34 protein-coding genes and 6 pseudogenes are annotated in these 44,102 nt (G+C 59.3%); 25 read left to right on the top strand and 15 right to left on the bottom strand.

Translation table 11 applies throughout. From position 1 onward, the window contains the following. Positions 1 to 244 precede the first annotated feature (244 nt). The 8 genes and pseudogenes from NKI37_RS30545 (at position 245) to NKI37_RS30510 (ending at position 11,947) form a co-directional block, all read left to right on the top strand. Positions 245 to 538, top strand: coding sequence for a helix-turn-helix domain-containing protein (locus NKI37_RS30545; protein WP_348524363.1), 294 nt, complete (start codon positions 245 to 247; stop codon positions 536 to 538). 64 nt (positions 539 to 602) lie between these two features. Further along, positions 603 to 1,676, top strand: a pseudogene (locus NKI37_RS30540) (IS110 family RNA-guided transposase). A gap of 1,055 nt (positions 1,677 to 2,731) precedes the next feature. Continuing rightward, a complete protein-coding gene (locus NKI37_RS30535) occupies positions 2,732 to 3,118 on the top strand; it encodes a hypothetical protein (protein ID WP_032906107.1) in 387 nt (128 codons plus the stop codon). A 261-nt stretch (positions 3,119 to 3,379) separates the two neighbouring features. Continuing rightward, positions 3,380 to 7,816: an NACHT domain-containing antiphage protein HyoA gene (gene hyoA, locus NKI37_RS30530; protein ID WP_352791630.1), complete on the top strand. Its 4,437-nt coding sequence runs from the start codon at positions 3,380 to 3,382 to the stop codon at positions 7,814 to 7,816. Between the two features lie 602 nt (positions 7,817 to 8,418). Next, entirely contained in the window at positions 8,419 to 9,063 is a 645-nt protein-coding gene (locus tag NKI37_RS30525; RefSeq protein WP_023705515.1) for a hypothetical protein, read from the top strand. A gap of 97 nt (positions 9,064 to 9,160) precedes the next feature. Further along, positions 9,161 to 9,742, top strand: coding sequence for a helix-turn-helix domain-containing protein (locus NKI37_RS30520; protein WP_352791628.1), 582 nt, complete (start codon positions 9,161 to 9,163; stop codon positions 9,740 to 9,742). Between the two features lie 158 nt (positions 9,743 to 9,900). Then, entirely contained in the window at positions 9,901 to 10,110 is a 210-nt protein-coding gene (locus NKI37_RS30515) for a hypothetical protein (RefSeq protein WP_023705513.1), read from the top strand. A gap of 160 nt (positions 10,111 to 10,270) precedes the next feature. Further along, on the top strand, positions 10,271 to 11,947 hold the full coding sequence (locus NKI37_RS30510) for a recombinase family protein (RefSeq protein ID WP_352460955.1): 1,677 nt from the start codon (positions 10,271 to 10,273) through the stop codon (positions 11,945 to 11,947). 217 nt (positions 11,948 to 12,164) lie between these two features. Here the strand turns inward: NKI37_RS30510 and NKI37_RS30505 are convergent, their stop codons facing one another. From NKI37_RS30505 to NKI37_RS30490, 4 genes are all read right to left on the bottom strand, one after another. Continuing rightward, positions 12,165 to 12,290 carry a hypothetical protein gene (locus tag NKI37_RS30505; protein ID WP_280940137.1) on the bottom strand — a complete coding sequence of 42 codons (126 nt, stop codon included), beginning with the start codon at positions 12,288 to 12,290 and terminating at the stop codon, positions 12,165 to 12,167. 302 nt (positions 12,291 to 12,592) lie between these two features. After that, positions 12,593 to 13,279, bottom strand: a complete 687-nt coding sequence (locus NKI37_RS30500) for a hypothetical protein (RefSeq protein WP_023706683.1) — start codon at positions 13,277 to 13,279, stop codon at positions 12,593 to 12,595. 259 nt (positions 13,280 to 13,538) lie between these two features. Then, a complete protein-coding gene (locus NKI37_RS30495; protein ID WP_023672568.1) occupies positions 13,539 to 14,066 on the bottom strand; it encodes a DedA family protein in 528 nt (175 codons plus the stop codon). 22 nt (positions 14,067 to 14,088) lie between these two features. Then, positions 14,089 to 14,547, bottom strand: a complete 459-nt coding sequence (locus NKI37_RS30490) for a CorA family divalent cation transporter (protein WP_023807924.1) — start codon at positions 14,545 to 14,547, stop codon at positions 14,089 to 14,091. Positions 14,548 to 14,997: 450 nt separating this feature from the next. Here NKI37_RS30490 and NKI37_RS30485 point away from each other — a divergent pair, with 450 nt between their 5' ends. Continuing rightward, positions 14,998 to 15,522: an OmpA family protein gene (locus tag NKI37_RS30485; protein WP_023682876.1), complete on the top strand. Its 525-nt coding sequence runs from the start codon at positions 14,998 to 15,000 to the stop codon at positions 15,520 to 15,522. A 213-nt stretch (positions 15,523 to 15,735) separates the two neighbouring features. On the opposite strand, the gene NKI37_RS30480 is transcribed toward NKI37_RS30485, so the two are convergent. Then, entirely contained in the window at positions 15,736 to 16,692 is a 957-nt protein-coding gene (locus NKI37_RS30480) for a DUF1402 family protein (protein ID WP_023672572.1), read from the bottom strand. Between the two features lie 489 nt (positions 16,693 to 17,181). Here NKI37_RS30480 and NKI37_RS30475 point away from each other — a divergent pair, with 489 nt between their 5' ends. The 4 genes and pseudogenes from NKI37_RS30475 to tnpC all read left to right on the top strand — a co-directional run. After that, positions 17,182 to 18,492 carry a hemolysin family protein gene (locus NKI37_RS30475; protein WP_023807118.1) on the top strand — a complete coding sequence of 437 codons (1,311 nt, stop codon included), beginning with the start codon at positions 17,182 to 17,184 and terminating at the stop codon, positions 18,490 to 18,492. Positions 18,493 to 18,776: 284 nt separating this feature from the next. After that, positions 18,777 to 19,784, top strand: coding sequence for an AI-2E family transporter (locus tag NKI37_RS30470; protein ID WP_023706688.1), 1,008 nt, complete (start codon positions 18,777 to 18,779; stop codon positions 19,782 to 19,784). Between the two features lie 696 nt (positions 19,785 to 20,480). Continuing rightward, positions 20,481 to 20,821, top strand: a pseudogene (gene tnpB, locus NKI37_RS30465) (IS66 family insertion sequence element accessory protein TnpB). Positions 20,822 to 20,956: 135 nt separating this feature from the next. Next, positions 20,957 to 21,828: pseudogene (gene tnpC / locus NKI37_RS30460) on the top strand (IS66 family transposase); the annotation flags it as partial. Between the two features lie 23 nt (positions 21,829 to 21,851). Here the strand turns inward: tnpC and NKI37_RS30455 are convergent. The 4 genes and pseudogenes from NKI37_RS30455 to NKI37_RS30440 form a co-directional block, all read right to left on the bottom strand. After that, entirely contained in the window at positions 21,852 to 22,700 is an 849-nt protein-coding gene (locus NKI37_RS30455; protein ID WP_023706691.1) for an undecaprenyl-diphosphate phosphatase, read from the bottom strand. Between the two features lie 108 nt (positions 22,701 to 22,808). Further along, a pseudogene (locus tag NKI37_RS30450) lies at positions 22,809 to 23,066 on the bottom strand (CDP-diacylglycerol diphosphatase); the annotation flags it as partial. Between the two features lie 228 nt (positions 23,067 to 23,294). Continuing rightward, on the bottom strand, positions 23,295 to 24,419 hold the full coding sequence (locus NKI37_RS30445; RefSeq protein ID WP_352791559.1) for a DUF2333 family protein: 1,125 nt from the start codon (positions 24,417 to 24,419) through the stop codon (positions 23,295 to 23,297). 703 nt (positions 24,420 to 25,122) lie between these two features. Beyond that, positions 25,123 to 25,953, bottom strand: coding sequence for a universal stress protein (locus NKI37_RS30440; RefSeq protein WP_023682867.1), 831 nt, complete (start codon positions 25,951 to 25,953; stop codon positions 25,123 to 25,125). A gap of 632 nt (positions 25,954 to 26,585) precedes the next feature. Here NKI37_RS30440 and NKI37_RS30435 point away from each other — a divergent pair. After that, positions 26,586 to 27,320 carry an IclR family transcriptional regulator gene (locus NKI37_RS30435; RefSeq protein WP_023672588.1) on the top strand — a complete coding sequence of 245 codons (735 nt, stop codon included), beginning with the start codon at positions 26,586 to 26,588 and terminating at the stop codon, positions 27,318 to 27,320. A 179-nt stretch (positions 27,321 to 27,499) separates the two neighbouring features. Beyond that, positions 27,500 to 28,192: a tetratricopeptide repeat protein gene (locus NKI37_RS30430; RefSeq protein WP_023706696.1), complete on the top strand. Its 693-nt coding sequence runs from the start codon at positions 27,500 to 27,502 to the stop codon at positions 28,190 to 28,192. A gap of 110 nt (positions 28,193 to 28,302) precedes the next feature. Here the strand turns inward: NKI37_RS30430 and NKI37_RS30425 are convergent, their stop codons facing one another. Together NKI37_RS30425 and NKI37_RS30420 are read right to left on the bottom strand one after the other, a co-directional pair. Beyond that, positions 28,303 to 28,563, bottom strand: coding sequence for a hypothetical protein (locus NKI37_RS30425; protein ID WP_352794648.1), 261 nt, complete (start codon positions 28,561 to 28,563; stop codon positions 28,303 to 28,305). An 8-nt stretch (positions 28,564 to 28,571) separates the two neighbouring features. Beyond that, positions 28,572 to 29,018 (bottom strand): hypothetical protein, encoded by a 447-nt coding sequence (locus tag NKI37_RS30420; protein WP_023706697.1) that lies wholly within the window; start codon positions 29,016 to 29,018, stop codon positions 28,572 to 28,574. 569 nt (positions 29,019 to 29,587) lie between these two features. On the opposite strand from NKI37_RS30420, the gene NKI37_RS30415 reads away from it, so the two are divergent. From NKI37_RS30415 to NKI37_RS30390, 6 genes are all read left to right on the top strand, one after another. Next, the gene (locus NKI37_RS30415) at positions 29,588 to 30,262 is read left to right on the top strand and encodes a response regulator transcription factor (protein ID WP_023673600.1); all 675 of its coding nucleotides are present in this window, start codon (positions 29,588 to 29,590) and stop codon (positions 30,260 to 30,262) included. Further along, a complete protein-coding gene (locus NKI37_RS30410; protein WP_023706698.1) occupies positions 30,249 to 31,655 on the top strand; it encodes a sensor histidine kinase in 1,407 nt (468 codons plus the stop codon). Before NKI37_RS30415 ends, NKI37_RS30410 begins: the two co-directional genes overlap by 14 nt. Further along, positions 31,652 to 32,755, top strand: a complete 1,104-nt coding sequence (locus tag NKI37_RS30405) for an ABC transporter substrate-binding protein (RefSeq protein WP_023706699.1) — start codon at positions 31,652 to 31,654, stop codon at positions 32,753 to 32,755. Before NKI37_RS30410 ends, NKI37_RS30405 begins: the two co-directional genes overlap by 4 nt. A gap of 213 nt (positions 32,756 to 32,968) precedes the next feature. Further along, on the top strand, positions 32,969 to 34,072 hold the full coding sequence (locus NKI37_RS30400; RefSeq protein WP_023682862.1) for an ABC transporter substrate-binding protein: 1,104 nt from the start codon (positions 32,969 to 32,971) through the stop codon (positions 34,070 to 34,072). A 120-nt stretch (positions 34,073 to 34,192) separates the two neighbouring features. Then, positions 34,193 to 35,863 carry an ABC transporter permease gene (locus tag NKI37_RS30395; protein ID WP_031202992.1) on the top strand — a complete coding sequence of 557 codons (1,671 nt, stop codon included), beginning with the start codon at positions 34,193 to 34,195 and terminating at the stop codon, positions 35,861 to 35,863. Next, positions 35,856 to 36,917 (top strand): ABC transporter ATP-binding protein, encoded by a 1,062-nt coding sequence (locus NKI37_RS30390; protein ID WP_023706701.1) that lies wholly within the window; start codon positions 35,856 to 35,858, stop codon positions 36,915 to 36,917. Before NKI37_RS30395 ends, NKI37_RS30390 begins: the two co-directional genes overlap by 8 nt. Here the strand turns inward: NKI37_RS30390 and NKI37_RS30385 are convergent. Then, positions 36,872 to 37,234, bottom strand: coding sequence for a glycosyl hydrolase 108 family protein (locus NKI37_RS30385; protein WP_245263832.1), 363 nt, complete (start codon positions 37,232 to 37,234; stop codon positions 36,872 to 36,874). The genes NKI37_RS30390 and NKI37_RS30385 overlap by 46 nt on opposite strands. Positions 37,235 to 37,580: 346 nt before the next feature. Here NKI37_RS30385 and NKI37_RS32020 point away from each other — a divergent pair. Together NKI37_RS32020 and NKI37_RS30375 are read left to right on the top strand one after the other, a co-directional pair. Further along, positions 37,581 to 37,802, top strand: a pseudogene (locus tag NKI37_RS32020) (CatB-related O-acetyltransferase); the annotation flags it as partial. 187 nt (positions 37,803 to 37,989) lie between these two features. After that, positions 37,990 to 38,211 (top strand): hypothetical protein, encoded by a 222-nt coding sequence (locus NKI37_RS30375; RefSeq protein WP_023673607.1) that lies wholly within the window; start codon positions 37,990 to 37,992, stop codon positions 38,209 to 38,211. A 180-nt stretch (positions 38,212 to 38,391) separates the two neighbouring features. On the opposite strand, the gene NKI37_RS30370 is transcribed toward NKI37_RS30375, so the two are convergent. Beyond that, positions 38,392 to 38,544 carry a twin-arginine translocase TatA/TatE family subunit gene (locus tag NKI37_RS30370; protein WP_023673608.1) on the bottom strand — a complete coding sequence of 51 codons (153 nt, stop codon included), beginning with the start codon at positions 38,542 to 38,544 and terminating at the stop codon, positions 38,392 to 38,394. A 178-nt stretch (positions 38,545 to 38,722) separates the two neighbouring features. Between NKI37_RS30370 and NKI37_RS30365 the strand changes: the two are divergent. Continuing rightward, positions 38,723 to 38,937, top strand: a pseudogene (locus NKI37_RS30365) (ParB N-terminal domain-containing protein); the annotation flags it as partial. Between the two features lie 243 nt (positions 38,938 to 39,180). Continuing rightward, positions 39,181 to 39,612, top strand: coding sequence for a L,D-transpeptidase (locus NKI37_RS30360; protein WP_023673610.1), 432 nt, complete (start codon positions 39,181 to 39,183; stop codon positions 39,610 to 39,612). Positions 39,613 to 40,121: 509 nt separating this feature from the next. Here the strand turns inward: NKI37_RS30360 and NKI37_RS30355 are convergent. Both NKI37_RS30355 and NKI37_RS30350 read right to left on the bottom strand, forming a co-directional pair. Next, positions 40,122 to 40,490: a hypothetical protein gene (locus NKI37_RS30355; protein WP_023673611.1), complete on the bottom strand. Its 369-nt coding sequence runs from the start codon at positions 40,488 to 40,490 to the stop codon at positions 40,122 to 40,124. Between the two features lie 26 nt (positions 40,491 to 40,516). After that, positions 40,517 to 44,102, bottom strand: a 3,586-nt coding sequence (locus NKI37_RS30350) for a beta strand repeat-containing protein (RefSeq protein ID WP_352520142.1), incomplete at its 5' end; no start/stop codon positions are given.

The following is a 44,102-nucleotide window of genomic DNA, read 5'->3' as shown; positions in this document are numbered from 1 at the left end:
ACAGAACGATGAATGGGCAGTGCAGCGGGCCAGATATATGACTCTGGAAACGATCAGCCAGATGAGCGATGATCCCCTGATCAGCCTGCCAGCCGCGCGCTGATCAGCCCGGCCCATGCCGGAGAGCACGGCGACTAATGCCGCCAGCTACACCACGCCGCGGGACACGATCTGACGGGCAAAATGGCCGGATTATGCCTTCTCAAAAAACAGAAAGGGAAACCATGGCGCGAATAGCAGTTATATGATCTCTGCCAGGGACTTTCGTTCACCGGGGCAACGAGAAATGACGATCCGAGGTGTCCAATGCAGAATGGCTCGGGCGGCGCTGGGACTGAAAATAAGCGAGCTGGCCAGCCTTGCGGGGGTCGCCCCGACAACGATCACGCGATTGGAAGCTGGCACTCCAATAGGTCCACGAACACTCAGCTCGATTGAAAAAACTCTTGAGGAGGGAGGTATCAGGTTTGTCTTCGCTGAGAATGGAGACTGCGGCATAATGCTGAGTCCGTTTCAAATTACCTTTGTTGTGGAGTAGTATATATAAGTACAGCAGGGCAACTGCTAAGAAATCACCTGTCAAGCCACGCAGGAGGCGGCTGATGGAATATTTTTGCGGACTGGATGTTGCGTGGACGAAACTGCGGTGTCCGTCGTCGACGAACATGGTGAGGTGCATTTGACGGTCAAGGTGGAGACCGATCCGGATGCGTTGTTCGTGGTGTTGAAGCCGTTCGTGGCGCGGCTGCGGCGCGTCGGCCACGAGGCCGGATCGCTGTCGCCCTGGCTCAATCCCGAGCTTCTGAAACGCGGCCTTCCGGCGATCTGCCTGGAGACACAGCACGTGGGCGCCGCGATGTCGGCGCAGCGCAACAACACGGATGCCGCCGATGCGCTCGGCATCGCCCACATCATGCGCACCGGCTGGTTTCGTCAGGCCCATATCAAGACGCAGGATTGCTATCGGATGCGGCTTTTACTGACCCACCGGCGCAACCTGAAGCGCAAGTTCGTCGATTTTGAGAACGCCTCCGGCACTCGCTGAAGGCGTTCGGCATCAAGCTTGGCGGCACGTCGCGTGGCGCTTTCGACCAGGCGGTGCTCGCGGCCGATCCGCTGTCAGCCGAGTTGATGGACGCCATGTTGTCGGGGGCGCGCCGTTCAGTGGCGGGAATATTGCCGGCTGCACGATCTGGTGGTGAGATCGTCGCGCGTAGCGAGCTGTGCCGACGCTTCATGGCCATCCCCGGCGTCGGCCCGGTGACGGCGCTCTCCTTCATGACGGCGATCGACGATCGCGCTTCCGCCGCTCGCGTGACGTCGCCGCCTACTTCGGGCTGACCTCGCGGCGATGGCAGTCGAGCACATCGATCGACGTCCAGGGACGCATCTCGAAGGCTGGCGACGCGGCCGTGCGGCGCGCGCTCTACGAGGCGGCGTCGGCGCTGATGACGCGCCTCCGCGGCATGGACAAGGGCAAAAGCTTGGGCCGGGAAATCGCCAAACGCTCCTGCCATCGCAAGGCGTGCGTGGCGGTGGCGCGCAAGCTGGCGGTGATCATGCACGCCATGTGGAGCGACGGAACGTTCTACGTCGGCGATCCGGCGGCAAGCCCAACCGACGCTGCCCAGCGCGCTCATCTCAAGGACCGCAAGCTGCTCGGAGCCCATCGATGAGCAGGGGATCGTCAGTTGAAACGCAGGGCGTCAGCAACGTGAACGACGCCAACTGAACACGAAGATCCGCCTTGGCGGATGAGGACCGATGCAGACCAGGAACGACGGAACGCACGTTATCTTGCCTGCGGCCGCGCCGATCCACAGACGGCCGGACCGCGCTCGATTGCCTGTGACGATGCTCCGCCAGTCCGATGGAAAAGTGCGCCACGACGGTTCGAGCGCTGCCACAGTGCAGCCGAAACACCCGTCGCAGAGCGCGTAAGACTGCTCGGCGCATCGGAACTCGACGCCAAAACGTGGAAACGTAGCGTGGAGAATAAATTCGTATATTATCGTAGATGGAAGGAGAAACGACGATGCGTACAAATTCTCGCCTAGCACGACCGATTAAGACGGCTAGATAAAAGGCCGCGAGGTGCGGGCTGTGGCGGTCGTGTTATTCCAATAGGTTATTCCCAATTTTCGCGAGGTGTGGGTTTTCCCTGCACCTCCCAAGATCGTTGATTTTCGTTCTTCGTCCGTAGCTTAGTGCGATGTGCGGCAGCCCGACTGGCCTTTGTGGGGGCTGGGCCGGGAAAGGAGGGCGTGGTCTGAGACTGTTCTTGAGGTCGCCGCTCGTCAGTAGATAACGAGCGGTTGGACAGACCACGTTAGAACCTCGCCGATCTAGCCCGCGATCGGCGAACGGCTCGCTGCAGCAGAGGGGTTTCACCTCGGCCCGTAGAGCCGACGTCGCCAGCTCCGGCCATAGGATGGCAGCCGAGCGCAGGCTTGTCGGCTGGCGCCATCCTCCGCACGGCGGATACATAGGCTTCACCGCCCCAATGGAAGCGCCCGGTCGCGACAAGCCCGCGCCCAAATCGAAGCTTCCTCAGGGCGGTCGGACGCGGCATCCTTTCCGAGATGCAGGCGCCGTGCATCGCCCTGCCGCACGGGCTCTCGACGGCCAGAGATCTGGCCATCCTGACACGAATACGCAAATCGTCGTGTTACGGTCTGATGGTTTTTACGCCACTGGCCTTATCGCCATCAAGCAATTGGGAGAGGTTGCCATGTCTAGGATCAACCGCCGCGCCTTGCTCCTCCACTCCGGCAGCGCAGTCGTCGCCTCGTCGATGACGGCAACGGCGCTCGGCGCAGAGCCGCCGAGCCGAGACCAAGAGCCGTCCAGTTATCTGCGAGCGCTGATTGAGGCGCACAAGACAGCCTATACTGAGTTCGGCAAAGCTCTGCACGAGATAGGCGGTGGCAGCGACGACCCCGCCAGAGCCAGCCGGGAAGAGGAGAGGGTGCTTCTCGCCATCTGCGGCTATCCTGCCGTCGGGGAAGGGGATCGCCTGGCCAAGGCCCGATATCTTTTGGAGATCGAGGCGCGCGGCGAACTCGACCTCGCAGAGCATACCCAGGCCGTTCTTCAATCGACGATGTTGAAGGGTTGATCTGACCGGCGCGGATGGTCAGGTGTGAATGTCTGGTATGCGCCTCATTCCGGCCGTTCATCCAGCTTCGGCAAGTTCCAGAACGCCGCCGACTCGCAACTTGAAGGCCGTCAATCATCCCCCTCCCTTCACCAACAGCGTCACGGATGAATCACATTACATCGAGCTAAATGCAAGGCGCTCACAAGCCTCGACGTAGTTACCGTCGAGACACGAGGATGATATTGAGACCGATCGCAGCAATGACGACACATTCAGGCCATGTCCAGAGATCTCGACAATTTCATTGAGCTCGATCGCACCTTTCGCGACCTCGCCATCTCCGATGATGAGGGCGATGAGGCGAAAATGGTGCGCCTTTGGGAGCGCCAGACACCGACCCGCTGGCCCGATCTTCTGAAGGAACCTCGAGTCATCATGCTGGCGGAGGCAGGATCGGGCAAGACTGAGGAAATACGGCACGTCTGCCGACGCCAGCGGCAAGACGGCAAGCAGGCGTTCTTTCTGCGTATTGAGCATGTGGTCGAGGATCTCGAGACCAGCTTCGAGGAAGGGAGCCTCGAGGAATTCGAAGCGTGGATCGCATCGGGCGAACCCGGTTGGTTGTTTCTCGACTCCATCGACGAGGCGCGCCTGCGTGACCCCAAGGACTTCGAGCGTGCAATCCGCAAGATCGGTAGAAAGATCGAGCGCATTCTCCAGCATGCGCACATCGTCATTACGGGCCGCACAGAGGCGTGGCGGCCGACGACTGACCTTCTGTTGTGCAGGAATAATCTGCCCTGGATGATTCCGGCCACGGCTACACAAGACGAGCCCGAATTCCAGGGGGAATATGCCATTGCGCCCGATCGGACCATCAAACGGCCCAGCAAAAAAGGGCCGTTCCGCATCGTGACCTTGGAGGATCTGCATGGAAGCCAAGTCGACACATTCGCCCATGCCAAGGGCGTCGTGGATCTGAAGTCCTTCAGAAAGGCGGTCGATCGTGCCGAGGCGTGGTCGTTCACCACGCGGCCGCTTGATCTCGCCGAGACGATCGAGTTCTGGAACGATCACCAGAGTATCGGGTCACGTCTCGATCTGATGACGAGCAGCATCGCCAAGCGATTGGAGGAGCGCGACCAGGACCGCGCCGATGCGCGACCTATCTCCATTGAACGAGTTCGCGAAGGTGCCCGACTGGTCGCGGCGGCCACGACTCTGTGTCAGGAATCCACGATCCGGGTTCCCGACGGGCATCAGAATGCGAAGGGCCTGCCGATCAAGGACGTACTGACTGATTGGAACGATCAGGATTGCACAACCTTGCTCAGCCGTCCGATCTTCGACCCCGGGATCTACGGGACTGTGCGTTTCCATCATCGTTCGGTCCGAGAATATTTGACCGCCGAGTGGCTCCATTCGCTGCTTGTTGACGAAGGATCGCGCGCGAAGATCGAGAGCCTGTTCTTCCGCAAGCAATATGGCATCGAGGTGATCGTGCCGACGATGCGGCCTGTGCTGCCGTGGCTTGCGGTGCTTGACCGCCGAATCCTAAACAAGGTCGTGGATATGGCACCGGAGATCCTGTTCGAGGGCGGCGATCCCAGTAAGCTGCCGCTCGAGACGAGGCGCCGTATCCTGTGCCAAACCTGTGAGCAGCTTGCGCAGCCTGCGCAGGGTCGCAGCGTCATGGACTATGAGGCGGTGCAGCGTTTCGCCAACCCCGATCTTGCCGACGATATACGCGCGCTGCTCGACCGATATGCCGGTGATGACGACATCACTTGGTTTTTGCTGCGAATGGTTTTTCAGGGTGGTCTCGAGGCGCTGGCCGACAAGGCCAAGCATTTCGCGCTCACCTCGCGCGCCAAATATACCCGCATCGCGGCGATCCGGGCAGTCCTCACCGTCGGCACCCCGACCGATGTCGCGGAAGTGCGCCGGAACTTCGTGGGAGAGGGACCATCGCTGTCCCGCGACTGGCTCGGCGAGCTGCTGGTCGATCTGCCTTACACGACGGAGGCGATCGCCTGGCTCATAGAGGCGCTTGAAGGCTCGGCAACCAAGGATCCGCATCAGGTCGATCCGCTGAATGACCCTCTTGCGCGCTACGTCAACGAGCTCCCGCTCGCACTGCTCGGACCGCTCATGGAGGGTCTGGTGTGCCTCCTTCAACGCGAGCCAGTGGCCGAGCGTCGGCATTGTGAGATATCGCAGCAATATGGATGGCTGGCCTCGACGACTGCGCGCGTGGCGATGTGGCTGATTGAGGCGCGTGACCCTGCGGCGCTGTCGTCGGCGACTCTGACGGCGCTCCGGTTGCTCCCGATTGCGAGCGACTATGGCCGCCACGATTTCGAGGACATCCGCAAAGGGTTGCCGGACCTCGTGAAGGGATGGGCGGACCTCAACCATAGCGTGTTCTGGCAATCCGTCGCACAGGAGCGCGCGTGGCGGGAGCGCGAGAAAGACGAGCGTCTTACCGACTATTGGCATGTGTCGATTTTCGGTAGCTACTGGGCCTTTGATCCAACCGGCTTCGATATCATCGCAGACGACATCGCCAATCGGCCGCTACCTGACGACCGCCTCATCGCGCTGACCCTCGCATTCCGTCTGTTCGTCGCTGGCGGGCGTCCGCGGAAGTGGCGCGAGCGGTTGAAACGTCTCGTCGACAAAGAGGAAACCTTGCGCTCGAAGCTGGAGGCTCTGCTGCATCCTCCTGCTGGCGAGCTGGTGAAATATCGCAGGCAGGAGGCGCAGTGGAAGCGTCGGGACGCGCGGATATCGGTGGCCCGAGATAAGCGGCTGGAGCGAGACAAGATGCTCCTAGCCGAACGCGTCGATCATATCCGCGATCCGGGCAAGCCAGGCATCTACACCCACGATCAGCATTATCTGCATGAGCGGATGCGATTGTCGGCCAACGACAACAACAACCACTGGACCGAGGGCAATTGGCGTTCGCTGATCGAGGCTTACGGCGAGCCGGTAGCCAGCGCGTTCCGCGATGCCGCGGTGCGGTTCTGGCGCGACTACCAACCTCGGACCCAGTCACAGGGGGCCTCGACCAATCAGACCCCTTCCGCGGTGATCTTCGGTTTAACCGGACTCGCGATCGAAGCGCGCGAGGAGGAGGAATGGCTCCAGCGCTTGAGTCGAGCCGAGGCCGAAAAGGCGGCGCAATACGCGCTTGCCGAGCTGAACGGATTTCCGGCTTGGCTGCCAGACCTCTACGGGGCGTTTCCCGAGCAGGTCGGCGCTGTCCTGCTGAAGGAAATCCGCCACGAACTGACGAATGAGACCAGCGACGGTGAAAGCCACTACGTCCTGTACAACATGGCATGGCATGGCCGATGGGCCTGCGATCAGATCGCCACAGCCCTGTTGCCCACGCTTAAGGGCAAACGGGTCAATCCGCGCAACCTCGGCTACCTTCTGTCGATCATTCAGGGCTCATCGGTATCCGACGTGGAGCTGGCCAAGATCGCGGCCCAAAAGGCAAGCGCGAAATACGATCCGGTTTTCAGCCCGATCTGGTTTGCCACATGGGCCGGCGTTGACCCAGACGCGGCAATCCCGGCGCTCGCTGCCCGTCTTGCGGCATTGAACGATCCTGTTGAACAGACCAATCTCGCCCTTCGCTTCGTCGTATCGTTACTAGGAGGGCGGCGGCAGGAAGGCCGAGCGCGGCTCGCCTACCGCACTGTCGAGCACATGAAGACGCTATATCTTCTGATGACGAGGTACATTCGCGAGGAAGATGACATCGAGCGTGCTGGGAAGGGCGTGTACTCGCCAGGGCTCCGCGACGATGCACAGGACGCCCGTAACGCACTTTTCACCTTCATCCGCGAGACCCCGGGCAAAGAGGCCTATCTCGCGCTGGTGGAGATGGAACACACGCACCCTGCCGCGAGATCTCGGCCGTGGATGAGGTTTCACGCCAAGACCAAGGCGACCCTCGATGCCGATTTTGCTCCCTGGAAGCCGAGCCAAGTCAAGGAGTTCAACGATGCCAGGGTCGCGACACCAGCTAATCACCGCGACCTATGGTATTTCGGCGTCGAGCGGCTCGAGGATCTTAAACACGATCTCGAGCATGGGGATGAGAGCATCGCTTCGATCCTGCAGGGCACCGATCAAGAAACCGAATTCCGCAAATTCATTGGGGGCTGGCTTCGCGGCAGGGCTGGGGGCCGATATAGCATCCCGCCTGAAGAGGAATTGGCCGACGCCAAGCGGCCCGACTTGAGATTTCGAGGCGCGAAGTTCGACGCTCCGGTTCCCGTCGAGCTTAAGGTCGCTGACAACTGGACGGGTCCGCATCTGTTCGAGCGCATGGAGGTGCAACTCGGCGGTGACTATTTGCGCGATGCCCGCTCCAGTAGGGGCATCTTTCTCCTCGTTTATATCGGTACAAAGAAAAGCTGGGATTTACCTGGCGGTGGCAAAGCCGAGAGCTTCGAGGCCCTGCTCACAGCACTTCGCCAGCATTGGTCCGTGATTTTCAGTCAACACCCCAATGTAGAGGATCTGGCGGTCGTCGGCATCGACCTAACCTTGCGTGGCCTCGACACTAAGACGGTCAAGGCAGCCACTAAGGCGCGAAAGTCCGCAGGGAAGGACAAGAGGGCGGGTTCTGTAAAGCCACGAGAAGAAAGAGGTGCGAGTTTAACCGGCAAACGGGGCAAACCGACGCGCGGCGAATAAGGTGCAGGAGCCCCAACATTTCACGCGCCCGATTGCCGTATGTGCAGATAGTCGTGAGTGCAAGCTCTACGTTCTGAGCGTCAGCTTTGCTCAACCTGAAGCAAAAGCTGCCAGGCCGCTGCCCGGCCCCGTTGCGGCCATTTCGCAACTCGTCTGATTGGCCGCTACGCGTCTCGCCCCAACTCGACGCCATCCCACCAGACGTTACTTCATTCGTAGTCGATCACGGTCGCCGCAACCTCACGCCCGGATGATTGCCATTCGTAAATTCAACACCCTCGGCCTCAAGAACAGCACGGATTTTGTCCTGGGTTTCATCGGAGACGACGGCGGCGCGCTCACTGTCGCTCTCACATCGTTTTACCGTCGGAATAGAAACACCAGCCCTACGGGCAAGCTCCGATTGTGAGAGAGCTATCAATGCTCGAGCCGCTCGCATTTGTGCTGCTGTTACCAATTTCTATTTGATCCCTTTAGATCATTGCGTTATGATCCAAAGGTATCAGTGGATACCCTTGGCCTTTGGTCTGGGGCGCGGCTAGACGCGGTGTTGACGCACCATGCCTAGCCTGACCACGCCTAAGCTTCTGGGAGCTCGGATCATGGCTGATTCCGACAATAACACGACTTTGCCTTTCGTCACGCGCAGGAAGGTGCTTGCGGGAACAGCAATCGCAATGGCGGCGACACAGGCTACATCGTTTGCTCGCAGCGACTTGGAGGGTGATGACGCCATTGATCCTGCTGTGTCGGTGTGGAGACGATGGCAGGCGGCTTGGGAGGAGACTGAACAACTTTGCAATCAGCAGCAGCGGTTGGAGAGGGTACTTATCGAGACCGTTGGTTTCCCTTGCACGACAGTGAAGTTGTCCGACGGCGAGAGCGTGACCGTTCACTCTCTTGGAGCCCTCCAAGAATTGCTGCGTGTTCGTCCGGCGAACACAGTAGCCCGCGCTCGGGCTGAAACCGAAATCGTAGCCCATCAGGCGCGCTGGGATGCCGCCGGTAGGGAGATTGGTTATTCGACATCGTTACTTACGGAGTGCGAAGCTGCCGAGCGCGCGCAGGCATTGCTCGAACTTTTATCCCAGGTTCCTGCTACGTCACTGGCTGGTATAGCCGCTAAGCTAGATGCAGTGCTTAGGGAAGGGGAGTATTCGCTACACGACGGTGAATCCCCGTGGCCACAGATCCGCTCGGCTTTGGACGATATAGCTCGGATCAGGGAGCAGAAAGTCACGAGCTGAAACCTCGGCACTAAGGTTCCGAAATCGCGATCATTCGGCGGTTTGGTGATTTTCGCCCGGGCTTACCGAGACAAACTCTCTCCACATGGAGCGACTGATGCAGTTCCGAAAGGCATTTGCGGAGCCAGGACGCCCCCGCGTCTTCAGCGCGTCGGCAAACCATGGAACCGAGAGTAGCCCGCACCCTGCTGATCAATATGTCGGCAGGCAGATCGCTGCGGTTCGCGTGCAGTCGGACGTATCGCAGGCCCAGCTTGCCCGATCCATAGGCATCAGTTTCCAGCAGCTTCAAAAATATGAGAACGCGAAAAACCGCGTGAGTGCCTCCATGCTCTACGAGATCGCTAGTTCACTGGCCGTCCCGGTCAGCCGTTTTTTCGGAGGCCTACCGGGCAATGAGACTGACCGTGACGTTCCCACGCTACCGGTCGATGAGCGCATCAATCTTATTGCCAGCGCGGAAGGCCGACGCCTGATTGAAGGGCTGGTGCAACTTCATCCACGGGTGCGCAGCCGTGTGTCGGCCTTGATCTCCGCATTGGGGGAGGCACTGGCAGTCGTAGACCCAAAGCAGGAGAGCGTAGCGTCTGCCGGACCCAACCCGGTCGAACGCCGGTTTGTTAGATGTTTCCTTTTCGAAGGTCGGGAGTGCTCCTTTCATCACAGCCTCGTTGTTTAGCAGGCGCTGGGAGTGCCAGAACCCCGGAATGACCCCCGGAAGCGAAACGGAAGTAGAAAAGGAAACGGGAGCGTACATAACGGTCATGCGAGATTACGCAGATTTCGACGATGCTTGCTCTGACCGCGCAATCGCGCGTTCGAAACCGGGCAAGTGCAATGAAGGCAACACACAGAGATGCCGGTCGGCAGATCGAGCCCGGCCCATCTTCTCGGACGCGCGCTGTCGACGACGCCTTTCTCGAGCGAACCGTTCAACTCTTCGAGGCACGCACCGGTCGTTCGCTATCCAAGGAAGATGCGCGCCAGATCGTGGAAAACGTCAGCGGGTTTTTTCGCATCCTTGCCGAATGGCACAAGATGGATTGAGCCGAACTGACCCGCGCCTGATATCGCGCTATGACTCTTGCCCGTCTCAAATGACACGAGAGAACCGGTTCGGCCGACTGCAGGTTCGCACGTTGTGGCCAGTCCTGACCGGGCGACATGTTAATCACACGCGCCGTTTCGTGACCGCGAAGGAGCGGAGATGAAGCTGATCGACAAGCGACTAGCACCGAAGGCGAAGCCCGGCAGCTTGGTGAAAGCGCTGCTTTATGCGCGCGTGTCCTCAAAAGAGCAGGAGAAAGAAGGCTTTTCGATCCCGGCGCAATGCAAGTTGCTGAGAGAATATGCTCTTCAGCGGCAGTTTGGCATTGTTGAGGAATATGTTGATGTCGAGACCGCCAAGAACACCGGGCGGACCAACTTCGGCGAGATGGTCAAATATCTGCGCAAGCATCCTGGCGTACGCGTCATCCTGGTCGAGAAGACCGATCGCCTCTACCGCAACCTCAAGGATTGGGTGACTCTCGACGAACTCGATGTCGAGATCCACCTTGCCAAGGAGGGCGTGGTGCTGTCGCGCGACTCTCGATCCTCGGAAAAGTTCATGCATGGCATCAAGGTGCTGATGGCCAAAAACTACATCGACAACCTTTCTGAGGAAGCCCGGAAAGGGCAGATGGAAAAGGCGGAGCAGGGCATCTGGCCGTCCAAGGCGCCGCTCGGCTATCTCAACGTCACGGCGAAGAACGGCAAGAAGGTCATCGAGCCGGACCCGGTGGTTGCGCCGGTTGTCACCAAGCTGTTCGAGCGGTACGCGACTGGCCTGTATTCACTCAAGGCGCTCACGAAGGCGGCGCATTGCGACGGCCTCATCCATCCAAAGAGCGGCAATCCGGTACCGGTCAGCACCGTGCATACGATTTTGCGCAATCGGCTCTATACGGGCCTGTTTCAATGGAATGGCAGGCTGCACCAGGGCAAGCACGAGCCGCTGGTATCGATCGACCTCTGGGAACGGGTCCAGGGCGTTCTGGCAGGCCGGCATGCGACGCCTATCCATTCCTATGGTTATGAATTCGCCTTCTCGGGCCTCATGACCTGCGCTGATTGCGGCTGTGCGGTCGTGGCGGAGGTCAAGAAGGGGAAATACATCTACTACCACTGCACGGGACATGCCGACAAAGGCCGGGGCGGCTATGCCGACTGTCGCCGCAAATATGTTCGCGAGGAGGTGCTGGATAAGACCTTTGCGGGGCTCCTGGACCAACTCCATTTCGATGAGGAGGTGCTGGAATGGGTACGGGACGCGTTGAAGGCGAGCCATGCAGACGAGCGGCGGGAGCAGGAACAGGCGATTGAGCGGTGTCAGACTCAGTACAAGCGTCTCGAAGATCGCCTCAACGCTATGTACCTGGACAAGCTCGACGGCCGCATCGACAATGCCTTCTATGACCGCATGTCGGCGCAATGGCGCGTCGAACAGACGCGTCTAATGCGTGAGATCGAGCGCCACGGCGAGGCGCAGGAATCATACATGGATGATGGAATCCAACTGCTCGAACTGGCCCGCAACGCCAGCCAAATGTTCACTCACCAGGCCCCAAATGAGAAAAAACGGCTTTTGAATCTGGTGCTGTCGAACTGCGAATGGAATCGCGGCGAGGTCCGCGCGATGTTCAGGCAACCGTTTGATTTACTTGCGGAAACGGCCGCGTCTGCGGCAGCTGCACAAGCTGGTGGGGATGTGTCGTTGACGAGGCATCCAATTTGGCTGGGGTTCCTGGAAGCTTTTCGAACTTTCTGGGTCACGCCTCAGCCCGAATTGCTGGCACTTGTGAAGGACGTCGGGGCGCATGTATTTGCTCTGGGGCAGGCTTGATCGACGTATGTCGGATTTCGTCCCGGGGATGAACTGGCCCCGCTTCATCGCCCCTTCGAGACTCTTTGGGAGAGCCGTCAGGGTGAAACTTCCGAGCTGCGAGACTTGGACGCCGGCATGTTAGCCAAGCGTCGCCGCTCTAAGCCTGGGCAACGTCTGCCCCCGCGGCGCCTTGGCATCCCGCGCCAGAGTCTTCGTCGCTACAGCCACTCGATCTTCAGGATCTGGTGCAGTTCAAGCCGTTCAGCGATGAGGTGCCGGTGGCGCCATGGATGCGGTCGAAGAACCCCACGCCGGTTATGCGCGCGGCTGTCGGCTTCGCCTTCGCCTCAAAGGTCGGCATCTCCAAGGCTTGGTCCAGAGGCGTGGGGAACGAGACTAGCAGCCTCTCCATGTCCGCGCCGCTGCATCCCCAAACACGTTGGCCGGCCGCGGTTGGCCATGTCGCGCGACGTTACCGACTTGGGCGGCAATGAAGATTGTTCCGGCGATGCCTGTTGGGCGCAGCGCCGATTTTCCGTCGCTAAAGCGGTTCAATGGGCAGGTTGACATTCTCGTGTCGGGCTCCTTCCGGATAGACAATCTCGGCTGATCTCAGCCACTTATCCATTCTAGTGATGCAGTGGGTGATGCTCTCGCTCGATTTCAACGCCTGAATAACGGCAAGAAGCTCAAGATATACCATGTTAAGTTGAATTTTTCCTTTCCTTGGTTTTCAATTGTGATCGACATGTGAGGCCACGCTCTGTCGATTGCTTTTTCGCTCAAGTGTTTCCGATGATCCGAAACATGCGCGGCCTTCTTATCCGCGACGTATTTAATGACCTCCCTCCGCCGCACCGGTGTTCCATGTACCGCGATCGCGAGACCTTTCAGATATTCCGAGAGGGAGACGTCGGCGTCGTCCCGAAATCGCCAAGGGGTCCCAGTCAAAGGAGGTTGCCCCTTTAGCGAGAACACAGCAGCGATATTCGGGAGCCGATCCCCGGCCCAACGGTAGTTACCGCACGTCAAAAGCACGGCGGGGTGAATAGGGTCGAAATCCAGCATCCGCGCGAGAACTCTCAGGCCCGAACTCGGGATCAAGAGGCGTCCCGCGTTGAACAAGTCTCTCTCCGATAGCAAACGCCGCAGAATGGTACTGCGACCGCGGATTTCAGCGGGCAGTTCCGCCACATTTGTGGTCATCTCCCTGGTCACGAACCGAAAATCCTCCACAGTTATCCGGGCAAGATCAAACTCCGCTTCAGAGAGAAGGCGATCCGGCGATTTTAACCGAAAGTGCGGCTTGACCAAATATGAGAACAGTAGCGCTTTGGCTGGCTTGTCCATTAGCAATCCTCAAGGACCAAGCATGCAGCATACACGTCTCTGGTCGGGCTTATGGGTCGAAAAGTTCGGCGAAATCGCCATTTTCTAGCGACGGTTGTCGAGGTTCGGCCATGTGGGTGCCACCCGGCCCTCCGGCGGGTGGCCAGGGGCAATCGCTAAGGCCGACACTGTGCACTGATCGGGGCGAGCGGCTTACCGCGCCTTCAAGGGTAACTGCTTGGAAGGCGGATCGACAAGCTGCTCGCCCGGCGTGAGTCGCCTACATCCAAGCCTGCAGCCATTTGAGGCCGAACGCACCGGGCGCGAGTATCCCTGTCGCCCAGAGGATCGCCGAGGAGACGTTGGCGATCTGGAATGTCAGGACGCGCATTTCGCAGATACCTGCAACCAGCGGAACGGATGCCCGCAACGGACCGGAGAAGCGGCCGATAAACACCCCAAGCCCACCCCAGCGTTCGAAGAATCTATGGCCACGCGGAAGCAGATCTGGGTAACGCTTCAGCGGCCAATAGTGCGAAACCCGGTCTCCCAGCCGCGTGCCAACCCAGAAAGACAGCCAATCGCCAAGTGCCGCGCCGACGATAGCGGCGAGCCACAACGGCCAGAACGCGATCCCACTTTCGCCGATCAGAAAACCGATGCCAACGAGGATCACGGTCGCGGGAAGTAAGAGCGAGATGAAGGCCAGCGATTCGCCGAAGGCCAGCATGGTCACGAGCGGAATGCCCCATGCCTCATGCGCCCGCATAAAAGCGATGGTCGCTTGCGTGATCTCGTCGAGCCTCATACGTTGGTTTCCTGCTTCACCCCTACCAAGGCGACAAATCCCGATATTTAGAACCAACCCCGCCACTTGAACCAACCAACGGAATGATAGCGCTGAAAGCGATCATGGCCAGTCCATAGGGGTAGCCGAAGGCCCAGTCGTATTCGGGCATGGTCTTGAAGTTCATGCCGTAGATGCCCGCGATTAGGGTCGGCGGAATGCCAACGATCGAGACGATGGTGAGGATTTTGAAGATGTCGTTCTGGGAGATGCCGATCAGCCCGACCATGGCATCGAGCAGGAACTGCACCTTATCGGAGAGATGGACCTCATAATCGTCCAGCGAAGCCACGTCTTGCTTCAGGCCGTTCATTCGCGACGCTACCTTCTCGTCGCCCCAGTCCCCGGCCATCGCGGACGCGAAATCGATGGCGCGCCCCAGGGCAAGCAAGGCATCGCGCTTTTCCGAGAGATAGTCACCCAGCCGGCCGACATGGCGCAACTGGGCGCGAATAACCTTGTTTGAGCGGATCGCCTTACGGCCCTGGCTGTCCGGCACATGGAAGGCGGCGGCAGAAAGGGTGCGCAGGTCCGTCGACTTCGTCGCCCGGCGAGGCGCGCGGCACCGTCGAGACCTGCAGCGGCTCCAGCGTCTCGCTGCCTTGGCGCCTGATCTCGAATTCGAGGCTGGCGTCCTCCGACGGAAGCGGTCGCGAGCTGTGAAAGCCCAGCAGCACTAGGAAAACGTGGCGCCGGCTGGTCTCTCGCATCCTTGACCGCGCCGGCAGCGGAGTGGCAGCAGTCACAAAGACCCTGATTGTCACCCTGAAACAGCTGAATGAGTAACTTATCTCGGCTTGTCGCAACCATAGTGTGGTTGACCCGGCACGCGCTCCGGATTTATTTTGGGAATTATCCAATCGTGACGTCGATTTCCATGCTGGAGGCCGCTATGCGGATAGGCACTTCTTTCTTGGTGCTGGCGACTGTGCTGGCGTCTTCAAATTCGTTTGCCGACCCTGTCCAAACGTCAGAAGACATCGTCAAGTTTTTCGGCAATGCGACTGATCTGGGCCCGTCGCGTGGAATATGCATCGGCACTGAAGACGAATGCAAGAGCAAAGCGGACGCGTCAGTGCCAACCGGCCTCGACATGTTGATCAATTTCAGCCTCGATTCTGCTGAGTTGCAGCCGGAGGCGCGAACAAAACTCGGCGAATTTGCCAAGGCGCTGAAAGACAACCGTCTAAGGGCGCATAACTTCATCGTCGAAGGCCACACCGACGCCTCGGGCTCGGCTATCTACAATCAAGGACTTTCGGAACGACGGGCGCAATCAGTGACGGCATTCCTCCTATCGAACGGAATCGAACCGTCACGCATCAGGGCAATTGGCGAGGGCAAAAGCCATCCGAGAGTCGCCGATCCCTACGACCCGGTCAACCGGCGGGTCGAGATGCGGATAAACTTGCCATAGTCATATTGGACTGCCGGGGGGGTTCGTCGCGTTGACATTCTCGCGGGACGTTCTGAGTTCAATGGTGCTCGAATGGCACTTAGGCCAACTCTAGAAAATGCCGCCTTCCGAATTTCGCCACCAATGTCGGGCTCTGCTCCGTCTGCGCGGCGCCTGACCTGCGGGTGATGGTCTGCCAACGCGCTTAACCGCGCGGCGGCCAGCGTTGATTGCTCACCCTTGACCGTCAAGAAGGGCTCGCAATTCATCGAGTTTGGTGTTTACGAACCAGCCGTAGTAATTCTCCACCGGCAGCTTTCGTCCGGATCCCTTTGCCGCAGCTTCGCGAAGTTCGGCTGCGCGACGTTGCGGCTGGCCGACATTGTAGAGCGTTGCTGTAATGCCCGGATTCCCGGAAATATCGAACCCCTCCTCGGCATACGCGTCGATCGCCTCCCGCAGGATGGCGGTCGTGTAGATCACGCTGCGCTTCGGATCCATGATGTCGCGGTAGATTGCCTGCGGCCGATCGGGTGAGAGCTTTTCAAAGCCGCTCACCCGATTGACCAGGTCGGTCACTTCCAGCGCCGCCAGAGGGCTGATCTGGCCAAGCCCGAACGTCTGGCCGGCGAAGAACGGTTGAAAGAACGCCCTTTGAAAGGTCACGTTCTCATAGGCGACATTGCCGACAGTTTTTCCGAGGAACTGTGTGTTCCAGACGTCGGTTCGGCAGCTCCACAGTGCCGAACTCCCTTTGGCAGGGGTGCAGCCGGAAAATTCCGGGCGATTGACAAACGACTGCAGCGAAATGCCTTTGTAGCGGAATTCGAAATCCGCGTTGGCGTATGCCAGGGCCTTGACGTAGTAGGTTTGCGCCGCATCAACGCTGCTGACGTTGTAGGTATGTTCGCCGACAAGCGCGCCGACAACGTGGATCGGATCGATACCATAGGCAGCGGCCGTATCCTTGATCTGTTGCACGAGCTTTTTATCGTTACTCAGCAACGCCAGAATCTTGTGGTACTTGGCGTCGTAAGTTGTCTTGAAGGCGCGCGTCCTATTCGCTGACGCTGCGGGAATCGGCGGCTGCTGCTCGAACCGGTTTCCGGGAGGAACGACGGTGAGGCCCTTCGCGAGGGCTTCGAGGCCCAATCCGTTGGCAAACACCAGGACAAGGGCGGTCAGCGCCATGAGCGCGTGCCTAGTATTTTTCATGTGTCGCCCCCCGATGAGCAGGGGATACACCCACGCTCGCCGCCCGTTCCCGTATGAACCAATCAAGCTCGATCAGCGTGGCACGCCGGTTGTCAACGCATGACCGCGATCGCCGGGCATGATCGCGCCCTGGGTGTGACGTATCGGTCACTATGCTGGTGCTGACGCCAGCAAATCGTTCGCGGGACCGGCATCTCGGCCAACCTGTTGCCTTGCGAATCTTCGAACACGAGTCTCGCGTTGATCGAGCGTACCGCCCTTGGAAGGTTGCTTTTCACCCTAAACGTTATGATCGGTCCCGTCCGTCCAGGCTTAGCGCACCAAGTTCAGTAGTACGAGCTTGTCCGACCTTCCGCTCAAGCAGTCGCATTGGTGTATCTGCCGTCGGTCCTTGCTACGGATCGCTGCAACATAGTGGTCGAATGCACCTTTTCGTTCCCGCTTCCCAGATGCTAAACGTTCGCTATGCTTTACATTGAACTCGCGACCGTCGTCGTCCTGATCTGCATCAACGGCCTGCTTGCAATGTCGGAACTAGCCGTTGTCTCGGCGCGACCGGCTAGGCTCAAAGGTATGGCCGAACGAGGCCTGAAGGGTGCCAATCGTGCGCTGGCGCTTGGTGCCGATCCCGGAAAATTCCTATCGTCTGTCCAAATAGGGATTACATTGGTGGGCGTGCTTTCCGGGGCCTTCTCAGGCGCTACGCTGGGCGAGCGCCTGTCATTTGTCTTGGCCGCTAGCGGCGTGCCCGGCAACATTGCAGACGCCTTGGGTGTCGGTATCGTAGTGGCAGTCATCACCTATGCCTCTCTGATCGTGGGAGAACTTGTTCCCAAGCAGATTGCACTTCGCAATCCGGAGGGCATAGCAATGCGTGTAGCTCCGGCGATGACCATCGTTGCGAAAATTGGCGCACCGCTGGTGTTCTTACTGGATTTCTCCGGTCGTGGTTTGCTGTGGCTCTTAGGTCAGAAAGGCGAGTCCCAGGAAAAAGTCACCGATGAGGAGATCAAAATGTTGGTTGCCGAAGCCGAGCATCACGGGACCATCGAGGCAGACGAACGCCGGATGATCGCGGGCGTCATGCGTCTGGGAGACCGGGCGGTGCGCGCCGTTATGACACCACGCACCGATGTGGACTGGATCGACATTACCTGGGAAGAAACGAGAGTGCGCAAGGCGATCATCGAGACGGAGCATTCTCTGCTGCCGATTGCCGAAGGTACGGTCGATGCAATGATCGGCGTCGTGCAGATCCGCAAGGTACTGGCGGGCATGCTCAATGGGCAGAAGGTCGATCTCAGGCGTCACCTGCAGAATGCGCCGATCGTGCACGACCAGGCGGACGCGCTTGATGTGCTGACAACACTGAAAGGAGCACAGGTGCCTGTGGCCCTGGTCCACGACGAGTACGGTCATTTCGAGGGCATTGTGACGCCGGCCGACATCCTTGAGGCGATCACAGGCGTGTTCCGTGCCGATCTGGAAGCCGAGGAAGAAACGGCCGCCGTGCAGCGCGAGGATGGGTCATGGCTGCTTGCCGGGTATATGCCCGTTGACGAGATGTGTGATCACCTTGCCATCGAGCTCCCAGAAAATCGCGATTATGAAACAGTTGCCGGTTTCATCCTGTCGCACATGCACCATTTGCCGGCGACAGGCGAAACGGTCGAAGCGGACGGCTGGCGGTTTGAAGTCGTCGATCTTGACGGCAGACGCATCGACAAGGTCATGGCCAGCAAATTACCCAGCGGACGCCGGCTCGCTCGGCATTAAATCAATGATCGCGCAGGATGGCCGCATGTCTCTTGCTGCCGTTCGCGACGATTGATTCACGCCTTGTCGGCAGAAGACGAGCGGTTCGAAGGCGCACATGCCAATTCGACCATGGACCGTGCCGCACGGATCAAAATATGAACGACAACCATCTAGCTGCAAACCGGCAAGAAATGTAGGCGGCTAGCCTCACACACGTATTGGGTGCGTGTTCGCTTGCGCATCACCGGGTATCAAAGCTAATGGAAACCCGGAGAGGACTTGGCTGCTTCAGCAGGTGAAAAGTGCTGCCTTTCTCACGGTTCTATGTCGCGTCGTGCCTGCTCGCAATTATAGCGCTGGTCGCCGTTCTCGAGCTCGGCCTACTTCCGGCACTGCTTTCGGGCCTTCTCGTGTTCAACCTCGTTCATTTCGCCGCACCGATGCTCCATCGAATCGGCGTCTCCAACAGCCTGACGAAAAGCCTTGCGTTGACCTTGGTGGCATTGATTTTCACGCTCCTGATAGCCGCCGCTATCTTTAGCGGCGTGTCGCAATTGACTGGCGGTTCGGAGAACGTCGTGACGCTCCTCAAGAAGATGGCCGAGATCATCGATACCGCGCGTGTCCATCTCCCGACCTGGGCGATGGCCTATTTTCCGTCGAATATCGAGGAACTGGAAGTCTTCGCGGCCCGGTGGCTCCGCGAACATGCCGGCCAGCTTCAACTCGTCGGGCGAGATGTCGGCGTCCTGGTGGTCCACATTATCGTCGGCATGGTGATCGGCGGCTTGATCGCGGTGAACTCGGCGGCGCCATCGGGCGAGCCCGGCCCACTGGCGATCGCGCTGGCGGATCGTGTCAAAATTCTGAGCAAGGCTTTTCGCAACATCGTGTTCTCGCAAATTCGGATTTCGGCGTTGAATACATTTCTAACGGCGATCTATCTCGTCGCTGTTTTGCCGTCCTTCGGAATCGATCTGCCATTCATCAGGACGATGATAGCGCTGACTTTCGTCGCCGGCCTTCTGCCGGTCATCGGCAATCTGATCTCCAACACCGTGATCGTCGTTGTCAGCCTCAGCATCTCCTTCCTTGCAGCGCTCGGCTCGCTTACCTTTCTCATCGTCATTCACAAGCTCGAATACTTCGTGAACGCCAAGATTATTGGAACGCGGATCAACGCGCGTGCCTGGGAGCTTCTTCTGGCGATGGTTTTCATGGAGGCCTGGTTCGGTATGCCGGGTCTTGTCGCCGCGCCGATCTATTATGCCTATTTGAAGGCTGAACTCACGATGCGCGGGCTAATCTAGGATTGGAGCAATGCCCGATCGAACGAAATCGGGTCACGTCGATGGTTAACAGGCCAGCTAGCATCAGGCTCATTGATTAAGACGGAAGGCGACGGCGGCTGCGATGCAGATTGCCGAGAAGACGGTGTGTGCGTAGCGGTCAAATTGGGCGCGATGCGCCGCTAGTCCTTCAGCTTGGCGAACATGTTCTCGATGTTGTGACGTTGGCGGCATAGGGTGTTGTCGTCGTCGATCGGCTTGTTTCCGCTTTTGACCGGTGGGGTGCATTTTGAGTATCCATCCGGCGTGTCGCGCCTTGTTCGGGTGATGAACGAGTGGTCTTAAGCGTGCTCTTATGAGCGCACTTAGGAGCAGTTGATGGGTCAGATCACGTTGCTCACAGGCCCCGAACGTCGGCGGCGGTGGAACGAGGCGGAACGGCGCCAGATTTTGGAGGAGGCGTTTTCGCCGAGACCTGTGTGACGCAGGTGGCGCAGCGGCATGACGTTTCGACGCCGCTGATCTACACGTGGCGCGCAAGCTGTGCGAGCACGTCCCGGACCCGTGCCTTACAGAGGCGGTGGTTGTCGATGACGACGTCGGCCATCCACTGGAGCACCGGCCGGCTATTGTCGTGGAGGTGGTAAAGGGCGGCCGGGTGAGCATCTTCGCGGGAGCGACGCCCACGCTGGTTACGGCAGTGGTAAAGGCACTGCGGTGATCCCGCCGGGCGCGCGGGTGTGGCTGTCGATGGGTCACACCGATATGAGGAAGGGCATGCAGGGCCTGGCTTTGCTGGTGCAGCAGCACCTGAAGCGCGATCCCCACGGTGGTGATCTCTACGTTTTCCGCGGACGCGCCGGATCGCTGGTAAAGACATCTGGCATGACGGGATCGGTATGTCGCTTTATGCCAAGCGGCTCGAGAAGGGCCGCTTCATTTGGCCCCAGGTGAAAGACGGTGCAGTGTCGCTGACGAGCGCTCAGCTGGCGTGTTTGCTCGACGGGATTGACTGGCGCAACCCGCAGTACAGCTGGCGTCCGGTGAGCGCGGGATAGGACACGGATTTCCTCAGCCAAAGCGGCATTTTTCGGTTGCACCGAGAGACAGTGTGCTGATTCATTTCGGTCATGGAAGCCGCCATTTAGCCCCTGCCGGACGATGTCGAAGCGCTTAAGGCCCTGGTTGTTTCGATGGGCGCCGAACTTGCCGCCGCGAGGGCTAAGGCGTCGGCCAGGGAAGCTCTGATCGGGCACCTCAAGCTGCAGATCGCCAAGCTCAGGCGCGAGCAGTATGGCCCCAGCGCCGAGCGCAGCCGCCGGCTCCTGGACCAACTTGAATTGCAACTCGAGGAACTCGAGGCCACAGCCAGCGAAGTTGACCTTGCCGCCGAAGCGGCGGCGACCAGGACGACCAGTGTCACCGCCTTCGAGCTTCGAGCGCAAACGGCCAGTGAAGAAGCCGTTTCCCGAGCATCTGACACGTGAGCGCATCGTCATCCCCCGCGCCATGTTCGTGTCCGACTTGCGGCGGGACGCGGCTTTCGAAGCTCGGCGAGGACGTGACCGAGACACTGGAGGTGATCCCGCGTCAGTGGAAGGTCATCCAGACGGTGCGCGAGAAGTTCTCGTGCCGGAACTGTGACGATCACCCAGCCGCGTGCGCCGTTCCATGTCGTGCCGCGTGGCTGGGCAGGTCCTGGCTTGCTCGCCATGCTGCTGTTCGACAAGTACGGCCAGCATCAACGCTTAACCCGCCAGGCTGAACGTTTCGCTCGCGAGGGCGTGCCACTGAGCCTGTCGACGCTCGCCGACCAAGTTGGCGCGGCCACTTTCGCGCTCATGCCCCTCTATCGCCGGATCGAGGCTCATGTTCTCGCCGCCGACCGATTGCACGGCTACGACACAACGTGCCGGTCCTCGCCAAGGGCAAGACCGATATCGGCAGGCTGTGAGTCTATGTCCGCGACGACCGGCCCTTCGGCGGCGCCGATACGCCCGCCGCGCTGTTCCACTATTCGCGCGACCGCCGTGGCGAACATCTTGCGCTGTTCGCGTTCGCATGGTTTCGGAGCGACCCCAAGAAAGCTTAAAGCGCCAGATAGAGCAAGGCTGCGGCTCCAGCGCCGATGCAATAGTACGCGAATGGCTTGAGCGTGTCCGTTTCAAAGTATTTGAGCAGAAAGCGAATTGAAAGAAATGCGGTTCCGCCAGCACACCAGGCGCCAACAACCGCCTGACCCAATCCTGCGCCGCCATTTGTGAAAAGATCGGGGACCTTGAGCACGGCAGCCGCCAGGATGATTGGGGTGGCCAGCAGGAATGAATAGCGGACGGCGTTCTCGTGAGAAAGCCCACAGGCGAGCCCACCGCTCATGGTCAGTCCGGTGCGAGAAAATCCCGGTATCAATGCGAAACATTGCGTGATGCCGATGATGACGGCTTGGATCCATGAAAGGGCAGCAAGCTTCCCGTCATCGTGGGCACCTTCAGTCGCGCCGCGCGAACGCAACACTTCGACGACATAGAGCATTGCGCCATTCAGTACGAGCACAGCCGCGACGAGTGTCGCGGCTGCAAAGAGCTGCTTCAGTCGCTCTTCGAACAGAAGCCCAAGGAGTCCGGCCGGAATGGTGCTGACGATGAGAAGCCATCCCAGCTTGGCATAGGTGTCATCGGCGCGGATCTCGTGTTGTTTGAGGGAGCGGAGAACACCACCGATGATGCCTAGCCAATCGCGCCAGAAAAAGCCCAGCAACACGAGAGCCGTCGCCAGGTGCGTCAGCACCAAAAAGGCGACAAATGCATCGCTCGATCGGTCGACGGGCCAGCCAAGCAGGGCAGGGATCAGAACGGTGTGTCCCAAGCTCGAAATCGGAAAGAGTTCGGCGAAACCCTGCAAAAGCCCCAAAACGATCGCCTGGAAATAAGTGATCATAGGTCCGTAATCCCGGAATCTTGGTTCCCCAAAATAACGTCGATACCAGCTTTCAAGGGGTGACGGTATCAGGTGCGGCCATTGGCCTCTCCAAATACCTCGTGGCGCTCATCGCGAAGTGCAGTCGTGATCTAAAAGGCGCTCGGCGGCGGAGTGCTCCCAGTTGGCCAGAATGTAAAACCCTGGCCTGGCATGGGCCAGTTCGGCCCCAACAACGACGATATTTACCCGATGCATGGCGCGCCGAGCCTGCGGCAACCCGGCAGCAACAATGCCGGCCACGTTGGTGGCTGCCAAATCCGGCCGATCGACCGCCTTGATCCAGTAGCGTTTTCCCATCAGCGCCAGGGGGAACAGCTGCCATGGGCCTTCGGTCTTCGGCCCGGCAGTTTAGCCGGACCTCACGACCGCCTCCTGTTCCGCAAAGGCAAGGTCGATCCGTGTAGCGATGGTGCGGACTTGGTCAGGCCTGCGAGCACAACCAGTTTCCCGGATGAAGGCCATTACTCGTCAAGACACCCACCCAGGAGGCGTGCTGAAAATTCGGTTCTGGGCGAATTTCACCGTTCACAAAACTGGGTCGGTGGCAGCGAGTTACTGCGCAATAACGTTGCTAATCTCGATCATGTTTGAGCGCACGCGCAACATGTAGAAGCCAATTGTCGTTAGGTGATTCGGCAGCAGCCAGCCGTCCTCGCGGCCGTTGGCGATGATTAAGGGCCGGATGCGCAGCGCCGAGACGAACTGCGCATCCATGGTGTCCCACAGGTTCTGCAGGTGCTTTTCCTTGATCACGTCCTCGAAATCGGCCTGGGCGCCCTTCATCAGCCCGTAATAGGCATAGAGCTGACCATAGGAGAACCAGAAGCGGTCATCGGCGCGGAAGTCGAACCAGCCATTGTTGTGGTTCTCGGCGCGTTCCTTGAGGATCGCCGAGGTTGAGCCGATGTCGGAGGAGATGCGGTCGATATACTGTTTCAGATTGTCGGCGCGGGCATCGAACGTCGCCTGGCAGGTGGCCAGCCGAGCATTGAAGGAGCGCAATTTGCGAACCGCGCCGCGATAATAGCTCGGCGTCGGCGTCTTGGGTCCGAACGGGTTGAGGCCGAAATACCAGGTTTCCTCATCGAACTGCAGATTGCCGCGCGCATCCTGTAGGTCGGTGTCGATCTGCGATGTGGTGCGCACGCGGCCGAGATTGTCGGCAAGCTCGGTGGAGGTGCGCCGCACCGCCTGGTTGATGCCCCGCTGGAACGAGGCCTTGTTGTCCATGAACGGCGTGTGGTCCCAGTCGATGCCGAACAGGCCGAGTTTGTAGAGGATCATCGACGAGATCCAGGCATTCTGGTTGACGTTGAAATCGGTGAGGTCGGCCGCGACCTGGGCGATACCTGAATTGCCGCAGGTCTTGGCGGTTTCGGTGCCAGCGCCGGCGGCGACCTGTTCGCCGGCGGAAATGTTGCGGTTCTCGAAGGTGTATTTGTCGACGTAGTTGGGATCGAATTTGTTCCACCACTGGGTGGCGTAGAAGAAATTGGCGTAGAGGCCGATCAGAACCAGAAGCGCGAGGCCGACCACAGCCTTCAGGATCCAGCCGCGCTGCGTATACCAGCGCCCAGCCCAGAGGAACGGCCACAGGATCGCGCCGATGACGAGGCCGATGCCGCGGCCGATCCATTGGAAGATACGGGTGAAGAAATTCACGATCGGATCAAGCATGGCTCTCGTTCACCCCTTCAGCATGATGCCAAAAAGTTGCAGACTTTTTGGATAACATCATGCGCCAAAACAATAGGTTAGAACGAAATGACGGCTCATTTCGTTCTAGTCAGTCAAGCCGTAAAGGCGCGTGCGAAACGCCACCTTGTCCTTCAAATATGTGGTTTGCAGAACGACGCGCTGCATAGACCATCCGTCCCGGTTTTCAAACCGCATGGTTATCGGCACACACCATACCTCGCCTAGCCATTCGCACACGACAGGCAATTTCGGCGCTTTTTATGAGCGCGCCTTCGTGCCAGTTTACTTCGTTCTGATATCGATAGACGTTCGCCAAATGCAAGCAGTGTGCCTCTGCGAGATGCCCGTCTTGACGTTTGAGACTGCCAATATCATCTAGTGTTCGCTCAGCCCCAGACTTCTGGCTCTGTGCGAGTTCGGCCTCAAGTGGTTGCAGGCGCGGACGTGATGGGCACCAAAGGCGGACCGTCATTGTCGGCCTCTGGCAGGGGCAGGAATCAATCGTAGGTGCCGCGAACGGCTATGCTCCCGGTTCAGGTCGAGTTCGATATCGAAGGCAAAACAATCGGCAACTCACGAGCAATCCGGCAGTTTCGTCTTGGGCTAGTTTAGAACCTGATACAGTGCGCCGCTGGCACAATCGTAGTAGCCAACCCGCCGCCGACAACTCTCGGGCAGATTTCTAGTGCGACAAAAGGACAGGCAGGCGCAGATCGCCAAGAACGCTTTTGGTTGCTCCACCCACGACAAAATCTCTCATCCGGGAATGGCCGTATGCACCCATAACAAGCAGATCGGCGCCCATGCTGACAGCGCGCGCCTGAAGCGTAACGCCAATGGGGCGATCTTCGAGGTCGATTGAGATCCCCTCAGCGGGAAAGCCACGCTTTCTCAGGCTCAGGGCGAGGCGTTCGCCAATATCGCGCAGCGACTTTTCGTCTGTCACTGTCAGTACCGTTATCTTTGAGGCACATTGCAGAAACGCGTGCGCATCGGCAACGGCCCGGGCCGCAACGCGGCTACCATCCCAAGCGATGATGACATGATCGATTGCACCAACGTTTGCGTCTTCCGGCAGAATTATGGTTGGGCGACCCGAACCAAACAGGACCGCATTAACGGTCATGCGCGCAGTCTGGTTATTTGGCTCCAACCCAATCAAAGCAAAATCGAAATAGCGTGACTGAGTTGCCGCAACATCGCCGATAGATGCTGGCTGAACAGCAATCTCCTCGGTTGTGAGGAGCGATCCGACGCGTGCCGCTTCAGCTTTCAATGCCTCCAGCAAATCGAGCCCATGCTTGCGGCTGGTCGCTTCTGTCTCCCGGATCATTTCGGGAAGATCGATCAAGTATCGCGAAACCGGATTGGAAATACCCGGAATATCGACATTGATCGTCAATGCATGAAGTGCGGCACCAACGTGCTTGACCACCGCGATTGCGTTTGATGCGATTTTGGTGGAATTCGCTTCCGGATACGTCGCCAGAGGAAGTAAGGCAATTTTGCTCATCAGACCTCACCCCGTTATTTCGACCGCCGCCGACCATTGGCCCAATGCGTGTCACACTCAAGCCAGCCATTTCAGCCTACAAAAACTCAGACGACCGAGGGTTGTTACTGCCTATCCAAGGCGATCTTGCGCCGCGCCGATTCCGTCCTGAACGACTGTGGCTATAATGGCAGGCATCCAGGAACAGAGATGGCAAATGACGATTGGCCTGCTTGTTGCCATGAGCGCAGTGCCGCTCGCAAGCATTGTTTGAACAGTAGCGGTAGCCGATGATGTGGCCGCAACCCAGCGGTTCACGATCCGCGCCGGGGAAACAACGTTCCGCGACCATCCTGCTAAATCAGGATACCGGCCAACTTGGATGCTGGGAGGCTGCGACACAACTTGGAGCACCCGACGCGCCAGTATTGTGTCCCCCACATCATGTCCGACAGGACGCGACATTTAAAGATGCAGTAGGTCCTCTTTTTCCACGATCGTGTAGGATTTTCAGTTACCGACAGGATAATATGCTGAATGATGAAATGGCACTTTGCTTTTCGCGAGCGAGGTACTCCAAAGCTGAGCACGTGGGGACGTGATCAGGACCCGACATTCGCAACTGAGCTTTGGCGTTCAAAGGAACCAAACGCGTGAACCATCAGGCGGTGGAGCAAGCTGACACAAGAGCGGGAGGGGTTGAAGCTGTCGATCGCGCGCTTTCGATCCTCGGGTGCTTCACAGAGCATGACGAGGGTTTAAGCCTGGCTGAGATATCTTCTAGAACGGGCCTATACAAAAGCACGATCCTTCGGTTAACGGAATCCCTTGTCCGCAGTGGCTACATTGTTCGCATGGCGGACAAGCGCTTTGCTGTCGGCCCTACGCCGATGATATTGGCCTCATTCTACCGTCGTCGTTTTAAGATAGAGGCATTCGTTCGGCCTCTCCTTTTGAGCCTTGTCGAACAGGCGGGTGAAAGCGCATCGTTTTTTCGAAAGGAGGGAAATGACGGAATTTGCCTATTTCGCGCAGACTGTCGTCATTTGATCCGTGATCAAATCCGAGAGGGTGATGTGCTTTCGCTTGACGGTCACGCAGCTGGCCAAGTGCTTGCACGATTCAGTACCGCTAAGCCTAGGACGCGAACAGCTCTTATGGCGAAGATTCCGTTTATATCGCTCGGGAAGGGAGATTCCGAAACAGCTGCGATGGCCGTACCGGTTTTTTCAGGCAGCGAGGGCTTGATCGGAGCGCTGGCTGTTTCTGGGCCGCTGACCAGATTTACGCCGGAAAAGTTGGTCAGCATCAGACCGCTTTTGCTGGGTTTTGGCGAACGTCTATCGATATCCCTTGCGAGCAAACAATATGCACAAGCGCGCTCATAGAATGGTCGTGACCAGCACGTGTCTGCTTAAGGGAAGGGGAGTAGCAGTTGGGGCGGACTGGTGGCAAGCGAGGCTCCAAGTCGGTTACTCTCTGCTCTGTGGCAAGTGGTCCCGCCAAACATGACTGGAATCGACATCGGCCCCTTGCGGACATGACTGCCAGTGAGCGTCCAAGCATAATGCGCACCAATCAAAACGATAGTGACGATCTGATCCGCCGCGCTTTGGCCGCGTTCAATTCCGGCAATCATCGCCAAGCGATCGATGTGTGCGAATTGGGCCTGAAGCAGCACCCAGGCGACCCGGCGCTTTGCCATCTTCTGGCGGCTGTATTGTTCGCCAAGGCAGATCTGCCGGAGGCTCGTGCGCACATCGAAGCAAGCCTTGCCACTCGACCCGACAATGCGCCCGCCTTGATACTGGCATGCCGGATTGCCCGGGCCGAAGGCAGGTTTGAAGCGGCGTTTCAGTTCCTGGACCGCGCGGCAAGACTGTCATCTCAGGCGGAAATGCTCGTCGAACGGGCACGCACCTTCGATCAAGCAGGCGATGCCCCTGCGGCGAGCGCGTCCTGGACACTTGTCTTGCAACGGGATCCGAAATCCGGGGAGGCAGCGGCGCGCCTCGGGCGCCTTGCATGGCAGCGCCGAGCGGCTGTCGAGGCGGAAGGTCTGCTCGAACGCGCAGTCGCTGGCGGCGGGCATCCGTCGGCCTGGTTCGACCTCGGGCTGGTACGTCAGGACATGCGCAAGTTCGGCAGCGCTGCACAGGCCTATCGACGCGTGCTTGAGATGAGCCCGGCGCCCCGGAAGCGGCTGTCAATCTGGGTGTCGTCCTGCAGGAAACCGGCGACCTCGACGAGGCCATGGTAGCGTATTCATTAGCCTATGGTCTCAGCTCATCCACCTTCAGCGTCATCGCCATGGCGCTGACGTCGGCGCCAAGGGGCCGGCTGTGGCTTGATGAGAAAGCGCTGCGTCGCTCACTCGCTGGCGGAGCGTCCCCGCCTGGCGCGAAACCGCTTGCGGTAGACGCCGGGCGTTGACAGGACATCGGCGACCGTCTGCGCATAGGATGCCTGTCGCTTTTCGTCGAACACTTCGTATTCGAGCTGCGGCGCGGCCCGCGGAACCGCAAAGCACTGCGCGACTGGACTTCCTTTCCTGAGCACGCCAGAGAATCCGGGCTCCGTCCAGATCGCCGGGAAATTGATGCCCCCATCGCTGAACCGGTCGGAATCCACCAGGCCAGTCACCAGCCTGAAGGGAAGATCCTCGCGATTGACCGGATGCGTCGCGAAGAGCGACCAGCCGTCTCGATCTGTATGGTCCAGAAGCTGTTGAATTTGATAGCGGCTTGACCGGGAGTGGCAAACGGGCTGCCGGCGAGCTGCCCCGGCGTGTGGAAGCTCAAAGGCGCTCGGGGGTGGTTCTCAGTGACCGGGTCTGGAATCTGCCAGTCCCAGGAAAAGGTCCCTTTGTCGACGACGACGTCGCACGGCAGGAGGATCATGAAGCCATAGGTCATCGCATCGATAACGGGCGGGCACTGCTTGAGCGTGCGAATGTCGCGGCCGTGGATCGCCGAATAGGCAGTGGCGGGCATTGCGCGCAGCCAATCCGGTAGAGCACCGCGCGCGAGGATCGGGCGTGGCAAATGCTCGATCAACATCGGATCACATCGGAAAATGACACGCATCGTCGCCTCCCGGCGTTGCGGTACCACGATTGCCGATCACACTCCAAGCGGCGATAAGGTAAGGCAATGCTGCACTAACACCTTGGACAAATTGGCGAGTTTTTCTTCAATTCAGGCGAGACCCAGCCATTTGCTAGGCCAAGCTGTTCCAAAGGCTATCCGGAAGGGCGCAACGCAGTCAACAAACCGCCGCGTCACACATGACCAACGGCACAATCGCCACCAAGACTGCCGCGTTTGCGAGGATAAACGGAGGGCGCTGCCAAGCAACCAGGCAAAAGATGAAAATGACGACGCCAACGACAACAAGATGCAGGCGAAAAGTTCACCGTGTCTTTGCGAGAACGACAGTCGACATCGTAGCTTGCATTTTGTCGTCACGACAATCCGGGCATCCTGTCTCGCCTGATGCGCCCTCGTCGGCCGACAGTGTATGCGCAGATCAAAATGAAGGCAGACGGCATGGCGCAGCCAGTCGTTCGGATGATTGGAAGCTGAACAGCTGATATCCGCAGGTGCTGTCGAGCGCGACGCTTGATAGGCTACTGCTTCCGTGCAAATGCTCCGTCATGCGAATTCTCCTCGTCGAAGACACGCACGACGTTGGCGAGGCAATCAGCCGCCGCTTCGAAACGATCGGCCATGCGGTCGATTGGGAGACGGACGGTCGTGCTGCCGCAGAAATCCTCGGTTTCACCAGCTACGATCTCGTCATACTCGATGTCATGTTGCCCGGCCTCGACGGGTTCGAAATCGTTCGAAGGCTCCGGCAGGCAAGAAAGACGACCCCAGTTCTGATGTTGACGGCCCGTTCGGAGATAGAGGACCGCGTTGGCGCGCTCGATATCGGCGCCGACGACTATCTGGTCAAACCGTTCGATTTCCGCGAATTGGAAGCGCGCGCCCGTGTTCTGCTGCGGCGGAAAAGCGGCGAGGCGACCAACATCGTTCAGTGCGGCGATGTCGTGCTCGACCGCGCCAGCCGCTCGGTCCGGGTAGGCAGGCGCGAGGTGCAATTGAAACGACGCGAAATGACGTTGCTTGAGATACTGGCGTCGCGGCCAGGTCGCGTCTTCAGCAAGGATGAACTTATCGATCAGCTTTTTGGGTTTGACGAGCCGGTCAATCAGAACGCGATCGAACTTTATGTCGGCCGGCTGCGCAAGAAGCTGGAAGGCGCCAAGGCGCAGATCGTCACCGTGCGGGGCATGGGATATCAGCTGGCTTCCGATGATACCGGCTGAGCCTTCCCTTTTCACGCGCCTGGCGGTCCGCATCTCGCTGGTGCTGGGCCTGGGCGCGGCTCTTCTGGTGAGTGCGGCGTGGTACTACGCGCGAACCGCCGCCGATGACGCCTATGACCGGCTTCTGCTAGGTGCGGCGATCCAGATGGCGGACAGCCTTACGGTTGAATCCGGTTCACTCATCGTCAACTTGCCGGTATCGGCTTTTGAGCTCCTGGGCCTCGCCAGCCGCGACCGCATCTTCTATCGCGTGATCGATCCTTCCGGCGCGACGCTAACAGGTTATGCCGATCTGCAAACAGAAGTTGATCTGGCAGCAATACACGATGTCCCGGTATTGGAATCGGCGCGTTATCGCGGCGAACCGGTCCGCATAGCGGTGGTGGCTCGCGCTCTATCCGATCCCGCCGTATCCGGTTGGGCGCATGTCATCGTTGGGCAGACCACGGAAGCGCGCAGTGCGCTCGCGGGGGAGTTGACGCTCAGAGCGACCGTCCTCCTGGTAATCATGAGCATATTGGCATTGGCTGGGGCGATGGTGGCCATTCGCTATTCTCTGCAACCGGTCAAGCATCTGGGAGCGACGCTTCGCCGTCGTGATCCACAAGACCTTATGCCCGTGACAGTCGTCGTCCCGCGAGAATTGCGGCCTTTCGTTACTTCCATCAATTATTTCATGAGTCGGCTCGACGAGCGCGTGAAACTCCTGCAGCGCTTCATCGCCGACGCGGCGCACCAGATCAGAACGCCGCTGACGGCACTTACCGCGCAGCTCGATCTGTTGAGTCAAGCCAAGCTGGACAAGTCGAGCCGCCAGCATCTCGATCGCGTACAGCAGCGCGCCGGCGAACTTGCGCGCCTGACCAACCAGTTGCTCAGCCACGCCATGGTCATCCATCGTGCCGATTCCGTGCAGCTTCAGCCGCACCACCTGGCAGACGTCGCACGGCGCGCTTTCCGTGCGGCGGTTCCGATAACTATCGATCCGGACATCATCGTCTCCTTCGAGGCGCCTGACGATGAACCTGTCGTGCTTGCGGACGCCGTCAGCCTGCGTGAAGCGATCGTCAATATCATCGACAATGCCCTGCGCCACGGAGTGATGTCGCGCCTTGAGGTCAGGGTACGCAGCGACGGTACGCTTGCCCATGTCGAGGTCGAGGATGACGGACAGGGCATTCCGCCGAGCGAGTGGGAGCGAGTCACGCAGCGCTTCGAAACGTCCAAATCTCACGACGGCAGCGCAGGTCTGGGTTTCGCCATCGCGTCGGAGGTGGCGGCGGCTCACGGTGGCGCGCTGACCTTTCGCGAGAAAAGCGAGGATGGCGGGAAGCGCACGCAAGGGTTCACCGTCACCTTGACGTTGCCCATCGCCAGAGAGAAGGCAGGATGATAGCGAGAGCATTGCGGGCATTCACTTTACTGGCTGCAATCCTTTTGTGCGTCGATCAGGCGGCAAGAGCTGCTGAAGGAAGCAGCGCATTTTTCCCTTCGCCACAGCCGGAGAAGGATCGACTGTCGATCCACGCCGCGACCGATCTGGTGGCGATGGAACCCCTGATCCGGGACTTTCAGTCCGTTTTCCCCAACGTTGCAGTCGACTATGTTGAATATGTCACCAACGACTTGCAAAATAGTGCCAGCGAAGCCTGTCGGACGGGCGCGGTGCTGGGCGACATCTTGTTGTCGCCGTCGGTCGACCAACTCGTGAAGCTCGCCAATGACGGCTGCGCGGCGCCGCACGTGTCGGCGGAAACCGCGCATGTCGCCGACTGGGCAAACTGGCGCGACGAAGTATTCGGCTTTACCTACGAACCGGCCGTCTTCGTCTACAACGCCCGCCTCGTGCCGTCCGGCGACGTACCGCGCACCCACATCGAACTCGCCGATCTTCTTAGGCGGCGGATCGATTTTTATCGTGGGCGGGTCGGAACGTTCGACATCCGGCTTTCGGGCATCGGCTACCTATTGGCGTTCAGTGATGCGCGGCAGACGACCGCGGTCTACGGTCGGCTTCTGGAAAGCATGAGCCGAGCGGAAACCGTGGTTCGTTGTTGCACCGCGGAGACCCTTCAGGACGTTGCAAACGGGACCCTGTATATTGGCTACAATATGATCGGGTCATACGCCTATGCGGCGGCCAGGGACAATTCCGACTTAAGGGTCGTTGTCCCGCGGGACTATGCGCTGATACTCAGTCGTGGCGCGCTCATTCCGAAGACGGCACCGAGTATGGCCCTTGCCAAACGATTTCTCGACTACCTTCTGTCAGCCCGGGGACAGAAAGTCGCGAGGGAAAGTTCCTTTTTCTTCGCCGAGAATGGGCAATTGCCTGACGGAGCGGACGGCCCGGAAACACTTGGCGAGTCTGGTATCGCGCGCGCCATTCGCATCGGCCCTGCGTTACTTGCCGTACAGGACGAGGCGCTGCGCCGCCGCTTCATCGAAGATTGGAGCAAGTCGATGATCGGTGCCCAGGGCCAGCGACCGTGACCCCGCAGGATGCCGCTCCAAAATTTCAACAATCTCAGCGATATGTCGATGTGGCCGATCCGGCTGTCGTCGAGAAACTGAGCACGACCCATCGGGCCCAAGTCGGCTGAGCAAACCTCTACATTGCCGTGACAGGTTGGTGACAGGTCAGGATGATACTCGCCTTTTGTGCCTGGAGGAGGTACGATTTAGGCGAACTTGGAGGAGACCTCAATGAAAAATCGTCTTGCGACGATGACGGCCGTGCTTTCGCTGTCAGCCGCTTTCGCGACGCTTGCCCCCGCTGCCGAAATTCCCGCCGGGTATCCGGACAACTACAAGGATCTGGTGGCCGCCGCCACCGCGGAAGGACACCTCAGCATCTATTCGACGACCGATGCGGCGCTGGTCCAGCCCTTGCTCAAGGATTTCGAAGCAGCGTTCCCCGGGATTGCCGTAGAATATTCCGACCTCAATTCGACCGAACTCTACAATCGCGTCATTGCCGAAACCGCTTCGGGCCAAGGCACGGCGGATGTCGCCTGGTCTTCGGCTCCGGATCTGCAGATCAAACTTGCCGCAGACGGTTATGCGCAGGAGTACAAATCCGTCGAGGCGGCTCACGTTCCGGCCTGGGCGTCGTACAAGGGCATGATCTATGGTGCCACAGCCGACCCGGTGACTTTCGTCTACAACAAGCGTCTCGTGCCTGAAGGCGATGTTCCCGCAAGCCACGCCGATCTGCTCAAGCTGATGACCGGCAAGACCGCCGATTACGACGGCAAGATCGCGTCCTACGATCCGGAAAAGTCCGGGGTCGGCTTCTATTTCTACAACCAGGACGCCAAGACCTGGACCGATTCCTGGGCGCTCAACAAGGCTTTTGGCAAGGCCCATATCAAGCTCTACAGCTCCGCCGGCTCGATGATTGAGAAGGTCACGTCTGGCGAACATTCCATCGCCTACGGCATCTTCGGCTCGTATGGCCTCGCCAAACAGGCCAAGGACGAGAACCTTGGTGTGATAATCCCCAAGGATTATGTTTTAGTGACCACCCGCGCCACGGTCATTCCAGCGGAAGCCAAGGATCCCAATGCGGCGAAGTTGTTCGTCGACTATCTGCTGTCGGCGCGCGCGCAGAAGCTGATCGCCAACGACATCAAGCTCTATGCCGTTCGTGATGACGTTGAGGGGGCAACCACGCTGGCGTCCATAAAGGCCGCTGCCGGCGAAAATGTTCATCCGATCGCGCTCGACGACAAACTGCTCGAAGGCCTGGACGAGACGACACGGCTGGCGTTCCTCAACGAGTGGCAGAAAGCCATGAAGGGCGAGTAATCGCCTGATCGGGAGTGCCGCCACAATCGGCTCTTCCGCCTTTCTTGCTGTTAAGAACCATCGGAACGGCGCGCTTGCGCTCTTGCTAGCGGACGGCCCCCGGCTTTGTTCGAGGCGATCATGCCCTTCCGCGTCTTTCGTGTCAGCACCAATCTCCTCGCCATCCTGGTGGTGTTGGCGCCGGTAACGCTGATCATCTACCAGAGTTTTCTGTCCGGCCCGTTCTTCCAGAAGACCGCGCATCTGTCGCTGAAGGCTTATAGCTTCATCCTTGCAGATGCGGATTTCTGGCTGGCGCTGACGACTTCGCTCAAGCTCGCGGTGGGGATGACATTGATCGCCGTTCCGGTGGGAATCCTGCTGGCGTTCATCATCGTGCGTACCGACGTGCCGGGCAAGCGCTGGCTGGAGCCGATCATCCTCATCCCGGTGTTCATGTCGGCGGTAGTGCTGGCCTTCGGCTATGTGATGACGTTGGGACCAGTCGGCTTCGTCTCGCTGGCGGTCAAGTCGGTGATTGGCTACGTGCCTTGGAATGTCTATTCGGTGACATCGATCGCGATTATCGCCGGGCTCACCCATGTCCCGCATGTCTATCTCTATGCGTCGGCGGCGCTGCGCAATGTCGGCGCCGACCTGGAAGAGGCGGCACGCATCGTCGGCGCCGGCCCCTGGCGCGTCGCCGCCAGCGTGTCGCTGCCCATGGTGATGCCGGTGGTGCTTTATGCGGCGGTTCTAGTGTTCTTCCTTGGTTTCGAACTTTTCGGCCTGCCACTGGTGCTTGGCGATCCGGAAGGGGTGTTGGTTCTCGCCACCTATCTCTACAAGCTCACCAACAAGCTCGGGGTTCCTTCCTACCAGTTGATGGCCGTAGTGGTGGTGGCGATCATCATGATCGCGCTTCCGCTGGTGGTGCTGCAGCGCTACATGCTGCGCAATGCCAGCCGCTATGTGTCTGTCAAGGGCAAGGGCAGCCGGCACAACCCCATTCGGCTGGGCGCGCTTCGCTGGCCGGCCTTCGCGCTCGTAGTGGCATGGTTCGCGGCCACGGTGATCATACCGGTGGGCGGCGTCGCAATTCGCTCGCTGGTGACAAGCTGGGGCGTCGGGGTGAACATCTTCGAGGTGCTGACGTTAGATCACTATCGCGATCTCGCTGACTATCCGAATGTCGTCAGCGCCATTGTCAACACGGTCGGTGTTGCGGTCATCGGCGGTGCGGCTTCGATCGCGGCCTATACCGCCGTGGCACTCGCCGGTCACCGCTCGAACGCACCCCTGACCAAAGTCGTCGACTACGTGGCCATGATACCGCGGGCGATGCCGGGTATTGTGGCTGGCCTCGCCATGCTGTGGATCTTTCTGTTCTTCAAGCCGATCGCGCCCCTGCGTGCCACGATGATCTCGGTGTGGCTTGCCTATACCATTGTCTGGTTCGCCTATGGCATGCGACTGATTTCCGGAACGCTCCTGCAGATCGGCAAGGAACTCGAGGAAGCCGGCCGGTCAGTTGGCGCCAGCGAAGGCCGGGTCGCCAGGGACATCACGCTGCCGCTCATCCGTGGCGGGATGTTCTCGGCCTGGCTGCTGATCTTCCTGATCTTCGCGCGTGAATATTCGACCGGCGTTTATCTGCTCGGGCCGGGAACCGAAGTGATCGGCTCGCTCATGGTTTCCCTGTGGGGCACCGGCGCGATCGATCTGGTCTCCGCTCTCGCCGTCATCAACACCGTCATCATCGTGACCGGTCTCGCCGTAGCGATGCGCTTTGGAGTCCGCCTCAATGACTGACATCATCATAGACGGCCTGCGCCTCAGTTACGGCACCCTCGAGATCCTGAAAGGTGTGTCCTTCTCGGTCGAACCAGGCCAGATTGTCGCCTTGCTCGGCGCCTCCGGGTCCGGCAAGACGACGCTCTTGCGAGCGGTCGCCGGTCTGGAAACACCCAACCGCGGCAAGATACTGCTCGGTGACAGGCCGCTTTTCGACGCGGAGCAGAACATCAATCTGGCGCCGGAAACGCGCGGTCTCGGGCTGGTATTCCAGTCCTATGCGCTGTGGCCGCACCGGACGGTGTCGGAGAATGTGGGTTATCCGCTGAAGCTGCGCAAAGTGTCTCGGGCGGATCTTGCCAGCCGCGTCCAGAAGGCTTTGGACAGCATAGGCCTCGGCAAACTAGGTGAGCGCTATCCGCACCAGCTCTCCGGCGGGCAGCAACAGCGCGTCGCGTTGGCCCGCGCGCTGGTCTACGAGCCGAACGTGATCTTGCTCGACGAGCCGCTGTCCAATTTGGACGCCAAGCTGCGCGAGGAAGCGCGGATCTGGTTGCGTCGCCTCATCACCAATCTCGGCCTATCGGCACTGTGCGTCACCCATGACCAGGTCGAAGCGATGGCGCTCGCCGACCGCATCCTGCTGCTCAATGGCGGCCAGATCGAACAGGACGGAACGCCCAAACAAATCTACAACAGGCCGAAGAGTCTGTTTGCAGCAGAGTTTATGGGCGCCAGCAATCGCCTTGACGGCGTGGTCGCCGCCATCAAGGGCAACCGTGCGGAAATTGTCGCGAACGGCATCCATCTCGTGGGCAGTGCTCAGGAGGAGCTGACCGTCGGCACCAAAGTCACCGCACTCGTCCGGCTTGAGCGGGTGACGTGGTCCGGGAAGGACGGCCCGGGGCGTATTGCCATGACCTGCGTCGAGAGCCTTTTCCTCGGCGACCGGCACGAGGTGATTTTCGAAGGCAATGACCTGACGGTCCGGACTTATTCCCGCGATGCCCTTCCGTCCGGCCAGTACTACGTTGAATTCCCCGTCGAGGACCTGATGGTTTTCGCGGCGTAACGCGGGAGCCGAACGCTGGGCACGACCAAGTAATTTGATGCGGGCATTGAAGTTCGACCACCCGCTACCGCGAACGGCGACCACAAAAATTCCGCCGGGAAGAAGAAGCCGTTCGCGGCAACGAGCCGGTCGTAAATCTCGTTCAGCTCGTCGGTCGTGACGCTTTTGACCGAGCGCTTTGTATGGCCCTTGCCGACCCAGCAAGCGTCATAGACGCGCTGGGTGACGCCCTTCAATGTTGGGCCACCAGGATCATTCTTATTGTTTTGAATAGTCGCCTTCGTGCGCGAGCACCTTGGCAAGCGATTCCTTCTCACGGGAAACTGCCATTACAAATCCTCTTGGGTTGTGTTGATGCGTGTTTTCCGGCTATGCCATTCGGCAGAGGCGGATCGAAGAATGTCGGCTATTTCGAAGTGGATTCGGGACGCACGTGCGAAATTGCCCGAGCATGTTTCTGTCGGCCGCCACACCTATGGCGTCACTTGGCGGAAGGTGCTTTTCCCAACTAATGAATCTCCCCTAGACGTGGGGAGCTTCTGCTCAGTTGCTGGCCAAGTCCTCTTCATGTGTACTGGTCAACACCAGACAAAGAGTGCCACTTCATTCCCGATTTATAGCCGCCTCCTGAAGCAGCCTGAGCCGATACCCAACGCCGGAAAGCCTGGAGGCATTACGATTGGCAACGATGTTTGGATTGGCCACGGCGCCATCATATTGCCAGGCGTGACCGTTGGCGATGGCGCCGTTGTGGGTGCCGGCTCCGTGGTCACCAAGTCTGTCGAGCCGTATTCAATAGTCGCCGGCAATCGTGCACGAGTCATCCGCAGTCGGTTCCCTACTGATGTCATTGCACAGTTGCTGGAAATAAAGTGGTGGCTATGGGAAGAAGATAAGATCAAGAGCGAGGCAGCTATTCTCACCGGTCCGATCGAGACTTTCATTGCTAAGCACGCGACCAGAACCAAGTCGGTGTCGAGCCGGAAGGTCTAGCGATCTGGGCCATCGGCGCGATGCGATGTCGTCACGCCTGAACCTTCCTGGGAACAAGGGATTGGTGTAGAAACGATCGATGAGAAATTTTACGCTGAAATTGCTCTACCAGTATGATGCCTATTTCGCGGGGCTGGCTGCAGCGGCGACCGGCCTATCTGCCTACAGATTGGGTGCCGGATACTGGCTCTCAGGCATTGCCGCGCTGGCTATTTTCCTGTTCGTCGCCATAGCGGTTGACCAATATTTTCTCTGGTCATTCGATAATTACCGCGACCGGCAAAACAGCAGGACCAGATAATCATCAGGCCCAAGCCCCTACATCAAATGGGTTGTGGAGCAAAATTAGGTATTGCTGGGCGGCCGAAAGGACTTGGTCGGGTACATCGCCTACGGCGACAAGGAATTATACCACCGCGGCGTAGGCGCGAAGATGATTGCAGGATGGAGCGCTCGGACCAGGCTGAGGGCATCCGCATCGTCACTGTAAACTTCCGAAATCACCAGCGATCCGATTGAATGTCTTCATCATCGCCCCTGGCGATCGCATGACTTTTGGAAGCTCCTCTGGCCCGAAAACAACCAGCGCCACCACAAAGATGACCACCAGGTGGGTGATGCCAAATCCGAACATCGGTTCGGACTCTCGCGCACATCGCCGGTAGCGACAATCTCTCCGCGGTTTTGCGACCGATCCGGTTGAACGCCTCGATCGACACCGCCAAGCCCGGTCATCAAACCGCTCGTATGGGCCATTCCACCATGAGGCCGCGCGATTGCCGTTCATATTTCGGGCCATGTGGAACGCCCGTCAACCCCTGCAAAACCTTGTGGTGAAGCCGGAGCTTGACGGCGAAAGTGCGGAAACCGGCTTCCATTTAGTCAGCATCTGGCGAAGGCCGCAGGGTCGAGCAGTTGCTTCGCGTAAAAACGCAAGCAGATCAAGATGACCGAACCGATCCGCTGTGTCATCGACACCGTGAACGATCCGCACGAAATCAGCCTCGATGAGAATATCACGCGCGAGGTAACCAGCTTCAGGTGTTGTTCGTTCATCCGACGATTTGAGCAGTGGACGGGGTGGTTGTGCAAGCCTGCCGCCTACATCGATTGTGCGTGTCGTCGCGGCAGCTATGACGGGAAATCGTTCAAATCCGCTGCTTTAGATTGGCGATTTCGTCAAAGACTGTGTGTTACGCCACTCACCTGCCGCTAAAGATGAAGAAACCGCGCGATGGCAGTCAGGCAAAGGGCATAAAAGGGTGATCTCATGAACAGAGTTGTTCTCATGGCGGTAGCACTTGCTGCGATGCTGTTCGGCACGTCTGTCGAAGGCAAGGCCGCGGGCCTGGTCGCCACCATTGATGTATCTTCGCAGACCATGACTGTCAGCCGCTATGGTCAAGTGCTTTACCGATGGAGCGTATCCACCGCCCGCAAGGGTTACATCACCCCGCGCGGCGCCTATCGGCCGCAACGGACAGCGCGGATGTGGTATTCGCGCAAATACGACATGTCGCCTATGCCTTATTCGGTATTCTTCCGTGGCGGCTATGCCATTCATGGCACCGGCGCGGTGAGATACCTTGGACGCCCGGCGTCGCATGGCTGTGTCCGCTTGCACACCGCCAATGCCGCGACCTTCTATTCAATGGTGCGGGAAGTTGGCTTCGGCAACACGCGGATCGTCGTCACCGACTGAGGCTCGGCGCCGACGAAAAGACACCCACGGCAAGCGGCCGTGCCCGCCTTTGGCTGGCTCTCGCCCGGCGAGATGGTCAACGACTTCACGGAGATCACGCCGGGGCCGTTGATGATGCGTGCTGCAGTTCGTCGGCCATATTGCGGCTTCCGCGCACCAGGCGCGCTCAATCCGCTCGACGGCTTACCCGCAGTCGGGGCACGAATGGGTTGGGTCAGGCGTCCGGACTAAGCCGACGGCGTTGGAATCCACCGGTTGCGGTGGGCCAAGATCAGCTAGTAGTCATCCGTTTTCGAACAATTGCCCGTGCGAAAAGTTCCCGAACTGCATGACAGCGAACCGGCCGCGTTGACCCGGATAAAGCGTGTGGCTCAAGGGCAGGTCGTTCCAGCCAATTGACACGGGCTTCAGGGGCAGAAATGGCCAGTACGATCGCTCCAGCAATCGCTCTCGACAATCTCCCGTCGGCTGTCATCGTCAGCCTGTCGGCGCGACTTGATCCCTTCCGGTCAGTTCATGTACTCGACCATGCGGTCGTGGAAGCACTCGCACTTGTTGAGGGTGTCTTCGTCCTTGTAGTTCGTCTTGAGATAACCATAGGCCATGCCGCAGGCGACCTTGGCTTCCGACGCCCAGATGAAGGCGGGGCGGGACGAATTGATCCATTCCGAGCTGTTGGCGACGGCCACCGACTCGTCCATCAGCTTCACCACCTCGGTCTTGAGATCGACGATGTTGTCGTTCAACACCAAATTCGACGTGCCGACGGTCCGGCAATAGTCGGCCACCGGCCCTTCGATAATGTCGGCGGCCTGAAGTCCTGTCGCGCATATCGACAGCAGCCCGGCTCCGAAAGCCACTCGCAAAACTCTGTTCATGCTCCTCACCCCGTCCCTTTCGCCCCTTAGACCACGTCCGTCTTGGTGCCGTGGCTGTCATCGTAGAGTATTTTGACCGCATCGGCGGCGCTGTGGAATGTGTAGTTCTCCAGCACGGCGACCGTATGATAGTTGTCGCCGCCGCCGTCGGTATCGACCTTGACCTCGGCATTGGCCGAGGACTGCGCGATCTCCACGAAGCCGCCGCCTACGAGATCGGTGACGCCAGCCAAGCCTTTGAGCAACGAGGAAAGATCAAGCTGGTCGCCATCGTGGAAGTCTGCGATCAGGTCGGCTACCTCGAGCGAGCCGATGGTGAAGGTCCTTGTGCCATCGGAGGCAACGGACGTTTCCACGGGCGCAACAAGTGAGGTGTTGAGTTCGACCTCGATATAGTTGCCGGTCGTGCCGTCGGCCATCTGGAAGGTGCCGTTGCTTGCCACGGCCTGCCCATCGATTTCGCCGACAGCGGAGGTCGTTGTCGTGCTGATCGAAATAATACCGTTATCAGCAAGGTGTGACAATTCCCCAGAGTCACTGATGCCGTTGGCGTTGGCGTCCTTCCAGATCAGCAGGCTGCTGAAGGCATCGTCGTATTGATCGATGACGCCGTCATGATTGCTGTCGAGCGATGCAAGTGCCGCCGCGCCGCTGGCGAAATGGCCGCCGCCGAAACTCGGCGTAAACAGCTCGGTGCCATCATCGATCTTGCCGTTATGGTTGAGGTCGATCGCCAGCATGCCGTCGTTCGAGGTGTTCCAGGCAATTTGGTCTTTGGTTCCGTCACCATTGATGTCAAACTGGACGCCATGGCTGACGTCGGAGAAGGCGAAGCCATCATGGTTCAGATCCAGGATAATCGGATCGACCGATCCGCCGATCAGGGTGTTCAGGTTCGCTACCGTGACGTTCTGGAGATCGACCAGTGCTCCTACGCCGGCATTGGTGGTTGTCTGGGTATAGACGAACGTATGATTTACGCCCGAGATGGTTGCCGTGAATGCGAGCGTCGCCCCGGCGTTTCCGATGTCTGTGCCCATGAGATATTGGACAGCCGCCGCGAGAGCTGCGGTTGAGGTGATAGCCAACGGCGAGCCGCCGGCATCTGTTCCGAAGAAACTGGCGATGCCGTTGGTGACCGAATGAGATTCCACTGTATCTCCGCCGATCGTCAATACGGAGTCTCCTGCTCCGTCGACAAGGCCGGCGGTGGCGGCCACCAGAGTCCCTGGCAGGGCCAACTTGTCGGTCCCGGCGACGAAGTCAGTGATGATGTCATAGCCGGTGATCGTCCCGGCATTGCCGGTTCCGCCTATAACGGGTGTCGAATCCCCAGTCCCGATCAGGAAGGTGTCGGCGCCGGCGCCGCCCGTCAGGAAATCGTTGCCGCCCCGTCCGATAATGATGTCGTTTCCACCGCCACCGGACAGATGATCGACACCGGACGTACCATAGATCTGGTCGGCCAATGTGGCGTCGCCATTCACCGTGATGCCGGGATCGCCCGGATCATGCGAGAAGAAGGAGAAGCTGACCGAGCGCGCCTGGTAATTGCCACCACTATTGTCGAAGTAAGACAGCGTCCATGAGTCGCCGGCTGTAGGTGGGTGTGCGATCAAATAGCTGGCAAGCGTCGTGGAGGTGGCGTTGCCGCTGCCGTCCAGAAGGAAGATATGGTCGTAGTCGACAGTTGCCTTCATCAGGCCGGTGGCCGGATCGTAGAACCAGCTCTGTTCGAATGTTCCGGCGGTCAGATCGTCTTCGACAACTGCGAAATGGTTGGTGCCTATGACTATCTCGACCTGGACTTCCTGTTCGCGATGCGATCCCGCACTGCTGTCTCCGAACACGCCGGGATTTCGCTCCGCTACAGGTATCGGCGTTACGAAGGGCGACTCTTGAAAGTCGGTATAGACTACTAGAGTCGCGCTATGAGGATCGGCGATTATAGCATTTACCGTGGCTTGTGACAGGGCCAGGGTCGTGACCTGATCATTTCCCGAGGTAAGAGGGCTGCTGCCATTGCCCACCTGAGCAGTGTCGCTGGGCAGACTGGTCGGGGGCACTTCGTGGATGCCGACAGTCTGGACAGTCGTGGCGGTGCCATCGAAGACATTCAGCGTAAGGTTGGTGTTGACAGTATCGGTTACCGTGGCGGTTGGTGTGTAGACCAGGTTACCCAGCAGGTTGATGCCACCGGACGGATTGTAGAGCACGGTGCCGGTTGTCAGGGCGACATAGGTCACGCCGTTGTAGTAGAACACCCCAGTCGGGATCGTCCCTGTTGCGGTGACGATCAGGTTGTCGCCATCCGCATCCGTCGGGATCGAGACCAGCAGCGGATATCCATTGGGATAAGTCGGCGTGCCAAGGGTCTGCTGCCCCGGGTCGCTCGACATCCAGTTCTGGGTGCTGGCAACAACCGGTGCATCGTTGACGTCCGTCAGGTTGATGGTCAATGTCGTCGTCGAGAAGTCGCCGTCGCCGTCCTTGATTGTGTAGACGAACACGTCCGTGGTGTTCGCGTTAATGCTGTGAGCCGTCGACTGGTAGGTGTAGGAGCCGTCGACGTTGAGGTGAAGCGTGCCGTGCAGGCCCACAATGTCGGTGTTGACGCCACCTGATACTGCTGTCGTGGTGTTGCCGCCCGCCGCCCGTACGCCATCGATCGTGGCCCCGTCGGCGCCGGCGACGTCATTGACGAGCACGCCTGCCGCCGCCAATACGGTGAGCAAAGCGCCCTCGTTGACATTGCCGGTATCGGCATGCGCCGTCGGCACGTCGTCGATGATGTTGATGACCAGGTTGCCGGCCGGTGCGCTGTCGCCGTCAGTGTCGGTGACGACGACTGCGAAGCTGGCGGTGGTGTTGTCGCCGGTGGTGTTGTCGACGAGCGTGTAGGAATAGCTGATCGTGCCGGCGCCGGTGGCCGGATTGTAGACATAGCTTGCCGTCAGCGAGCCGGTGGCGTCGGTGAAGGTCTGCGCGGCGCCGGTCAGCACATGGCCGCCGAGCGAGACTACCGACACGCCGTCCGGCGAAGTGAAGCCGATGGTGCCCGAGGTGGTCTCCGAGTTGGCGGCAGCGTTCGAGCCCGCGGACTCGCCGCCGCGTGCCGGAAGGCCGGCCTCATAGACGGTGGTCGAGGCAAGGCCCGGCGCCGGAATGCTGTCGGTCGGCGTCGAGTCGCCGATCGAGATGGTCAGCGTGGTGTGCGAGGTGTCGCCGTCGCCATCCTTGATGGTGTAGGTGAAGACGTCGTCGTGGCCGCCCTGCGAGCCGGCATCGCGTACATAGGAGTAGGAGCCGTCGGCGTTAAGCGTCAGCTTGCCGTAGGTGCCCTGGATCTGCACGCCGAGCGAGCCGGTGAAGTCGGCATTGGTGTCGCCGGCCTGGACGCCAACCACCGCTGCGCCGTCTGCACCCAGGACATCGATGCCGGTCACCGGCGAGGTGGTGCCCACCGCCGTCAGCACGTTGCCGGCCTCGGCCGTGAACTGGTTGGAGGCTACACTGTCGGTATCGGCATGCGCCGTCGGCACGTCGTCGATGATGTTGATGACCAGGTTGCCGGCCGGTGCGCTGTCGCCGTCAGTGTCGGTGACGACGACT

Source organism: Mesorhizobium sp. M0626, from assembly GCF_040320665.1.
In the GTDB taxonomy this organism is placed as follows: domain Bacteria; phylum Pseudomonadota; class Alphaproteobacteria; order Rhizobiales; family Rhizobiaceae; genus Mesorhizobium.
The sequence above is the reverse complement of the archived record's forward strand: the minus strand, read 5'-3'. Positions and strand labels throughout refer to the sequence as shown.

Coding starts and splice junctions, on each gene's coding strand:
- NKI37_RS30545 (WP_348524363.1), top strand. CDS start 245: ATGATCTCTGCCAGGGACTTTCGTTCACCGGGGCAACGAGAAATGACG.
- NKI37_RS30535 (WP_032906107.1), top strand. CDS start 2,732: ATGTCTAGGATCAACCGCCGCGCCTTGCTCCTCCACTCCGGCAGCGCA.
- hyoA (WP_352791630.1), top strand. CDS start 3,380: ATGTCCAGAGATCTCGACAATTTCATTGAGCTCGATCGCACCTTTCGC.
- NKI37_RS30525 (WP_023705515.1), top strand. CDS start 8,419: ATGGCTGATTCCGACAATAACACGACTTTGCCTTTCGTCACGCGCAGG.
- NKI37_RS30520 (WP_352791628.1), top strand. CDS start 9,161: ATGCAGTTCCGAAAGGCATTTGCGGAGCCAGGACGCCCCCGCGTCTTC.
- NKI37_RS30515 (WP_023705513.1), top strand. CDS start 9,901: ATGAAGGCAACACACAGAGATGCCGGTCGGCAGATCGAGCCCGGCCCA.
- NKI37_RS30510 (WP_352460955.1), top strand. CDS start 10,271: ATGAAGCTGATCGACAAGCGACTAGCACCGAAGGCGAAGCCCGGCAGC.
- NKI37_RS30505 (WP_280940137.1), bottom strand. CDS start 12,290: ATGCCGACCTTTGAGGCGAAGGCGAAGCCGACAGCCGCGCGCATAACC.
- NKI37_RS30500 (WP_023706683.1), bottom strand. CDS start 13,279: ATGGACAAGCCAGCCAAAGCGCTACTGTTCTCATATTTGGTCAAGCCG.
- NKI37_RS30495 (WP_023672568.1), bottom strand. CDS start 14,066: ATGAGGCTCGACGAGATCACGCAAGCGACCATCGCTTTTATGCGGGCG.
- NKI37_RS30485 (WP_023682876.1), top strand. CDS start 14,998: ATGCGGATAGGCACTTCTTTCTTGGTGCTGGCGACTGTGCTGGCGTCT.
- NKI37_RS30480 (WP_023672572.1), bottom strand. CDS start 16,692: ATGGCGCTGACCGCCCTTGTCCTGGTGTTTGCCAACGGATTGGGCCTC.
- NKI37_RS30475 (WP_023807118.1), top strand. CDS start 17,182: ATGCTTTACATTGAACTCGCGACCGTCGTCGTCCTGATCTGCATCAAC.
- NKI37_RS30455 (WP_023706691.1), bottom strand. CDS start 22,700: ATGATCACTTATTTCCAGGCGATCGTTTTGGGGCTTTTGCAGGGTTTC.
- NKI37_RS30445 (WP_352791559.1), bottom strand. CDS start 24,419: ATGCTTGATCCGATCGTGAATTTCTTCACCCGTATCTTCCAATGGATC.
- NKI37_RS30440 (WP_023682867.1), bottom strand. CDS start 25,953: ATGAGCAAAATTGCCTTACTTCCTCTGGCGACGTATCCGGAAGCGAAT.
- NKI37_RS30430 (WP_023706696.1), top strand. CDS start 27,500: ATGCGCACCAATCAAAACGATAGTGACGATCTGATCCGCCGCGCTTTG.
- NKI37_RS30420 (WP_023706697.1), bottom strand. CDS start 29,018: ATGCGTGTCATTTTCCGATGTGATCCGATGTTGATCGAGCATTTGCCA.
- NKI37_RS30415 (WP_023673600.1), top strand. CDS start 29,588: ATGCGAATTCTCCTCGTCGAAGACACGCACGACGTTGGCGAGGCAATC.
- NKI37_RS30410 (WP_023706698.1), top strand. CDS start 30,249: ATGATACCGGCTGAGCCTTCCCTTTTCACGCGCCTGGCGGTCCGCATC.
- NKI37_RS30405 (WP_023706699.1), top strand. CDS start 31,652: ATGATAGCGAGAGCATTGCGGGCATTCACTTTACTGGCTGCAATCCTT.
- NKI37_RS30400 (WP_023682862.1), top strand. CDS start 32,969: ATGAAAAATCGTCTTGCGACGATGACGGCCGTGCTTTCGCTGTCAGCC.
- NKI37_RS30395 (WP_031202992.1), top strand. CDS start 34,193: ATGCCCTTCCGCGTCTTTCGTGTCAGCACCAATCTCCTCGCCATCCTG.
- NKI37_RS30390 (WP_023706701.1), top strand. CDS start 35,856: ATGACTGACATCATCATAGACGGCCTGCGCCTCAGTTACGGCACCCTC.
- NKI37_RS30375 (WP_023673607.1), top strand. CDS start 37,990: ATGAGAAATTTTACGCTGAAATTGCTCTACCAGTATGATGCCTATTTC.
- NKI37_RS30370 (WP_023673608.1), bottom strand. CDS start 38,544: ATGTTCGGATTTGGCATCACCCACCTGGTGGTCATCTTTGTGGTGGCG.
- NKI37_RS30360 (WP_023673610.1), top strand. CDS start 39,181: ATGAACAGAGTTGTTCTCATGGCGGTAGCACTTGCTGCGATGCTGTTC.
- NKI37_RS30355 (WP_023673611.1), bottom strand. CDS start 40,490: ATGAACAGAGTTTTGCGAGTGGCTTTCGGAGCCGGGCTGCTGTCGATA.